Here is a 53,116-nt window from a genome sequence, read left to right on the forward strand (position 1 = left end):
GCTAATTGTGAAAAGCTATTAGCGTAAACACCTAGTTATCCTAATCGAATCTAACAATTCCTTGTATGGAAGAGGTTTGTTTGACCTAGATTTGATCATTACTCTGCAGAAATACTAAATTTCACTTGTTTGACTCGTTGAAGACGATTTATTACCGATTTTTATGCACTTTAATCAAGTTTAGATATTCAGTTACTTCTTGGCAGTGGTATAGTGGGTGTCTAATTAAGTCTGCCGGGTAAAAAGCATCATGGAGCTACATTTGTCTCAGTAGGCTCATGTTCAGAAATCGAGGACATTGAAAATCAATCGGTCAAAATTGTTTCAAATATTTTGAGGTCTTCTGAAATTATCAAATTTGTTGATAGGGATGATAAAAGTGATGCTGAAGTTGAAGAACTTTTACAAAAAGGAATAAAAACGGCTTCCAGAAGACACATTGAATGCTACTTGTTGGACGATGAAATAATTCAAAAGTTATGTTCTAGCATAGAAAAAGAAGACCTTATTGAGCAATGTTTGCGAGCGAAAAACTCAGCAATTCAAGAAAGTGTAAATCGAGATAATCCGCAAGATGATATAAAGTCTGCGAGTGGAAAAATATTTACAGAAATTAAAAGAATTCTTGGGTTGTCTCAATGTGGCAATAATAAATGCGCTTTTCTACGAGACACTATCGCCCCATTGATAACAGAAGAAACACAAGTATACAAAGAAATTGAAAATGAAATCTTTGGATAGTAATAAAGGCACATAAGTCGTTTAAAAGGACTATGCACCTCCCCCATTTTAGTGGACACCTCCTCATCACATTGAGGAGGCTACAATGCCCAAATATACACAACCTAGAAAAACAGTTGGTTTTTGCTCCTGTGTGTCTTATGTTAATCATCAGTGAGTTTTTCAATAAGGTATTATTTGTTCACCAAACTTGGGAGGTTACGATGGATATCGATGAAGATAAAATAGATGAAGCAGCCCTAGCTTTAATGTATTTGACTTTACATGATCATGGTCGAGCGTGGAAACAAATCGACTGGGAGGTAACAAATAGGCTTTATGAAAAAGGGTTAATTTGTGACCCCGTAGGTAAGGCTAAGTCAGTGCAATTAACAGATGAAGGCCTTGAGTTGTCAGAAAAGTTGTTCGAGAAGTTGTTTGCTAAGAAGTAGCCTATGAGCAAATAGTCGTAATTTAAAGCGAGGTTGCTAACAGTTTACTCGGTTTCGCTTTTTTACACATTTTAGCTAGTATTACTATGTCGTTTAATGCAGCGTTCAAAGTGATAATAATAAGGTATCTGATGAAATATCTAATGTTGATAATTGTAGGTTCTTTACTGACTTCCACTGATTCATTTTCAAATGAATTTAGCGCAAAGGTAGATACACTTTTTTCCACGAATATCCATAAGAATACGCCTGGCTGTTCAGTTGGTGTAATTAAAGACGGCACCTTCATTCATAAAGCTGGTTATGGTCTTGCTAATATGGAACTTGATGTGGCTTTGAGTGGTGATAATGTGCATCGGATAGCATCGGTATCCAAACAGTTCACTGCAATGGCAGTGTTACTACTGGCTGAAGAGGGCAAGATTGATCTGGAAGATGATATTCGAACTTATTTGCCATCGCTGAAAAACTACGGTGAAAAAATAACCATAAATTCTATGCTTGGTCATTTTAGCGGAATGGCTGATTATGATTTTATTTCCGGAGGAGAAAGAGGGGAAGTTGAAAACGGACTGAATATTCACTCTGTTGCAGGTGGACCGTTCCGGCTTGGAAATGAAGATTATCTGACCATTGAAGAATTTTATGATTTGGTTAAACAAGTTCCACTTCGTCACGCACCCAATGAAAAATGGGACTATAGCAATCTGGCCTATTTTTTACTTTCGATGCTGGTAGAAGAAGTATCAGGTGAAAGCCTTCGACAATATGCAGATAAGCGCATTTTTAAACCTCTGGGTATGACGAACACATTTTTTAGCGATAACCCTACTGAGATCGTTAAGAACAGAGCGAGTGGATACAAACCAACGGAAGAGGGAGGTTATATAACGGATATGACAAACCTTTTTTGGGTGGGTGATGGTGGTTTGCATACAACCGTTTCTGACATGTTGAAGTGGGATCAAAATTTCTATAACCCAAAAGTAGGAAAAAAGCCTGCAAAATTGCTTGAGTTACTCAATAAACCCAATAGCAACTTTGACAAACGTGGGATGCTATATGCCAATGGGCAGATGATTGTTGAAAGTAATGGCCGAAAATCATTTTCGCATGGCGGTGGGTGGTTAGGGGTCAGAACCTTTTATGAACGTTTTCCAGCAGATAGATTCTCCACCATTATTCTGTGTAATGACAGTAGCCAAAACCCTCGTGAATATGCCAAGCAAATCGCAAAAGCTTATTTTAAATGAAAATTGTAAAGTTGTGAGTATTCAAACTTATAACAAATTGCGCAAACATGACGAGAAAACCGGCGCACTTAAACGAAACGCTTGCAAGCTTCTTCTTTGAAACACGAAACAAGGTGGGCTTTTAAACTCTTAACTCGTTTATTTTTTAAAGGGTATCGTTTTAACTAATGTAAAAATCGTATGGGTATTTTTACTATGATTAGTGTGATTTTTTAAGTAAAGTTTAGAATATCAAACACCTGTTGAATTTGAATTGGCAGGAACTTTAAAATGGAAGGTGTAAATTTTGGCAGGGAAATCACTTAAATGAAACATATATTATTAACCATTATTTTACTTCTGCTTATTGCTTGCGGGGGCGGTTCTGATAAAAATGACGCTAACAACAATAATTTGTCACCCGATGAAGGCAGCTTTACTTTACATAATGTGAGGTTTGACTCACAAGACTATTATGAAGGAGAGCAGGTTACTGTTACAGAAGGCACTAACTTTGAGGTGCAATGGGTAGCTCCCGATTCATCAGCCTATAGAATAGATTTACACTTATCGGCTAATGATCAAACGCCTTCTGACGCGAATCAAATAGTCAGCCTAAGATGCGGTAACACTTCTTACTCACTGTGCCCTAATGCAACAGGTGAGGTTGAATGTAGAATTGATGATAACAACTTAACTTGCTCTATTGAAAACGACTCATTAGGTAGCGAAGCTTTTCAGGAGAGTGACTTATCTAGTTTACAGTTTATTGTAAGTGGTTGCGGTGTTGATACTAATTGCGATGTTAAAACATTTAAATTAAAGGTAGAAAAACCAACGGGTAATTAAGGGGTGGTTTGTCATTTTAGAGGGTTTGGAAAAGTTATAGCCATAAACATGTATGTTATTGCTGAGTTAATCAAGGTAGAAGATAACGCTCTCAATGGTGTTAAAATAACAACCACTATGAAATAAGGCTACATAATGGACTTAGAAATAAACATAGTTGACGCATTTACAGATGTTGCATTTAAGGGCAATTCAGCTGCGGTTATTATCACCAACGATTGGCTATCAGATGAATTAATGCAGTCTATTGCTACTGAAAATAACTTATCAGAAACTGCTTTTGTAAAAACTATAAATACTCAACACTATGAAATTCGTTGGTTTTCACCAATCACGGAAATCGACTTTTGTGGACATGCAACTTTAGCTTCTTCCTTTGTTATTTTTGCGAAAAACCCAACTGTATCGAACATTCATTTTTTTGCTAAAGCTGTTGGTCATTTATCAATTACAAAAATGAGTGACGGTTATATTCAAATGGACTTTCCAAGTAGACCTCCTGCATTAGTTACTGACGTACCGCTTGCATTACTCAAGGGGCTTTCAATTAAGCCTATTGAAGTGTTGCAAAATAACCAAGCATACTTTGTGGTTTACGAAAACGAAATGGATGTAATTTCAGTGGTTACTAATAATGATTTATTAAAACAACTAGCGCCGTACGATGTTGTTGTAACCGCTAAATCAGAAACATATGACTTTATTTCACGCTATTTCTGGCCTGCAAATGGTGGAGATGAAGACCCTGTTACCGGCTCTATTCATACGGGGTTAGCTCCATATTGGGCAGAGAAGTTGAACAAATCATCATTAGTTGCTTATCAAGCCTCAAAGCGTGGTGGCGAAATTATATGTAATGTTGGTAAAAATAGCGTTCAATTATTAGGTAAAGCTGTGCAGTATTTAAAAGGTACCATTACGGTATAAATTTACCTATGCATAGTAATAGTTGCTTTAAAAGCTGTTCATGAAGTAAGTGTAGTTGAGTTGTCAAAACCATTAAAGTGTTAGAGGTGAACCTTAACTAAATCAAGCAAGATATTTTTTGTTAATCACAGCTATTATTAGCGAATAAAATAAATTAACCACGATAAAACAACCGATAAACCGTATAGCACTATTAATTATTTATAATTCACGATTCTATTCAATATTTCCAATGCAGATATTAACAACAGACCTTGTAAGACATGTCTTACAAGGTCGTGAGATATTGAGCTATTTACCGTAGTTAAGTGGAAATAAATTTTCATTACTTATTGTTATAAAAAGACTTTTTAAATTAATACTTATTTTACATATACTTTACAAAATTTTTTATGTGAATAGATTAATGAAAAATAACTGTGTCAGCGTATTATTAATCATGTCAGGAAGACATTGACTAGGAAGGTCAAGAGCATAGCGCTCTCAGGGAGATACCCTAGGATGGGGTTATTGCAGGCCAAATGGACTTGTATTAAGGATGAACGCTGAAACACGGATAGTTAAGGACTTTGTTGTGGCTTAGGAAAGCTACTTAGAGGGAGCTAGAAGGACGTTAATGGAATTAACGAGGAAAGGCTAAGGATAGCTGTTTAAGGATGAAGCGGGATACTTGAATGCAGGATGCATACAGCTAGTTAGAGAAGTGCGGCTCATGATGAGCCGCATTTTTTCTTTTTACTGCGGTAATTTCTTATAGCACATGCATGTTACCATTGAATGTGCTTAATCATATTAGCCCTAATACACTCATACCATTTTTAGTGTCATCAAAGATTAATACACCGACAGAAAAACGTCAGGGGTTTATTCATATTCAACAGCGTAGGTTTCTTTATAGCTATGTGAATAAAGTTCAAATAAATTACCGAATGGATCTTCTAAATACACCATTTTAGCAGGTTTACTATCATCTTCAGGGTGATAACGCATAATATCCATACGTACTTTACCACCAAAGGCTTTGGTGCGTTCAATCACACTTTCAAAGTCATCTGTTTGTAAACAAAAATGGAAAATACCAATACGAGAAAAGTCAACAGGGTGACGTTCTTGACGATCTTTCATTTCAAATAATTCTACACCAATACCATCTGTAGTAACTAAGTGAGCAATATTAAACCCTTTGAAACCTGGGCCAAAAACCGCTATACACATTCTACCAATTGCTGTTTCACGTTCTTCAATGACTTGCGTATTATCCATAATTACTTTGAGGCCGAGTACCTTGGTATAAAACTCGACCGCTTTGTTCATATCACCAACCATGATGCCTATATGATTCATTTTCATTATCTTCTCCCGATCTATTTCTTCACTTATGATTTTGATGGGGTAAGTATATTGAGTTATTTTAATTAACAAAAATTATCATATATAATCAAAATAATAATATTTTGTTATTGTGGTGGCATTTTGTTAAACCCTAACTGGCTTAAAACGTTTGTTACGTTAATCGATACTGGGCATTTCACTAAAGCAGCACAAAAGTTGTATATGACACAACCAGGTGTTAGCCAGCATATTAGAAAGCTTGAAGAAGCGTGTGAACATCAACTTATTCGTAGAGATAAGAAAAGTTTTGATATAACAGAACAAGGCCGTTTAATTTATGATTATGCAAAGCAACTTAAAAAGAATGAAGAACAGGTACTTGAACAGTTAACCTTTGATGACCCATATTCAGGTAAGTGCACATTGGCATGCTCAGGTGCGCTTGCGTTGATTTTATATCCAAAATTGTTAACGATTCAGTGCCGTTATACTGCACTTATCATGCAATTAAAGGCAGCACCAAATGAACAGATTTTAACTGAAGTAGAAAATGGGGAAGTTGATCTTGGCTTAGTCACTGACGTGCAATACCATAGGATACTTGATGTTCAAAAAGTTGGTCAAGAGCAGCTTTGCTTGGTGGTTCCGGCTGACGCTAATGCTGATGAGGAACCTGATACAGAAGATATGTTAATGCGCCTAGGCTTAATTAGTCATCCTGATGCAACACATTATTTAACGCGATATTTTGCACAAAACGATCAACTTATTAAGGCTGATTTTAATGTAGAGAAAATACCTGTGACCGGTTATGTAAATCAAATTAGCCAGATATTGGCACCCGTTGCAAGGGGTCTAGGTTTTACTGTATTACCTAAAAGTGCAGTCGATAGTTTTAATGATCGTGAAAAACTACAAATATTTAAAACTAAAAAGCACGTTGTGGAAACACTATATATTGTGAAAAAGCGTGGTAGATCGTTACCTAAACGTTTTGGCTTAATAAAAACAATATTAGGGGAGCATTTTGAAGGAAATATTTTTGAAACAAAAAACGAACCATAAAAGTTGTGGTATTTGCATAGGTAAAGCCAACAAAACAACCTTGTGAATGGTGGCTAAAATGATCAATCACAGGGTTGTTTTGCTATATTTGAGTTATTAATTAGCTTACAAAACAATAGCAATGCATTAAGGTAACAATTTTGCGTATTCGTTACTTTTGCCTATTATTGCTTGGGTACCTTTTAATGAAAAGTCATATCCACACAAGGTAAAACTGCCTCGATACACTATATTGTTTAAAATATCTGGGCTATCTAACGGTGAAAAATATGCAATATAGGTGTCTTGATTTTCTACTGTTACTTGTAACGGTCTGAATGTTTTTTGATTGTTAAAAGTTAAATGACTACAAGATTTATCGCCTTGACCGGTTTTAAGTTCCCAAACGATGTTTTGCTCAACAATATCGGCCTGCCAACTTATAAATATTCCTTCGTACGCACTTAAACTTAATGTAAATTCATCAGGTAGTGAAATTGGGTTGAAGCGTTCAAGAACCTTGCTATTAAGCTTTGGTTGGGTAGAGATTAATGGCTCGGGTTCTTCTGGGTTTTTGTCAATGGATAATAGACTCGTTATGACAATACCTAAAATGACTATCGCAGCTAATGCGCTAAGCGTATATTTGCTGTTTTTACCGAGTAGCTTGGCTCTAATCAGTTCACCTAAATCACTTGTACTATTTGTTGGTTTAGCCTGATGCGCTTGATGTTGATAGTGGTTAGTTGCCAATTCTGCCTCTGCAATTAATGGCTGATTAACGCCACCTATATTGGGCTCAACACGACTCTGATTGGCTTGTACTTGCTTATCTTTATAGATAGATAAATCCACTGGGCCAGCATAACCAAGAATGTACTTCCTGCGGATGTTCTTTGCTTTACCTGGATATGTAAGCAACAAAGACGCTAATGCCAAAGGTAACAAGATTAACCAATATAATGCGACAATATCGATAAAGGTCATTAAACATGCTGAAAATAAAAAGCTAACGGCAGGAACATACAACCATGGGCCATGAAGCTGTGCGTCAGCTAAGCGACGTTTACTTGAATAGAAAATAATAATACTACCAACAACTGCGCTAAACAGTTTTATAGCGATAAAAGTGTGAAACATTGCTGAAAAAAGTAAAAAACATATATGGCATGCAAGAATAATAACGCTAAAGCGAATTCTATTATCAACACCATGTTTACAAAAAAGAGATAAAAATAACGGCACAAACTCTCCAAATGAAACGCTTAAGAGGATTGAAATAAAGCTACCGCAAGGGTAATCATTTTTTACTTAAATGTCAGCGAAATTTTTACTATTCATATAGAAGTTTATTTTTTCGTTTAATCTTTGTTCGATATTGAAAACTTCAGTGATGCGCATTTGGAAGTTAAGCCTGTGAGATATTTCTTACGATGATGTCAGATTTAGAGATGAAAATTGTAAGTTAGTTATTTTATTGTTATTTAAGTTATTGAATTTATTTGATTAAATAGTTTTTGTTTTAATGTGCCTATAATTTTCTGACATTTTTTTATTTTCTTTGGTTTTCCATTTATACCGTTTTGCTAGAATTAATCGTGTCAGGAAGACAATGCGAAAAGGAATTTTGTATTAGGGACGATGTAGTAATAATTGGTTATGGATAATCAAATAACTGTTATGGCTCAGTTTAAAAAAGGAAAGCAAACGGAAAATAAACAAAGGATGTTACTCAAATAATAGTAGCAGGATGCTAATAAGGATAACGTTTCAACAGGATGTTGATACAGGGAACAACTATTATTTGTACGAAGGAGCGTTTGTAAAATAAGTATGGACACCCGTCAGGAAGACACTGGGCAATAGTTCAGGTACAGGACGTACCGGAGCATAGAGAAAAAGCGACATTATGTCGCTTTTTCTTTTTGGTGTTATGTCAAATCCTGATATTAACCATCAACTTGATTTTGCAATGGTTAAAGTAGATATCAAGCTAAATACGATGCGCGGGCGTTATGATGTTTTCTAGCTTTAAATTCGCCATGGATAATACGCCGGTATACGTAGACTCTCCATCACCACTAAACTCAAAATCAAATACGCATTGCCAATAAGGCCCGTATCTTTTTGAAAATGAGAGTTTAGTAGACCGCCTAGCCACAGATATAAATTGTAAACCTTCCTGTTGGCAATAGCGATCTACATGCTTTTTGGCGGTTTCAGACACTTTACGTTGAAAAATAAAGAACCAAAAAATTAGAAAAATTAAAATGATAATGTAAAAATCGCCCATGATGTTCCTTAATTAAACAAGGTGCCAATTGCTTTTGCAAGCGCAGGGCTACGTTCGGTATCCCGCATACATTGGAAGAGATAAGGGCGAACACTCGGGATCGCAACTAAATCTTTAAATAGCGCGGCAAACATATCTGGGGCTTTTCGCACTAAGGTTTCTAAAAAAACCAGACAACGGTTTTTATCAGCAAGTATTTGCCAACATCTACCAGCTAAAATGACAAGCATTTCAGGGGTAAGTGTTTCATCAGCTAACATCTGATCAACATAGTCAACAACGAATGGGTGTTCGGCACTTGTGGCTAAACATCTAAACATTGATTGTTGTGTTATCGCATTTTCAGTGTTTTTTAAGCGCTCAATAACGGCTTGAATCACCTTTAAAGGTAAAGTGATGTTTTCAAGTGCGCTACACATTGGTTGCAATACGTCATTTGGCAACTGAGGTAAAGCTTCAATAAGAAGTTCTTGATGATTATCGTGATTAAAGCGTACAGCAAAGTCAGTAATACCTTGCGCACCTATTTGCTGCCAATTTTGCCAATTCTGCTCTGATAAGTATGTGACAACCCCTTGGTAGTACTTGCTTGCAGGCTGTTTTAGTTCATCGGTGATAAAACTATTAAGCATGGCAAGTTTGTATTGGCTTGGGGTAAAAATATAGGGGTTGTTTTTAAGTAGCTCTTCTTGTTTTTCTGTTGGATTTACTGATAAATCAGTACCTAAAGCTTCAACAATGATGGCAATAAAATGATTTCTAGCCCCTTGGTTAATCAATCCACGCTCATCAAGTGGTAATTTGATAAACCATAAGTACGGGCTTGCTGATTTTTGTTGCCAAAAACATACAGCAAAGTGAGCATGTCCTTGAATAGGCGTAGGGTGCGGTAATTGATTGTGTTCGAGCTTTTCGAAGAGCTCTTTACTTAGTTTCTCTACTCGGCGTCCTAAGTCATAGATGCGGTATTGGCATTGGGATAAAGTGAGTAATTCGGTGATTGTTGCAATGGTGCTCATAGGGAAAATAACTCTCGAAACATGCGCGTATTATAGAGATAATACACAACAAACTAAACATTAGGTGGCATCTTTTTGTCTGCGATTATTACTGAAAAACCAGAATTGACAATATTATATCAAGATCAGCATCTTGTAGCGATTGATAAACCAGCAGGTTTGTTTGTTCACCGAAGCTTTCTAGATAAAGACGAAAAATACTTTGCGTTGCAGTTATTAAGAGATCATTTAGGCCAATATGTTTACCCTGTTCACCGGCTAGATAAACCAACATCAGGCGTGCTGTTGTTTGCACTTTCAGAACATGTAGCCCGAGATATAAATAGTGCCTTTCAAGAAAAACAAATGCACAAAACCTATTATGCGTTAACCCGTGGACATCTTGAAGGAGAAGGGCGAATAGAACATCCTATCAAAATAAAGTTAGACAAAATTGGCGATAAGTTTGTTAACAAAGATCAAGAAGCGAAAGATGCTATTACAGATTATCAAAGTGTTGCAACAGCAACGTTACCAATACCGTTAGGAAAGTATTCAAGTGTGCGATATTCATTGATTAAATTATCTCCTCAAACTGGTAGACGTCATCAAATACGTAGACATTTAGCGCATTTAAGGCACCCGATAATTGGTGATGTGAATTATGGCGACAATAAACAAAACCCATTTTTTTATCAGCATTTTGGTGTTAAGCGTTTAATGTTGCATGCTCAATCGTTGTCATTTGTTCATCCGATATTAAAACGGGAAATTACTATCGAGGCTGAATTTGATGAACAATGGTTAAAGGTGTTTCACACCTTAGGCTGGTCACTGTCAGTGATATAAACTACTCTGGCCCACGGATAACGGTTGCATTAATATCGTTAGCAATTAATGTTTGGTAGTAATTAGGAATGTAATTACTCTGCTTAGAACTAGACGTTCCTGTGATTGAAATTGGGCGCACAAAAGTCGTGGTATCTAGAGTATGTTGTAACTCAGTTTGATAGTTCGCAAAGGCAAGCATGATACGCTGGTCTGTGGTAATTGGTCGATCGAGTAATGACATCATTAATTCGTGATCTGATACGAGTGGCTTTTTGTCAATATACCTTACTTGAGGCTCTGTGCTGCTGCATCCCGTGCAAAGCAGTATTGCGGTTACCATTGCCCATTTGATCACATTCATCATTGTACACCTAATTTGAAACACAATGTGCTATCGCAAAGGGTATGCCAGAAGTGTTTTTATCTTTTTATTAGTGTTTGATATTTCTTTAACCTATTGAATATAAAGATTAATAAATATGGTGATGAAAAGGGGGTTTAGCTGTGAGGTTAAAGGAAATATTTGTTCAATCCGTAGGTGTCAAAAAAATAACGCCTTTACTTTTTATCAAAGAAAGACGTTATTAACGGATTAAAGTTTAGCGATTATTCTTCACTAACAGAACGTAAAAGTGCGTTAATACCGACTTTTGCTCTTGTTTTTGCATCTACCTTTTTAACGATAATCGCAGCGTACAAGCTGTAAGTTCCACATTTTGAAGGTAAGTTACCAGGCACAACCACTGAACCTGCAGGTACGCGCCCATAATGAACTTCGCCAGTTTCACGATCATAAATACGTGTACTTTGCCCGATATACACACCCATTGATATAACAGCGCCTTCTTCTACTACGACACCTTCAACAATTTCTGAGCGAGCACCAACGAAACAATTATCTTCAATGATCGTTGGACCAGCTTGTAAAGGCTCAAGAACACCACCAATGCCAACACCACCAGATAAATGTACGTTTTTACCAATTTGCGCACATGAGCCAACAGTTGCCCAAGTGTCAACCATACAACCTTCGTCGACAAATGCGCCAATGTTGATATAGCTCGGCATCACTACAACATTCCTACCAACGTAACTTCCTGTTCTAACTGCTGCCGGTGGTACAATGCGTACGCCTTCTTGGGCAAACTTTTCTTCCGTATAATCGCTGTATTTTAGAGGAACCTTGTCATAAAACTTGCTTTCCGCACCGTCAATAATCTCGTTATCCCAAATACGAAATGAAAGTAAAACAGCCTTTTTAAGCCATTGATGAACGACCCATTCACCGGCAATTTTTTCTGCAACACGAGCTGAGCCATTGTTTAGTGCTTCTAACGCATCTAACACTGCATTTTTTATTTCCGTTGGTACGGTTGCTGGCGTTATTTCCATACGCTGCTCGAACGCTTGTTCAATGATTGATTGTAATTCTGACATAGTTCTTCCTAATCTTGGTTAATTCTAACTATCTAATTCTTCTTTCAATTTTGCTGTTAATTGCGCTTTATCTTCTTCGGTCAGCGCTTTGTTTTCAGCATTTGAGATAATAAAAACGTCTTCTGCTTTTTCACCAAAGGTAGTAATTTTGGCTGAGTGAATGTTAATTTTACAAAGTTGAAACACATCGGCAAAATCAGCAAGTAACCCAGGTTTATCTAAGGCGACTATTTCCAGTAATGTGCTACGTTGCGTAGGTGTTTCAACAAAGCTAATTTGCGTAGGCACTCTAAATTGTTGTAATCGTTTTGTTCTTGGTTTTGATGTAAATTCAATCGTGCCTTGCGCTAATACGTTTGTTAAAGACTGCCCTAATTCAACTGCTCGGTAGCTATCGTCGATGGCGTTACCTTGTTGGTCTAAAATAACAAACGTATTAGCGGTATAACCTGCTTTACTGGTGATGATCTTAGCATCATGAATTGAAAAGCCTTTAACGCTTAACAGTGCAACAATTGTTGCAAAGATATTTGCTCTATCTTTGGTATAAACAAAAACCTCAGTACCGCCACGATAGGGTGTGGGACTGATCAATACTAAAGGTTGTTCACGGTCATGTTTTAAAATATGCGAACAATGCCATGAAATTTGCACAGGCGCATAGCGTAAGAAATAATCTGCTTTAAATTCACGCCAAAGCGTTTTAATCTCAATTTCGCTGAAATTTTGCGCTAATAATAATTGCGTAGCGCCTTGCTGGTTTTCTCTAATTTGTTCACGTAAATCAACTGGTTTTTCTAAACCAAGTCTAAAGGCCCTTTTTGTTGAAGAGTATAATTCTTTTAATAAATTCTCTTTCCAGCTGTTCCATAAACTTTCATTGGTTGCTCGCATATCTGCAACCGTTAAACAATATAAGTAATCAAGATGCGCTTCATCTCTAACAATGCTGGCGAAGTTTTTGATCACTTCTGGGTCTGAAATATCGCGTCTTTGTGCGGTAACAGACATTAATAAATGATTTTTAACTAACCAAGAAATCATTCTACCGTCGTGTTTGTTTAGTAAATGATCATGGCTAAACTGTAGGGCGTCAACAGCTCCTAATTCAGCATGGTCGCCACCTCTGCCTTTCGCGATATCGTGAAAAATGCCAGCTAAAAACAACACTTCAGGTTTTCTGATCCGTTGTACTATTTGGCTACACAACGGAAATTCTTGAGAATGCTCCTTTAGTGTAAAACGATAAAGATTTTTCAATAAACGGTAGCTATGTTCGTCTACGGAATATGCATGGAACAAATCAAACTGCATTTGCCCAACGATATTACGCCAAGCAGGAAGGTACGCACTCAAAATTGAGTGTCTGTGCATCAATGAAAGGGTTAAACCTAGCCCTCGAGGATGCTTGATTATCTCTAAGAAAATCTCTCTACAACGCGCGTAATCCATCAAACCTGAAACTAAACGTCTGCGTGCGTTACGCATTAATCGTAGCGTTTCAGAATGTAAATCAATGATTTCTTCATGCTTTGCAATCAACAAAAACATTTCCATAATGTTAATGGAACGCATAAAAATATGTTTGTTGGTTGTTTTTATATAACCATCTAAAATAACAAAGTCATCATTAAGTATGACTTCTTTATTATGTTTTTTATCACGAATAATGGAGTAATCAAAATGTTGTAATAACATTTTATTAAGTTCAGCAACACGGCCGATAATGCGATAAAACCGCTTCATCATTCGTTCAACGGCAACTTTACCCTGATCACCAAAGCCAAGTAACTTGGCAACATCAGCTTGGTGATCAAACAACAATCTATTTTCACTACGATTAGCGATAAAATGTAAGGCGCAACGCATACGCCACAAATAATTTTGACACTCAAGTAGCTCGTTATATTCGTTGTTGGTGAGGTATTCGTGTTCTACTAACTCTTCGAGTGAATCTGCATTGAAATGACGTTTAGCAACCCAACCGATGGTTTGAATATCTCTAAGTCCACCAGGGTTAGCTTTTAAATTAGGCTCAAGGTTATATGAAGCACCATTGTATTGTTTATGACGTGCTAATTGCTCTTCACGTTTGGCAACAAAAAACTTCTTTGATGTCCAAAAGACATCTTCATTTAATAAGGGTTGTAAATGCTCTGTGAGTGCATTGTTTCCGCACACTTTTCGCATTTCCATTAAGTTTGTCGCAACGGTTACGTCATTTACTGCTTGTTTTAAACACTCTTTTATACTGCGAACACTATGACCAATATCGAGTTTAATGTCCCAAAGTTGGGTGATGAATGCTGAAATTTTGTCAGCCAAATCTTGAGGTAGGTCTTCTTGGGTTAGCAGTAGAATATCGACATCTGAAAAAGGGTGCAATTCGCCTCTACCGTAGCCGCCTACTGCTAATAAACTTAACTGGTATTCGTCAAGTTGATGTTGTGCCCAGAGTTTTGTTAATACTTTATCAACAAAGTGTGCCCTTGCATTCAGTACAAAACTTACATCTTCGTTGATAAATTGTTCTTTTTGCCAAAGGTAGAATTCCTCATTTAGCTGGCAAATATCAACGGTGTCAATGCTGGGAGCGCTAATACAAAGGCGATCGGTAAAGCATTGAGGAACTATACTTTCATCAAGCAAAATTGCACTCACTTATAAGTTAATTACTGAATTAGTTATGTAATACTCTCGGAATAGACTCTTCTTTTCGCAAAGTAAGAATTTCACAACCGGTTTTAGTCACTACAATGGTATGTTCCCATTGTGCAGACTTTTTGCCGTCTATTGTATATACCGTCCAGTTGTCTTGTTTATCTAATACCGTGTTTGCACGTCCAAGGTTAATCATCGGTTCAACCGTAAAACACATACCTTCTTGCATTTTGGTTTTGTCATTATTTTTATAATGCACAATTTGAGGTTCTTCATGAAACTCAGTACCAATACCATGGCCACAATATTCTTTCACAATCGAATAGCGGCCTGATTTCTTAATAAATTTTTGTATAGCACTACCAATTTCACCAAAAGTGTTACCTGGTTTTACTTTTTTCAAACCAACATAGAGTGCTTCTTGGGTAATACGGCACAATCGATTATCTTCCGGTGAAACATCACCGACTAAAAACATTTTGCTGGTATCACCATGAAAGCCATCTTTTATCACGGTTATATCGATATTGATAATATCGCCATCCTCTAGTGGCACATCATTAGGAATACCATGACATACAACATGGTTAACTGAGGTGCAAATTGATTTAGGAAAACCATGGTAATTCAGCGGGGCTGAAATAGCCTGTTGCTCTTGCTCTGTGTATTGTGCACAAATAGTATTTAACTCGTCAGTAGTAATACCTGCTTTTACATGCGGCTCAATCATTGTTAAAACGTCTGATGCTAGCTTGCCAGCAATACGCATTTTTTCTATTTCTTCTAGGCTTTTAATATTAATGGTCATTAAAGTCTCAATATATGCCAAATTATGGGTCACGTAATAATCGTTCAGATTTTACATGGAATATTTTCACATTCCTACATTGAGTAACCCATTATTCACTTTTTTTTAAAAGTTTGACTATAGAATAAGGGACAATTGTAATTGAGCGTGTTCGTTTATCTGATTTATTTGTTATTAAAAACGCTAATACTTATTAACGGCTGGAATCTTAGCAGTGGCTAATTAAGCGATAATGTTGTTAATTTAACGAATAAACGTGAAATTGACTATTTAAATTCTTAATTAACTTGCCTAGATTATTGTTTTAAATAGTTATATTCTGTTGGTGTGTAATTTGCTTGAATCATAATATTACAATGAAATAGGACGTTCTTATGCCGGTGAAAATTGAAGATAGACCAACAGAAGCAGTTCGTGATGAAGTGATTGACCAACTCGTGATGAATTACAGTCATGGAAAACTATCATTTGAAGCTTTTGAAAGACGGCTAGATATCGCAATGAATAGCCAAAACAATGTTGAAATCGCAGCGCTAGCTGAAGACTTAGATCTAGAAGTAGATAAAGACTATGTTGAAAACAAGCAACGCGATTTTGAGCCACAATTTGCCCCTCATGAGGGTGAAGAAGTTGATTACATGGTGAATATCTTTGGTGGTAGTGATCGTAGTGGGTGCTGGTCAGTTGCCAAGGAATTAAGAACCATCAGTGTTTTTGGTGGAAGCAACATTGATTTTAGTGAAGCAGTATTTTCACAACAGCGTACAACGTTAAAAGTGTTTTGTTTATTCGGTGGTGAAAATGTTTATGTTCCCGAAAATGTAAACGTTGTTTCAAAAGCCTTTTGTGTTTTTGGTGGTGTTTCGAATAAAGCCCCTTCATTTGGTAACAAAAACGCACCAACAATTATCATTGAAGGGTTTGTTGTGTTTGGTGGTGTTGATATTAAATTGAAACGTACCATTAAAGAAAAGTTTGTAGCTTTTGCTGACAGTATGAAAAATATGTTCAATTAACCTGATGATAATCAACCCCAAAGACCATCAACATGACCTTTGGGGTTGGTAAATTAAAACATTTTGGTTTGTTTAAGTCTGCTTAGAAGAACCGCAGCAAATAGAGCCGTATAAACGCTGTAAATGACCACCATCCATTGTGGCATACTGTAACCTAAGAATTGCCAATCAATATCACTACAACTACCATCAGCTTTAAAAAGTGCAGGTAGCCATTCGTGTAACGGCGCCCATTGTGGAAAGTTGGGTACTAACTCACAACCGTATAAAAACGCCATTGAAGCATTTTGCATATCAACATGTTCGTTAGCGATTAATAGGCCCCAAATAGCACCAGTTGCCCATAAACCATAAGCAATCAAACGTCCAAAAACAGAAGAGCAAGTGAAATAACCAACGATACCAGCAAACACAATGGCCCACATAGCAGCACGTTGATAGATACACATCACACAAGGCTTCAACTCCATCATGTATTGAAAATACAAAGCGGCAAGCTCTAGTGATAACGCACTAATGAACAGTAATAACCAAGCGTTTTTATTTGTTGTTAAGTTACTTAAAAAATTCACAGGTATTCCTTATTGTTTTTTGATCGCTAGATTACCTTTAAGCGAATTTATTGTCATCAAGCAAATTGTAAATAGTTAATAAAAAAGCGCCTTTCGGCGCCTTTCACGGTTAATGTGCGTTTGAAGTTGCTTTACTGTCATCTGCAACATGATGTGATATTAAGCCTGCATCATAAAATTCTTGAGTTTTTCCTTCTAATAAACCACTTGATATGGCTAATAAACCAACAATGGTCAGCACAATTGTGTATGGAAATGCCATGATTACCATACGGCCGTAAGACAACCTAATAAGTGGCGCTATTGCAGAAGTAAGTAAGAATAAAAAAGCTGCTTGTCCATTAGGGGTCGCAACACTAGGTAAGTTTGTACCGGTATTAATTGCCACCGCTAATAAATCAAATTGATCACGCGTAATCACACCAGCTGATAGCGCTTTTTGTACTTCAGTAATGTAAACAGTTCCAACAAAAACGTTATCACTGACCATGGATAAAAAGCCATTTGCTAAATAGAACATCACTAATTGCATATTACCTTCGAACGTTAATACCCAAGTGATAACCGGTGTAAAGAGCTGTTGATCTATAATAACAGCGACAATGGCAAAAAATACGGCTAAAAGGGCGGTGAAGGGGAGTGCTTCTTCAAAAGCATGGCCAATTTGATGTTCTTCAGTGATCCCGGTAAAAGAAGTGGCAAAAATAATCACGGTTAATCCAATTAAACCCACAGCAGCAAGGTGCAAGGCTAAACCAACAATTAGCCATATACCGACAACTCCCTGCATGATTAATTTTACTTTATCTTTCTTGGTGCGTTTTTTAGACTGAGTTTTTTCATAATCGATTAAGATATTACGTACACTTTCAGGTAACGTTGATCCATAACCAAACCACTTTAGCTTTTCAAGCAAAATGCAGGTAATGATACCTGAGATAAAAACAGGAATTGTTACCGGAGACATTCGAATGAAAAATTCAATGAAATCCCATCCTGCTTGTTGACCAATAATTAAGTTTTGTGGTTCACCAACAATGGTGCAGACGCCGCCAAGAGCTGTACCAACACCTGCGTGCATCATTAAATTTCGTAAATATGCGCGAAAATTGTCTAAATCAAGACGTGAGGGCTCTTGAACACCTTGATCACAAGTATGATCATGATCATGTTGGTGGTTATCTTTCCCAGAAGCTACTTTGTGATAAACCGCGTAAAAACCAACTGCTACTGCAATAATAACGGCAATCACGGTTAAAGCATCTAAGAATGCTGACAAGAAAGCACTACTTACGCAAAACAATAAGGAAACGATTGTTTTAGAACGAATTTTGGTAACAATTTTAGCGAAGAGAAATAGCAATAAATTTTTCATGAAATAAATGCCTGCTACCATAAAAATTAATAACAGTAATACTTCAATGTTCGCTTGAATTTCATGCATGACTTGCTCAGGACTTGTCATGCCAATAACAACGGCTTCAATAGCTAGTAGACCACCCGGTTGTAGTGGATAACACTTTAGCGCCATAGCAAGTGTGAAGATAAATTCAAGAACTAGTGCCCAACCAGCAAGGTATGGACTAATTTGGAATAATATTGGGTTGATAATAAGACAAGCAATAATGGCTTGCTTATACCATCTAGGGGAGTTCCCTAAAAAGTTTTGGTAAAACGCACTAATGGCTGATTGGTTCATCTCGGAAGAGCCTTTTTTCTAGGTTAGCTAAAAAATCGGCAGATTTATATCAGGGTCATATAATGGTTGCAAAGACTATTTTCATCTAAACTAATTCTATTCGTGGGCAAGTGCCAATCTTTAATCTTTTATCGAGAGAAGAACGATACTATTAGATAAAAAAATAAAGCTCCTAATAGGTAGGAGCTTTATTAAATGAACTGGTATTAAATCTCGTTAATAGGCTAGATGTAATACAACAATAAATAGGCAACAAGTAATATTGCCACCCAAACTACCATCGTATCAGTAAGCCAAAATCGAGCAAAGTAGCCTCTAGGTTCATTTTTATCTGCATCGTATGAACGCTGTACTATATGCTTAATTGACATTACCACAGCAAGTTCAGCACGTTGATAGCTGTGATAGACAGCACTGGCAACTCGTTTTATTACATTCGGTGCCAATTTACGATAAAACCAATCCGCATCTAAGTTTGTAGAGGGCAACTCAGGTGGATACATGTTTCGTTGGTTAAGCCATACGAAAGCAAGTGCAGAGAAGAATAACAATTGTAATTGCGTTAATACATGCGTTAAGTCATACGGTTGGTAGTTTGCTTCCCATGGCAGCAATGCATAAACCGTTTGTGCAGGGAATGAACCAATAACCACACAAGCTACGGCTGCTAAAGTCATGGCAATTAGCATATTACGAGGTGGCTCTGTGGTTCTGATGCCAGAATCATGAGCAAAGAATGCGAAGTAAGGAATTTTGATCCCTGCATGATGGAATACACCTGCTGCAGCAAACAATAATAATAGCCAAACGACATCGTAGCCTTCAGCAACTGCCGCACTCATAATCATCGATTTAGAGACAAAGCCACTAAAGAGCGGGAAGGCTGAAATAGATGCAGCGCCGACAATACAGAGAATGGTCGTTTTAGGCATGCTTTTGTATAAGCCTCCTAATTCGGAGCCATTTATTTTCCCTGTCATATGTAACACAGCCCCCATCGTCATCATTAACAAACCTTTAAAGATAACGTCATTGAAAGCATGTGCAACAGCACCGTTTAACGCGACCGCTGTACCAATACCTATACCGACTATCATAAAGCCGATTTGGTTAATTAAACTGTACGCAAGTACGCGCCTTAGATCATTTTCTATAACAGCAAAGAAAATTGGAAAACATGCCATAGTGACACCAATCCAAACAAGTAATTCAGTGCCAGGGTAGCCACGAGCAAAAGCATAGACTGCTACTTTGGTCGTAAAAGAAGCTAGAAATATTGTTCCTGTAGGCGTAGCTTCAGGGTAGGCATCAGTTAACCAATTGTGAACAAAAGGAAAAGCACATTTAATACCGAAGGCTAAAAAGATTAACCAAGCGCCGATTTGTGCAATGCCTTGATGTTCCAAACCAATCTCAGTAAATAATAAACTATTATTGACTTGTGCGTAGATAAGTAACCCAGCAAGCAACAGAACCCCTGATAGCACTTGAATAATTAAATACCGTAGACCTGAAGAATAAGCTTTATCCGTTCTTCTGGCCCAAATTAAAAATACAGAGGTAAGTGCGAGTAATTCCCAAAAGACAAAAAGAGTTAATAAGTCACCGGCAAACACAGCACCAACAGCACTTGCTGCATAGGCTAAGGCTGCAACATGTTGAACGGTATCTTTAACATGTATCGCGTAAATAATAGCGATAAACGAAGCAATATGAAAAAGATAACCAAACATTAAACTGAGCTTATCGACCTTTACCGGTTCTAAGGTATAGCCCATGAACTCTAAAGACCAAAATACACCAGTATCAAGACCATAAATATTTAATGCGCCAATAATGGGGACGATTAACATGACTGTGTTTCGTAACCAACCACGCAAAAACAAAGCGGCTAACGCCCCGAATAATAGCGGTAAAAAGGGCGGAAGCAGAATTAAGTTACTCATCGTAATAATCTTCCTTACGCATTAAAAACTTTCTCATTTCCGTGGCGATTAATACCAAAACGACACAGCCAACAAAACCATAAATAGCATAAAATGCAGGTATATTTTCCCAATCATGGTAAATATGGCGGTTAACGATAAGGTCTACAATTACGAGTAAAGCGCAAATAACATAAAAAACTCTTAACATTTTACGAATATTTTCAGGCTTATCGAAGAAGCCACTTTGTTCATGGTTTTGCTCAGCCATTTTAACCTTCTCCATTAGTAGCAACGCCCGGAATAAGATTGATTAAATCAATCAAGGGCTGAGGATAGAAAAATAATACAATACAACCTATAGATGTTACCGAAATAGCGATTAACATTGGTAAAGGTGCTTCTTGTGTTTGTTGCCAACTCCAAGGTTGGTTATCAGTACTATCTTTATTAAAAAATGCTTTGATTGGTATAGGTAATAAATACGCTATATTCAGTAATGAGCTTATCATTAATGTAGCTACAATTAATAATTTATCAGTTTCTAGGGCACCAATGGTTAAATACCATTTACTCCAAGTACCAGCCATTGGCGGTAGGCCTATAATGCTAATAGCACCTATAGCAAACGCGGCCATGGTTATCGGCATTTTCTTACCCAAACCAACCATTTCTGAGATGTTTTTCTTGTGACTAGCAACCATAATGGCGCCAGCACAGAAGAATAGTGTAATTTTACCAACCGCATGGGTTGCAATATGGAGTGCAGCACCTGCACTCGCTATAGAGGATGCTAATAGGGCACCAACAACAATATAGCTTAGTTGACTAACTGTAGAGTAGGCTAACCTAGCTTTTAAGTTGTCTTTAGTCATGGCGATACATGAAGAAAGTAAAATAGTAGCGGCGCCAATATAGAGCATTATATCAGTGGTCGCTAACTCTTTAAGGGTATCTAAACCAAAGATATAAATGACGATTTTTAAGATGCTGAAAACCCCAGCTTTTACTACCGCAACAGCATGCAACAATGCACTGACAGGCGTAGGTGCCACCATTGCTGCAGGTAACCAGCGATGAAACGGCATAATTGCTGCTTTACCAATACCGTAGCAAAATAATACTAATAAAATAGCCATTATCATTTTGCTATGCGAGTTATCAAAAACTCCACCGGCTTGGAAGGTTAAATTACCTGTTAAAGCATAGGTACCCATAACGGCAAAAAGTAAAAATAAGATTGATGTACTTAACAAAATACCTAAATAAACACGTCCGCCTCGTTTGGCTGCATCATTGCCAGCATGTGTTACCAATGGATAAGTTGATAATGTTAACACTTCATAGAAAATAAAGAGAGTTAACAAGTTTCCAGAAAAACAGATAGCCATTACGGAGCTAATCGCTAAGGCAAAACAATAAAAAAATCGTGTTTGATTCTTTTCGTTGTGGCCACGCATATAACCGATGGCATAAATGCTGGTGACGATCCAAAGGAAACTGGCTACTAGCGCAAATAGTACCCCAAGAGGTTCTACGGTGAAGCTGAGCGCTAACCCCGGAAACAAATCAATGACGTGTTGCTGTAATACGACACCTTGAAATGTGTAATCGGTAATGGCGAGTACTATCGTAAAGAGTATCGCCGCCGTTACTAACGTTATTGTTTCTCTTAAATTAGGGAATTTACCTACTGCAATTACAAGTAGAGACCCAATAAAAGGGACTAATATTGATAAACTAATCAGGAGTGATGGGTCTATATTTTGCCAGAGGTTCATAATGCTACCCCCGCTGGGTTATATCCTTGAAACAGCCATTGCGATGCACTTGTTGCAGCTTCAACCGTTAAGCTGGTGTTAATACCAAAATAAATGTTTGCTAAAACAAGTATCCACATCGGCATAAGCATTAACCATGGCACTTCTTTAATGTTATTAGCATCTTGAGATTCCGGCGGTTCCTGAAAGTATGCAGCTTCTAATACGCGGCCGATATAAACGACGGCTAATAAAGAGCCCAATAACACTAGCGCTGCCACTATCCATAAATCCTGTTCTAATGCTGCAGTCACTAAATACCACTTGCTGACAAAACCAGCGGTTAGGGGCACACCAATAATGCTTAACCCAGCAATAGTAAAAGCAGCCATAGTAAGTGGCATTTTCTTACCTAAACCTTTAAAGGCTTCTATGTTAACTGAACCCATACGATAGAACACCGCACCTACCGCCATAAATAATGCGCCTTTCATTAATGCATGGTTGAAAATATGAATTAACCCTGACATTAGGCCAGGGACACTCACTAAACTAATACCCAGTACCATATACCCTATTTGAGCAACACTACTGTAGGCAAGTAGGGTTTTTACATTACTTTGCACAGTTGCCATATATGAGCATTTAAAAATAGCAACAATGGCTAAAATCATCAGTATGATTTCCATGCTCATTGTTTCGAATACATGTGATGCACCAAACACCGAGAATATGAAGCGTATCATCACGTAAACGGCAACTTTGGTGGCAGTACTTGCAAGGAATGCGGTTACTGACGATGGCGCATGGGTATAAGCAGCAGGTAGCCACATATGTAGTGGGAAAAGTGCGAGCTTTAAACTTACACCTACCATAATGAAAGCGAGGCCGGTATTTAATGTACGATTGCTTTCAAAGGCTGCCATTTTCGTTGAGAGATCAGCCATGTTCAGCGTACCCGTTTTCATATAGAGCATGCCAACCCCAATGAGAATAAAGGTAGCTCCTATAGTACCCATGACTAAATAACGAAAGGTTGCTGTTAAACAACGGCGATCAGACGCTAGACTCACTAATGTATAAGTAGCTAACGAAGATATTTCTAAAAAGACGAATAAGTTAAAGGCATCACCGGTAATTAATATACCAGATAAACCCGTTAAACAGAGTAAATGCGCTGTATAATAAAGTGAATGATTAGAGGCATTGATTTCTTTTTCAATACTGTCTTTTGAATAGATTAATACCAAGGTTGACATTGCACTGACGGCTAATAAAACAAAAGCATTCGTGACATCAACGTTAAGTTCAATTCCCCAAGGAGGTGGCCAACCACCCAGCGCATAACTTAATGCGCCATCAGAAAGCGTTGTCATTAACAGTTGCCATGACGCGATACAAGATAAAGCACTGACTAACGTTGCGAACGCCCAAGTAAGCATTGAACGCCCTAAAATAAGCGCAATAGGTGCTGCAATAAGAGGCAGTATAATAGGTAGAGCGGCTAAGTGTTGTTCAATCATCAGATAGCATCATCCTTGTTTTCAAATTCATTTTCTTCAACCGTACCGTATTCTTCTTTAATACGTACAATTAGAGACAAAGCAACGGCTGTAGTAGCAACACCAACAACAATAGCGGTTAAAATCAGTACATGCGGTAATGGGTTAGAATATTGAGTAGCCCCTTCGGTTAAGATAGGTGCCGTGCCTCCTTTAACTTTACCCATTGATATATAAAGCATAAAAACCGAGGTTTGAAAGATGTTTAAACCAACAACTTTTTTTATTAGGTTGCTCGCTGAAATAACAATATAAAACCCTGTCATCATCAAGAATACGACGATCCAGTAATTGTAGTAATCTGCAATAAAACTCATTGAATATTCGCCCTCTCAATTTGGCTGTCAAAGGCATAAAAAATACTGAGCATAACGGCGAAGACTGTTATGCCCACTCCAAGCTCTATTAGAATAATGCCGTAATGTTGACCGGATAACGGATTTTCAGCTAAATAATTGTAATCAAGAAAGTTGCCTCCCATTGCCATACTGTATACGCCAACTCCAGCGTACAGAAGTACGCCAAACACGGCGAGGATTCGTAAAAACGTAGGACCAACCACTTTAAAGACATTTGATAAACCAAAGACCAATGCATAAAGAATGAATGCAGCAGCAGCAATTACACCTGCTTGGAATCCTCCACCTGGACCAAAATCACCATGAAACTGCACATAAAGCGCAAACAAAATAATCATAGGAATAACAATTTTAGCGATCACTTGTAATACTCTATGCGCTTTAATGCCAGATTCAGGATTTTTATCTGCGTCACGTTTTCTAAGCCTTAACAGCGACAACACGCCAATCATTGCAGAAAATACAACCACGGTTTCTCCTAGCGTATCGAACCCTCGATAGCTTGCTAACACTGAAGTCACCATATTAGGCAAACCAATTTCTTTTGGAGACTCTTCAATGTACCTTGGCGCAACGTGTTCATGAACAGGGTTTTCGGCATGACCAAAAGGAGGCATGTCGAGCGTACCGTATATGAGGGCAGCGCCTGTAACGACCACTATGAGTAACGGTAAAAGCTTTGATTTGGCAGGAGGTGTTTCTGTACGCCCGGTTATAGCGATTGTGCCTAACATCAATACGGTTGATATACCGGCACCTACGGCAGCTTCAGTAAAAGCAACATCAACAGCATCAAGGTTGATAAAAATTAACGCAGAAAGAAAGCTGTAGATACTAAATAGCATTACAACTGCGAATAAATCTTTAAGAAAAATAATGCGCAATGCGGTTAATGCTAGCATTGCGAGTAAGACTAAATCGATTAATAGTTCCATTAAGGCTCATTCTCCTTTTGTTGTTCTTTTTCTGGCATAGAAAGTAAGCCACCATGTCGGGCTGACTTTGCTAGAACATGAGATGCCGTCGGACTCGTGATTAATAGAAAAATCAAAATAAATAATAACTTAGCAGTATTCAGATCTAAATTGGTTTGTAATATAAGACCACCAAGTACCAATATTGCTGCAATCGAATCGGTAACACTGGCGGCATGAACGCGCGTAAAAAAATCAGGGAACTTAAAAAGACCAACGGCACCGCTTAGCCCGAAAAAAGCACCAAAGATAAGTAATACACCACTGATAATGTCGAGTAATAACATAAATTAACCCTTATAGGTGATGATTAGTCGATCGGTGCTGTATATTCGAAAAAACGAAGTACAGCTACCATACCAATAAAATTAATGAGTGCATAAACGATGGCAATATCTAAAAAATCAGGTCGCCCCATGAGATAACCAACAACAGCAATAAACAAAACAGTTTTAGTGCCAAACATATTAACACCGAGGATTCGGTCATAAACGGTTTCAGCTTTAAATGCTCGTGCTAAAGCTAATGCCATGACCACTAGAATTGTAATACATACAGCGGCAAGAACGGGTGTCATTCGTTTTCTCCCCAAATAATTTTTAATTTATTTTCCATATCACCTTTCTTAAGTCTATCAATAGATTTTTTTTGAAGCGCGTGGACTGTTAATTCATCACCTTCTAAATCTACACTCAGTGTTCCTGGTGTTAAGGTAATAGAGTTGACGTATAAAACACGAGAATTATGCGGTATTTTGCTGACATTTATTTTTGATAATGATGGCGATACACTTTTAGAGGGGCCCCAAACAAGCTTAGTTACTTGTAAACTCGAGCGGATGATTTCGCTAATTAACCATAAGAAGTAACGCAAAACCCTATACCCGGTACTTACTGACTTTTCTTGTTGGTCAACGTTATCCATGCGTTTAATCACAACAATAACAATAGCAACTGATATTAAACCAAAGGTGAGCAGTAATGGTTGATAATACCCAGAGAGCAGAAGCCAGAAACCGAAAAGTAATATTGCCCATTTCAACAGATGCATAATCGTGACCTTTTTGTTATCACTAAAACCTAACGGACTTCTAATAATTTTTATATTCAATTCGTTAACTTACATTACAACGTAAAAGCACAGGCTTTTTATATTAAACATGCTACTTTGATAGATAATCTGTTAAAGGGTTAGTTACACCCGTTCGACGGCTTTATCGGCAAACGTCGATACGTATTATCTGTTAGCAGTAATTTATGTTGTATAGGTTAACGCTATTTCGTCGAAGGTTCTCGTTATAATGTTTATATTAGTTATTGTAAATTATACGAGTTTTCAGTTTATGTCTAATAGTATCGTTTGTAAAATAGATTCATTATTATTATTAGAAAACTGTTTAAATATTTATGATTGCTGCTTACCTGAATTATCTTTAATTCATTGATTTTTAATCTTTAAATTATATTTTCGTTGTTGCTTAACTATTACTGTTACTAATTTTCTTGTGCCAAAATATTCTTCTGGTACAATCAGTTCACTTTTAATTAACGTCGTTGCGTGGAGCCTTATGGTTATTAAAGCACATAGTCCGGCAGGGTTTGCTGAGCAGTATATAGTCGAATCCATCTGGAATGGGGGCTTTCCTCCAGGATCAATTTTACCTGCAGAAAGAGAGCTTTCTGAATTGATTGGAGTAACCAGAACGACACTTAGAGAAGTATTACAGCGATTAGCTCGCGATGGCTGGTTAACCATTAAGCACGGTAAACCAACTAAAGTGAATAATTTCTGGGATACATCTAGTTTAAATGTGCTTGAAACACTTGCACAATTAGATCAAGAGGGCGTTCCTGACTTAGTTGATAATTTAATGTCAGCTCGCACAAACATCAGTGCCATCTATGTTCGTGGTGCAATCAGAAACAATCCTGAAAAAACCATTGAACTACTTGAAGCGTATAAAGATATTGAAGATACTGGTGAAGCGTACGCTGAATTTGATTACCAACTCAATAAAGAATTGGTGGTTGCATCAGGCAATCCGATATATTTATTGATTTTAAATGGCTTTAAAGGCTTATATTCTCGTATTGGTAGTTTATATTTTGCTCACCCAAAAGGTAGAGAAATCTCGAGAGCTTATTACGATAAACTTATTGAATTAGCAAAAGAAAATAAATTTGATGATTCAGTTTTAACCGTGCGTAAGTATGGTGTTGAATCAGGAAAACTGTGGCTTGAGCTTAAAGATGACGTATTAAAAGAGCTTTCTGCTTAATTGCATTGTTAATATTGAAGAAAGTAATGGCGAGCAACGTGTCGTTAGCTCGCTTTTTCTTTTTCTAATGCGGGACATTGCGCGATAACCTTTTCTTCGCCGTTATGTTCTTCAACTAACCTAACGTCAAATTGCCATAAGTAATGTAAATGTTTCATGACCTCTTCGCTCGATTCGGCTAGCGGAATTTCATTGTGGGGTGTGTATTTTAGGGTTAATGATCTATCGCCACTCACATCTGCGTTTGTTACTTGAATATTAGGCTCAATATTACTTAAATTGTATTGATTAGAAAGTGACGTTCTTAATGCTTGATAGCCTGGCTCATTATGTATCGCTGCAATTTCAACAAAATTTTCTTTTTCATCATCGTGAATATGGAAAAGTTTAAAATCACGCATTAGTTTGGGTGATAGAAATTGACTAATAAAGCTCTCGTCTTTGAAGTTTTCCATTGCAAAGTGCAGCGTTTCTAACCAGTCGCTGCCGGCAATATCAGGGAACCATTGTTTATCTTCTTCGGTGGGGGCTTCGCAAATCCGTTTAATATCGATGAACATATTAAAACCAAGAGCGTATGGATTTATGCCTGAATAATATGGGCTGTTGTAATCGGGCTGTGCAACAACATTAGTATGGTTGTGTAGAAACTCGATCATAAATTGATCGCTCAGTAACCCTTCATCGTATAAGTGGTTCAAAATAGTGTAATGCCAAAAGCATGCCCAGCCCTCGTTCATCACTTGTGTTTGTTTTTGAGGGTAAAAGTATTGTGATACTTTTCGTACTATTCGCACTATTTCACGTTGCCAAGGTTTTAATAATGGCGCATTTTTTTCAATGAAGTATAAAATGTTTTCTTGTGGTTCTTTTGGAAAGTTATCTGCATGTTTGGTCTTTATTTGTTTATCAGCAGGTAACGTGCGCCATAAGGTGTTCACTTGAGACTGTAAGTATTGTTCACGTGCGGTTTGACGTTTAAATTCTTCTTCGAGTGAAATTTTTTGTGGGCGTTTGTATCGATCAACGCCATGATTCATGAGTGCATGGCAAGCATCTAAACAAGATTCCACCTCATCTATTCCATATTTATGTTCGCATTTTGCTATGTAGTTTTTAGCAAAGAGTAAGTAATCAATTATTGAACTGGCGTCAGTCCATGACTTAAATAGGTAATTTCCTTTAAAAAAACTATTATGGCCATAACAGGCATGCGCCATCACTAACGCTTGCATCGTTATTGAATTCTCTTCCATTAGATAAGCAATACACGGATCTGAATTGATGACAATTTCATAAGCGAGCCCCATTTGACCTCGTTTATAGTTTTGCTCCGTTTGAATAAATTTTTTCCCATAAGTCCAATGGTTGTAACCTATAGGCATGCCAACACTGGCGTAAGCATCCATCATTTGCTCAGCGGTGATTACCTCTATTTGATTTTTGTAGGTGTCTAATTTGTAATGTTTAGCAACACGAGCTATTTCTGTTTGATACTGATCTAATAGTTCGAAGGTCCAGTCAGGGCCATCAGATAACATCTTCTTTTTAACCATTTCAGCTTCCTCCAAATAGGGCAGAGTACTACGCTACTTGTTGCGTGTTTTTCTTAAAGAGCTCTCTAAATACAGGGTAAATATCATCTGCTGTTTGGATATGTTGCATAGCAAAATGTGTATTTGTTTGCGCTACTTTTTCATATTGTTGCCATAGTGTTTGATGAGCGCGCTGGGTAATTTCAATATAGGAAAAGTACCGACAGGCGGGCATAATTTTATCCATCATTAATTGATAGCAATGGGGTGAATCATCTGCCCAATTATCGCCGTCAGATGCTTGTGCCCCGTATATATTCCATTCTGTTGGGTTATATCTGTCATTGATGACTTGTATCATTAACTCTAAAGCACTTGATGCGATAGTTCCGCCAGTTTCTTGTGAATAAAAAAACTCTTGTTCATCGACTTCTTTTGCTTGGGTGTGATGGCGAATGTACACCACATCAATTGTGCTATAGGTACGCGTTAAAAAAAGATACAGTAAAATGTAGAAACGTTTAGCAATATCTTTAGTGGCTTGATCCATAGAGCCAGAAACATCCATTAAACAAAACATCACGGCTTTTGATGTAGGCATTGGTTGGCGAGCATAATTTCTAAACCGTAAGTCGAAAGTATCGATAAAAGGTACAGCTGCTATTTTCTTTTCGAGGGCGTTTATTGCTTTTTTAAGCGTCTTTATTTCTGCTACGTGATCAAACGTGTCTGCTTCAAGATCAGCAAGTTGTAATTGTAAGGCTTTTAATTGTTTTCTTTTTGAGGATGTCATCGCAATGCGGCGGGCCACAGAGCCTTGTAATGATTTTACAATGTCAATGTTTGCTGGCACACCTTCAGCACAGTAACCAGATCGAACAGTTTTGTAATCAATTAATTTATTGAGTTGGTTTTTCTCTAGATTAGGTAATTCCAGATCTTCAAACAGTAAATTTAAGTACTCGTCTTTAGAAATTGAAAAGACAAAATCGTCTTCCCCTTCGCCACTATTACTTGCTTTACCTTGACCTGAGCCTTGGCCACCTTGTTGTGGCGGACGTTTAATGCGATCGCCTGCACTATATTGATCATTTCCTGGGTGTACTCGATCACGCACGCCGCCTTTACCTTGATGAAAAACAGGCTCGGATAAATCTTTTTTCGGTATGGTAATGCTCTCACCACTTTCTGTGTCGGTGACACCACGATTATTTATAGCGCGCTCAACCGATTTTTTAATTTGCGACTTATAGCGCCTAATAAAGCGTTGTCGGTTCACCGTACTTTTATTTTTACCATTTAACCGTCGGTCAATAAAGTTTGCCATGATTACTGCTCCTGCCAAACGCTTGTTATGACGCTTTTCTTACACGTAAATACCACTCAGATAATAGTCTTACCTGTTTTTTGGTATAGCCTTTAGCCATCATACGTTTGACAAAGTCGTCATGTTTTTGCTGATCATCATTGGAGGTTTTTGCATTGAATGAAATAACTGGCAGTAGGTCTTCGGTATTCGAAAACATTTTCTTCTCTATCACAGTGCGCAGTTTTTCATAACTGGTCCAATTAGGATTTTTACCTTTGTTATTTGCACGAGCCCGTAGAACAAAGTTAACAATTTCATTGCGAAAATCTTTCGGATTGCTGATCCCCGCGGGTTTTTCAATTTTCTCTAGTTCATTGTTTAATGCTTCTCTATCGAATAATTGCCCCGTTTCCGTATCGCGATATTCTTGATCTTGTATCCAAAAATCTGCATAAGTTACGTAGCGATCAAATATGTTTTGTCCGTATTCTGAATAAGATTCTAAATAGGCGGTTTGAATTTCTTTACCAATAAACTCAATGTATTGTGGCGTTAGGTATTCTTTTAGGAAGTTTACATAACGTTCACTGGTTTCTTTAGGTAGTTGTTCTCGTTCGATTTGTTGTTCGAGTACATAAAATAAATGGACAGGGTTGGCAGCAACTTCTGCGTGATCAAAATTAAAAACACGTGATAATATTTTGAAGGCAAATCTTGTTGAAAGCCCTGACATACCTTCATCTACGCCTGCATAATCTCGGTACTCTTGAAAAGATTTTGCTTTAGGATCGGTGTCTTTAAGACTTTCTCCGTCATAAACGCGCATTTTAGAAAAAATACTTGAATTTTCTGGTTCTTTTAATCGTGATAACACACTAAATTGCGCTAATGTTTCTAAGGTATCAGGCGCACATTGTGCGTGACATAATTCACTATTGGTTAGCAGCTTTTCATAAATTTTAACTTCTTCAGAAACACGCATACAGTAGGGTACTTTAACAATGTAAACGCGATCTAAAAACGCTTCGTTATTCTTATTATTTCGGAATGTTTGCCATTCAGATTCGTTAGAGTGAGCTAATAAAATTCCATCAAAGGGTAGGGCTGACAAACCTTCTGTTGGATTGTAGTTGCCTTCTTGCGTTGCAGTTAGTAAGGGATGTAATACTTTTATTGGTGCTTTGAACATTTCTACAAACTCCATTAACCCTTGGTTTGCTCTGCATAAGGCGCCTGAGTAACTGTATGCATCTGGATCATTTTGGGCGAAATGTTCTAATTGGCGGATGTCAACTTTACCTACCAGCGCAGAAATATCTTGATTGTTATCATCGCCAGGCTCTGTTTTTGCGATAGCAAGTTGATCAAGGATAGAAGGGTAGGCTTTTACAACGTCGAATTTGCTGATGTCGCCTTTAAATTCATGTAAACGTTTGGCAACCCAGGGTGACATAATGGTATTTAAATAGCGTTCTGGGATCTGATACTCTTCGAGTAAAATTTTACCGTCGGCATTTTTATCGAATAAACAAAAAGGATGATCATTTACTGGGCTACGTTGTCCGTTTGCGCTAAGCACGTAAATAGGCTCTTGCTGCATTAGGGCTTTTAATTTTTCAGCAAGCGAAGACTTTCCCCCACCTACTGGACCAAGTAAATAGAGTATTTGCTTCTTTTCTTCAAGCCCTTGAGAGGCATGTTTAAGGTAGGAAACTATTTGTTCTATTGCTTCTTCCATGCCGAAAAACTCTTTAAAGGCAGGGTAGCGAGAGATGACGCGGTTTGAGAAAATACGTGATAATCGGGGATCATTGGCAGTGTCGATCATTTCGGGTTCACCAATGGCTGATAATAGGCGCTCTGCTGCACTTGCGTACGCCATTTTGTTGTCTCTACATAAAGACAGGAACTCTTGCACTGAACAAGTTTCTTCCTGAAGTTCATCATATCGAGATTGATAATGTTTAAAGATGCTCATAACCGTCTCCTCGAAAAATGTACTCGAATGCGGTGGCGCGACTGCTTTCAGTTAACGGGCTTTACTGTACGTTTACTAAGTTAAGCAATTCTTGCCAAGGCAATTAAAAGTCTTAATTTTTAAAGCGCTACTTTAAGCTTAGTACGGATTCTTTAAGATGATAGAATTTATCGAGAGAAATATATAACCATGAAATATAACGAGGTAGAACGTCATCAGTCAGACATAAAAAAACCAGCGGCAGTGCGCTGGTTTTTTAGCAAGAGTTTTTTACTTAAGCAAAATTTGCAGAAGCAAATTCCCAGTTAATTAATGCCCAAAATCCTTCTAAATAGCTTGGGCGAAGATTACGGTAATCAATGTAGTAAGCATGTTCCCATAAATCCACTGTCATTAACGGTGTTAAACTATCATCAGTTAATGGCGTAGCTGCGTTAGACGTGTTTACAATATCAACACCGCCATCCGCTGTTTTCACTAACCATGTCCAGCTTGAACCAAAGTTATTCACTGCTTTCTCGTTAAAAGCGGTTTTGAATGCTTCAAATGAACCAAACTTTGCATTAATTGCTTCTGCAAGTGCGCCTGTTGGCTCACCGCCGCCGTTAGGGCTTAAGCTGTTCCAGTAAAAAGTATGATTCCAAATTTGTGCTGCGTTATTGAAAACACCACCGTCTGAAGCTTTAACTATGTCTTCTAAAGATTTACCTTCGAAATCAGTACCTTCAATTAAGCCGTTTAATTTTACTACGTAGGTATTGTGATGTTTACCGTAGTGATACTCTAAAGTTTCTTGTGAAATATGTGGAGCAAGTGCATCCATCGCGTAAGGTAATGCTGGTAACTCAATAGCCATTTATACTCTCCAGGAATTGATTAGAAATATTTATTTTGCCCTAAAATAAATTAGTGGTTTGAATTTAAAATAATCCGAGTAAAATACTCAGGTATTTTTAATTATGCATAGTGTACTCAAATATATAGGTATTGCTAGCCCAATTATCAAGGCTAAGCGCTTTTATTTAAATATTTTTATTATTAGTAGTTACATCATTGAATAATGGCAATGTAATCTCCACTATGTATTGTGTTCGCGTAAATAGATAGAGGCATAAAATGGATACAGTAGAACGTATTAAACAGCAAATCGCAGAAAACAGCATTTTACTATACATGAAGGGTTCACCTAAGTTACCAAACTGTGGTTTCTCGGCACAAGCGTCTCAAGCATTAATGTCTTGTGGTGAAAAATTTGCTTATGTTGATATTTTGCAAAATCCTGATATTCGCAGTGAATTACCTATTTATGCCGATTGGCCTACATTCCCTCAACTATGGGTTGAAGGTGAGTTAGTAGGTGGTTGCGATATTATTATTGAGATGTATCAGCAAGGTGAATTAGCGCCTCTAGTAAAAGAAGCAGCAGAGCGTGCAGCTGCAAAAGAACAATCAGAAGAAAAATAATTTTCAGAACAGGTTGAATTTATTCCTGATGCCTCAATACTATTGAGGTATTAGTAAACATACATAAATAACATTGGAGAATAAAATGAGTGTATTAGTGGGTCGTCCGGCGCCAGATTTTACGGCAGCAGCAGTATTAGGTAGCGGTGAAATTGTAGATAGCTACACATTATCCGAAGCAATTAAAGGCAAAAAAGCTGTTGTATTTTTCTATCCTTTAGACTTTACATTTGTTTGTCCATCAGAGCTTATTGCATTCGATCGTCGTATTGAAGAATTCAAAAGTCGTGGTGTTGAGGTCATTGGTGTTTCAATTGATTCACAATTCTCACACAATGCATGGCGTAACACCCCAGTAAATGAAGGTGGTATTGGTCCAGTTCAATACACGTTAGTTGCTGATGTTAAACACGAAATTTGTCAAGCATATGATGTTGAACATCCAGAAGCTGGTGTTGCATTCCGTGGTTCATTCTTAATTGATGAAGAAGGCAATGTACGTCATCAAGTAGTGAATGATTTACCATTAGGTCGTAACGTTGACGAAATGTTACGTATGATCGATGCTTTACAATTCCACCAAGAGCACGGTGAAGTATGCCCAGCAGGTTGGAATAAAGGTGATAAAGGTATGACTGCTTCACCAGAAGGTGTTTCGTCTTACTTAACGGATAACGCTGATAACTTATAATTTAAGTTAATGCTTTTTAAAAACCGACGTATAACGTCGGTTTTTTGTGCCTTTCAAACGTTGCTTTGCAATAGCGGGCTATTCCTACAGTAATATGCCTTGAATTCAGCAAAAAAGTACCTCGTTAGAAAGAACAACATTTGTTAGGCTATTGAACTTATTAGTATTACACTATTTCTTATGCAAACCTGAGGTTAATATAGGTTAATGGGTGAAGAGACATTAAAATATTAAGTTTGCCAATAGTGATTACTGCGACTTTTTATGTAACGGGGATTAAACAAAATAGACAAATGCATCTATGATATAAGATAGCACCGACCGTTAAGGAAAAATATGCAGTTACCAAAGTCTATTTATGAAAACCTTCCTTACCTCTATTTTTTGATCAGTGGTGCAATTTTAACACTAGGTGAAACAAGCCATGTATTCATTTTTTCAGCATTTATTTTTTATATGGCGGCTTGCATTGTTTTGGTCAAAAGGTCGGCATTTCGTCGTTTAGATAAACAGTACCGTAAACAAAACAAGAGATGGTTACCTGAACTTATCTATGAATACTTACCATTTGTTTATCTTGCGATTGGTGTATTTTTACTGATGATTGGAACAAGTGATTTGCTTCAATTTTCTGCGTTTGCATTGATTGTTTGGGCGGTAAGAAACCTAGTTTGCCGGCGTCATAATCGACAACGTAAACAATCGCTGTTTTAATCGTTGCTAACGGGGTCAACTGCAGAGGAGGCGGGTAATGGCCATCCACCTAATTGTTGCCACTTATTTACGATGTAACAATAAAGTTCTGCAGTTTTCTCAGTGTCATATAGCGCAGAATGCGCTTCTTTGTTATCAAAGGCTAATCCCGCTGCTTCGCACGCTTTTGCTAAAACGGTTTGTCCAAGCGCCAAGCCTGATAATGTTGTGGTATCAAAACTGACGAAAGGGTGAAAAGGGGTGCGTTTTATTGAACAGCGCTCAGTAGCTGCATTAACAAAGCCTAAGTCAAAAGCAGCGTTGTGCGCGACCATAATGGCACGTTTACAGCCAGCAGCTTTCATTTTTTTACGAATAAATTTAAATGTTTCTTTTAATGCTTCGCTTTCTAAAACGGCAGCCCTTAGCGGATTAGTTGGGTCTATTCCGGTAAACTCTAATGCTGCAGGTTCAAGGTTTGCTCCTTCAAAAGGCTCAACATTAAAGTGTATGGTTTCATCGAGTGATAACATGCCGGTTTCTTCATTAAAAGATAGCGTAGTAGCTGCTATCTCTAATAATGCATCTGTTTGCGCATTAAAACCTGCGGTTTCTACATCAACAACAACGGGAAAATACCCTCTAAAACGCTCTGAAAATTTATACGTTGTTGGCGTTTCAATGTTTGATTGCTGGTTACTACTGTTATCGAGCATTAATTTTTTATCTTTGGACGTGCTTTGTGGCTATTATCGCAGAAATTTTTAGTGAAAACTAACTCGATGGAGAATAAATCGTTATCAATTCGCAGTTTTACATCACTTGCGGTAAACTCATTATGACGTTGATTGTTTTCTAGCCTTTGGTTGTGTGAACTTTCAATTAATTTTATCAGATTAATGACCTATTTAGACATGTGAACAAGATATGGGATTCCTTGCTATGTTCACTCGTGTTGTTGTTAAATAATTTTTAAAGTAATTTTGAACCGTGCCGATATAAGTTTTAAGCCAAAAAATTGAATAGTGATTATGAAAAAAATACTTATTGCTGCCTCAATCGCCTTGTTTGTAAGCCAAGCTAGTGCTGGTATTCGACAATATCAAGCAGATATAGCAAGTTCTAAGTGGCACTTGGTCGATGAATCAAGGCTACAATGTACGTTATCGCACAGTATTCCCAATTATGGTGAAGCCACATTTTCTGCGAAAGCAAATCGAAATTCAAATATGCTCTTTGAGTTAGATATGCTTGGTTTACCCGATAACTATTCATTAGCGGAAGTACGTTCAGTTGCGCCTAATTGGCGACCAGGTAATGCCGGTAGAACGCTCGCGAACATGAAGCTTCATAAACAGTTTTCTCCTGATCTCCCTAAAAAAGTTGCGTGGACATTACTTTCTGAATTAGAAAAAGGCATGTCACCGACCTTCTATTATAATGATTGGTACAACGATCACGATAAAGTGTCAGTAGGGTTATCAACTTCACGTTTCCACAAGGCATATCAAAAATTTGTTTCGTGTGTTGGTAACTTATTAAACTATAGTTTTGATGATATTTCATATACGGTGTTAAATTTTGAATTTGGTAGCGATAAATTTACTAAAGCGTCGAAAAGAAAAATTAACATGATCAGAGAGTATTTATCGTTAGATCAAGAGTTAGATATTGTGTTAATTGATGGCTTTACTGATAGTTACGGCGGTAGAAATACAAACTTAAAAACGTCTGAGAAACGTGCGAATAAAATACGCCAATATTTTATTGAAAATGGTATTGAACCTAGCCGAATTGAAGCGAAGGGTTATGGTGAAAAGCGCCACATAGCCTCTAACCAAACGGTTTTAGGTCGAGCAAAAAACCGCCGCGTTGTGATCAGAATGGACAAACCTTAAATGTAATTTTCAAGAATAAAGTCTTTTATTTACAAGGCTTTATTCTTTTTTGTTACGAAGAAAAAATCAGTGCTTATCACGTAAATAATTCCTGCAATTATTCCCCATAAATGTGCATCTATCGCAACATTCGCATCAATCATATTGGCGAGTTGCTCGCTAGCGCCGAATAATTGTTCATAACCAACCTTAATGAGCACGCCAGCAAGAAGAAGGTAGCCGGTGTGATCTTTTTGCTTTATGTCTTGAATAGCACCCCAAATAAATAATGCGTGTAGTACCCCTGACATACCTACGTATCTTTGTAACTCTGGTGAACTGTAATAAACACCGACACTAACAATAATGGCTGCAATAAACATAAGTAAAGGAAATTCATAGCGATAATAATAACGGCGATGTAGTAAAAATAATAACGCTAAGGCTGCCAAATTAAGTAGTAAATGGAGGTGGTTTGTATGTAACATGTGACTGGTAAGCAGTCGCCATAACTGTCCTTGCTCAAGAGAAGATCTGTCAAATTCAAAGAGTTGATAATATTGTTCATTTAGGAAAAATGCTAAAATACAAATGAGAAAAAGCGCTATTGGATAAAGATCTGTACGGCGTAGTGGGAAAGGTAATAGCATAGGCATATAATGGCTTTTTAAGTTGGCTGTCTCGTGTTAATAATGTAGTGGCATACCATAGGGTTTCTTTGCATTTTCAGCCTGCTAGTTTCTGTTTATCAATCACATAATTCAAGATTTTATTTATGCCTAGAGCAATATGCCAAAGTTGTCAGCGACCTAAAACCAGTTGTATTTGCCGTTTATTTGTTTCAATTATCAATGATATTGAAATTGTTATTTTACAACACCCAAGTGAGGTTAAGCAAAGCAAAGGTAGTGTTACGTTGTTAAAGGGCTCTTTGCAAAATTGCCATGTATTGCAAGGAGAGTCTTTTAAGGGTAATGCCGATTACCAAAAATTATTTTTGCAAAAAAATCATAACACGGTTTTGTTATATCCTAGTGATAAATCTGCATTAATTAGTCAGCTGAGTAACAAAAATCATCAACAAGGTGCAATTGAAAGAATAATTTTATTAGATGGTACATGGAAGAAGGCCTATCGAATGTATATGTGTAACCCTGAACTTCACTCGTTACCGCATATTCGCTTACCTGATAATATATCTAGCCTATATGATGCTAGATCAACCACTAAAAAAGGTGGCTTATCTACTTTAGAGGCTGCTTGTCATACATTGTCAGAATTAGAAGACAATGATATAAAATACCAAGAATTATTAAATAGCTTTAAAGCGTTTAACCAACAACTATTAGCCTTTAGACCTTCTACTTTATGAGGAAATTACTTTTGTTTAAGTCGTACTCCGTTACAAGTGCATTAATTGCGAGTTTATTCGTTTTTCAACCTATGCAAAGCTGGGCTAGTAATACCCCATATCATGTTCAAGAAGATAGGGAGCCTGAAGCAGCGACTGGGATCACGGTTAAGCAGGCTGTAATTAAAAAGCAGTTTATGGTTGCTGCCGCAAACCCTTATGCGACGAAAATTGGTTATAATATTTTAGATCAAGGAGGTAGCGCTATTGATGCCGCTATCGCTGTGCAATTAGCGTTGACCTTAGTGGAGCCTCAATCATCAGGTATTGGGGGAGGCGCCTTTATTCTTCATTGGGACAAAAAGCATCAACATTTAACAACGTTTGATGGGCGAGAAGTTGCACCAAAAGCAGCAACGCCTGATATTTTCTTAGATAAAAAAAATAAAGCTGTTCCATGGATTAAAGCAGTAGTTGGTGGGCGTTCTGTCGGCGTTCCTGGAGTGTTGGCGGCGCTAAAAAAAGCGCATGATAAATATGGTAAGCTTCCTTGGAAGCACCTTTTTACTGATGTGATAACGCTTGCCGAAGAGGGTTTTATCGTTTCACCTCGTTTACAAAAATTAGTTGAAATGCAATACAACCCAGGCATCACTGAACTTGATGAAATTAGGGAATACTTTTTCCCTAATGGTCATGCAGTAAAAGCGGGCGATACACTGAAAAATAAAAAGTTAGCTAAGGTGTATCGTAGTTTATCAGAAGAAGGTATCAGTCCTTTTTATCAAGGCTGGATTGCAAAGAGTATCGTCAAGGCTGTGCAATCTTCACCGGTAGCTCCTGGCAAGCTGTCTATTGAAGATTTAGCAAGCTATCAAGCGAAAGAAGTGCCACCAGTATGTGGTAGCTATCGTGATTACCGTATATGCGGTATGGCGCCTCCTAGTTCAGGTGGTGTTGCGGTATTGCAAATTCTTAAACAACTTGAACCTTTTGACATAGCAAAATTAGCTTTTGAAGATGCGCAAACAGTCCATTTATTTACACAAAGTTCGCGTTTAGCTTTTGCTGATAGAGCAAGATACATTGCAGATGATGATTTTGTTAACGTGCCTACAAGTACGTTAGTGAGTGAACAATACCTTAATCAACGAAGTAAACTCATTAATATTCATCAAGATATGGGTAAAGCAACAGCAGGTGAAGTTGAATCATTAACAGCATTAGCTGATAACGTATCGATAGAGTTACCTTCAACGAGCCATATTTCGATTGTTGACGCTGACGGTAATGCTATCTCTATGACGACGAGTATTGAAATGGCATTCGGCTCTGCAGTGATGACAGAAGGTTTTATATTAAATAATCAGCTAACAGATTTTTCATTGGCACCTACGGTTGATGGTAAGTTGGTTGCTAACCGTTTAGAGGCAAATAAACGACCAAGAAGTTCTATGGCACCAACCATGGTGTTTAATGGAGATGATCTGACACTGGTGGTTGGATCGCCAGGAGGCAGCAGAATTATTAACTATGTTGCTCAAACTATTATGGGGGTATTAGATTGGGGGCTTGATCCGCAACAGGCGATTAATATGCCTAAGGTGACTAACCGCAATCGTATTACCACCTTAGAAAAGGGAACGTCCATAGTGGATTTAGCAACAGAACTAAAAGCGAAAGGGCACGAGATTGCCATTCGTGACTTAAATAGTGGTATTCACGCTATTGAAGTAAAAAAGTCTAGTTTAGTGGGGGGAGCTGACCCAAGACGTGAAGGGACAGTAATGGGGAAATAAAAAGCCCGAGTATTCTCAGGCTTTTAGCTACTTCCATGCTCGTATGTTAGAACGGATCTTTTAAAATTTTATTGATGACCCAAGTATCGTCTTTTTGAATTAACGAGATCCGTTTAACATCTTTATATACTTCTCCGTGGTAAGTTCCATCAAAATAAACGGTAATGACGGCTTGATCTTTAAATTGCTCTCTCACTTTTACACCGGTATCGTCTGGCTTAATTTCTACTTGATCAAATGACATGTTAAATAAGTGACGAGCCACTGCACGAGGTGACTTGTAATGTAAAATTATGCGCGCTAATTTGGGAGAGCAAACAGACGCAGCTTTCTGTACATCTCTTTCGTTATAAAGTGCATGAAAAAACGCTATGGTGATTTTCTCAGGGTTGTCTAATTCTTTAATCTCATCTTCATTACCGCCACAAGCAGCTAACATGGCCAAACAAGGTAGGATAATAAGTAAAATATATTTTCTCATGATGATATTACAATCTAAACTGAATATAAGGCAATAATACATTATTTTGGCCAATAAAAAAGGCGCATGGTGCGCCTTATCTTATTGAGTTATGTGCTTATTGCACTAGTTCTTTATCAGAGAAGCTATCAGTGAAAAGCGCACTTGATAAATAACGCTCTGCTGAACTCGGTAGAATAACGACAATATTTTTACCTTCATTTTCGGGTTTTTCAGCTAATCTCTTCGCAGCTACTACTGCAGCACCTGATGAAATACCGGCTAAAATACCTTCTTCTTTCATGAGCTTGTGCGCCATTGCCATAGCATCTTCATTTGATACTTGTTCAACAGCGTCAACGACAGAAAGATCTAAGTTGCCAGGAATAAACCCAGCACCAATGCCTTGGATTTTATGTGGCCCTGGTTTTAATTCTTCACCCGCTAACTTTTGACTAATCACAGGAGAATCGGTAGGTTCTACGGCAACAGAGAGTACATCTTTACCTTGTGTCTTTTTAAGGTAACGACTAACGCCTGTAATCGTACCGCCAGTACCCACACCTGCAACAAAGATATCAACATTACCGTTGGTATCTTCCCAAATCTCAGGACCGGTTGTTTTTTCATGGATTTCAGGATTCGCAGGGTTTTCAAACTGACCTAGCAACACATATTTTTCTGGTGCTGAATCTTTAATTTCTTGTGCTTTAGCAATTGCACCACCCATACCCTTTGCGCCATCGGTTAACTCTAATTTTGCTCCAAGGGCCGCTAATAATTTACGGCGCTCTAAGCTCATAGTTGCTGGCATCGTTAGGGTAATAGCATACCCTCTTGCTGCAGCAACAAAGGCTAATGCAATGCCTGTGTTGCCACTTGTAGGCTCAATAATTTCTTTGCCTTCGACTAACTCACCACGCTTTTCAGCATCCCAGATCATGTTTGCACCAATTCGGCATTTAACACTAAAGCTTGGGTTGCGTGCTTCAACTTTTGCATAAACATTACCGCTCGTAACGCGGTTTAATTTTACTAGAGGGGTGTTACCAATTGCGGTTGAGTTATCTTGGAATATATTTGCCATGTGCGCATCCTTTATTCTTGCTTAATCAATTTCAATGTTGATCAGCATGATCGAATTTATCATTGTTTGTTTGTATACTTTTAGGGAGTGTGTATTTTGTCATGGTTTTTACAAAAAATTATTTGTATATTTACATTAATAAAGTGCCAATGTGTATACATTTTTGAGGTATTCACAAAGGCTAGCATTCAGACTAATAGTACATTTCAAAAAGTCATCACACCCTAGTATGCTAATGATTAATAGTAGACATAAAAAATAGAAAAAGAAGTGCCAATTAGTTATATCTTATATTCTAAAAAGTAATAAATAATTAGCTAGTTAAACAATAATTAAAAAGAAATATGCAATATGATGGAAGAAAATCAACGTGCGTTAGCTGAACCCGAAGCTGAAACGCAACATGCGTTACCATTATCAAAACAAGAAACCAAAACAATATTGACCCCCTTTGCTTTTGAGATAAATAAGCAGTTATTCGGTTTACCCTTAGCTGTTCCGTGGCGCAGAGGCGTTGCATTATTGATAGACTTTATCATTATTGCCATGCTTGCTGAGACGCCAGGCGAACTGTTAGCGTTATTAGCTGCGTTAACCTTTTTTCGTTTAGGCAGTAAAAAACGCGCTAAACAAATGGGGAAAAAGCGAGGGATTAGACGCTTTATATTAAAAACCACAGGTGCTCTTGTTATTTTTGTTGTGCTTATTGATACCATACCGCCTATGTTTAATGAAAGCTATTGGAAATCCCGCGACACGGAGTCAGTAAAAGTTGAAGCTGAACCTGAAGTTACATCAGCTGATAAAACATCGTTTGCTGAACAAACTTTTAATAAAGGGGTTGAGTGGTCACAAAGCGTGGTGAAAGATTTGGGATTAGGTTTTGGTTGGGCTGCACTATACTTTTCTGTATTAACTGCTATTTGGCACGGTCAAACACCAGGAAAAAAATTACTAAAAATTCGTGTTGTACAGCTTGATGGTACGCCGTTGTCTGTTTGGGACAGTTTCGGTAGGTATGGCGGGTATGGTGCCGGATTAGCAACAGGGTTACTTGGTTTTATTCAAATTTATTGGGACCCTAACAGGCAAGCAATACACGATAAAATATCATCTACAATCGTGATTGATGTGACAAAAGCAAAGCGCGAAAATCATCCAGCTCAACAAGCTGGCTATCGCGTTAAATCAGAACAATGAGGCCGCTTATGAAAACGACAGTTTTACGTTATTTTCCATTATTACTTTTTATACTTTTTGCTCCAACTACATGGGCAACTAGCAAAACGTTAGCACCGGAACTTATGTTATTTAAAGACTACTTAGGGACTTGGCAATCACAGTTTCCGGTAAGTAAAGGGCAATCTGAAGTTGAAGATGTTGCCCGTTGGGAGCGAGCTTTAAATGGCATGGCTATTAGAACATTGCACTCAATTAACCAAGGTGAATATGGCGGTGAGTCACTAATCTTTTATGATAAAGAAAAACAAAAAATTGTGTTTTACTATTTCACTACGGCAGGTTTTCATACCTCTGGGTATATGGAATTGATCGATGAAAAAACCTTAATTGCTTATGAAGAGGTTAGTGGTAACAAAGAAGGAATAACACAGGTAAAGTCAACAAATGAACTGTTAGGTAATTCAATGAAAGTATCAACGTCATACCTTAAGAAAGGTACTTGGACAACACCTGAAACAAGAGTATATCAACGCAGTGATAAAGAGGTTATTTTCAAATAATTTGTAGTTAAATGTGCGCTAAGAAATCACATTTTAGTCATTAGTGCTTTAAAAAAAAGTAGGCATATAGTGATAAAGTTATAGAAGGCTATAATACAGCCTTCTATAACTGCTTACTTTAAGGCAACCACGCATAGCTTATTTTAGTAAAAAATGTGCGTTGCTCTCGTGTTAACCGGTCTAGAAAATCATCTTGGTAACTACTATCTGAATACCCTAAATAAAAGACGGTTTGTGGGTTAAGTTTATAGGCGTATATAAGCTGTGTTGATAGATCATTATTGCGTGCTGACACACCAATAAAGGGGTTGTTATCAGGGTTACGGTCAATATCACTGTACACAAGGTTAAGTTTCAGATAACTGTGTACATTAAATTGATAAGATAATCGTAATTCTGACAGTTTGGCTTGATAGACATCTTGTTTATCTGCATCTAGGCTGGCGTTTGTGTAATAAAATTCGCCTGATAGTTTTTCGGTGAAACTATAGGTGATACCAGCGAATATTTCTTGGTAATCACCAAGTCGATTATTGTTATAGTCAATCTTATCACCAGCAATAAACTCTGCCTGCAACAATAAATTATTTCCCGGTTCTACTTGACCGTACAGTGTGATCGCTTTCTCGGTAAATAACGTTGCGTTGTTATCAATGGTTAGCTGAGTTTCATCACGTCGTAAGCCTATTTTATCGTCATAATTTAAAATAAGCTCGAAGTAAGATTGCATCGGGCCATCTATGCCTACTAATGACTGTAAGTTTTTTTCCAGCAACTCACCATTTTCATTATGTTTGATTTGCCAACTACCACTTACTTTAACTTCTTGCCACGGTGTATGTTCATCGCCGTAAAAAAAGCGATCTAAGGTTAGCTTATTCGACTGATAATCTGCTAACGTCATAAACCCTAAATCGGCTCTAAAGTCTTTACCGATTTGTTTGTGCTCGGCAAGCAGGCCCCAATATTCTGAACTATGCTCATAACTGGCAAGAAAGGCATGATCACTAAAATCATCTTGTTTATTACTTCTGTGTACTTGCTCGGTGTATGCGCAATCGCCAAAGTTACACGCTGTTTGTTTTGGTTTATCACAATCATTGAAAGCGCTACCGTAGCAAAAGCTTTGATATAAATCGGACGGGTATTGAGTGTTTGAACCCAGTAATTGAGCTTTTAATTGATTTGATTCGTTGATGCGATAATTACCATCAATACCAATAACATAATTGTGATATTGATCACTGTCACGTAATGTTGAAACGGTACCAATTGAAAAATCTTCATGAATATCATAGCGGTACCGCATAGCCGCTGAGTGACTGTCTTGTGCTAACGAGGCGATATTTGAGCCAGTATTACCCGGCACAATAAAGTTAGTTTCAGTATCGTTAGTCACAAAAACACCATAACTGTGCGCACCTTCAGTACCGGTTACCTTGGCGCCATAATCTGGATCAGCAATGTTACGGGTATATACTAAATCAAAATTAGAGCTAAAATAATCTGCGTTATCTAGGAAAAAAGGGCGTTTCTCATCATAAAAAAGCGAGAAGGTTTTATTAATATTTAATTGACCTGCATCTGATTCTACCGTAGAGAAATCAGGGTTAATGGTAGCATTTAATAAATTATTACTGTTGATATTCCATCGTAAATCAAGTCCTGCATCAACGTTATTTTTACTGTGCCATTCATCGGAAGGATCATAGATATCTCTCGATTCATTTCTTGTTGCAACAATGGCAGGTGTTAGCATTAGGTTTTTACTGGCTTTAGCGTTTTTAAAACCAGATATTTCAGGAGATTGACAAAGCCAACAATCGTTATTTCTATCTATTTCTTGGTTGGATATTCTAAGTTTTGTATCGCCAGGGTATAACCTAATTAATTCAAACGCCCATGTTTTGATATTTGTGCTATTTTCAAAGTTTAAAATGCCATAGGGAATAGCCATTTCTACTTGATAACCGCCTTCAATGAGTTTGCCAAATGAATCCCAAATACCATCCCAGGCGCGATTAGGTGTTTGTGTCATTTCATTATTAATGCCGTCGTGCTGTACACCATAAGCATTAACAAAAAACTCATAATTTAATCGTCTGGTGTTAAAAGTATCTAATTTGATGCCAACAATATCGTCAGACCATCGAGAGTCACGATCACCTAAAAAGGCTTTCACTTCTTCATTATCTCTGATTTTTGCCACGAACGATAAATAAATAAATTCACCATTCTCAACTATTCTAGCCGTTGTGCTGACAGGGCTAGGCTTGTTGTTCCATGGACTGTTGACAATTGTTAATGGGATTTCTTTTGCTTTTTTCCAGATATCATCAGTTAATTCTCCGTCTATTACTGCGGATTGATTAACGTATGGAATTTGATAATTTTTTTCTTCTGAGTGTGCGGTGTTACTACATAGTGAGGTTAGTGAAATTAACATCACGATGGCGCAGTATTTAAACGAAAACTGCATTTTTGCTCCAAGTTTATTATTGTTTTGTTAAACCAGAATGTTTCTGGATATCCTTTTGAAGGCGAATTTTTACAAATTTTTACAAACTTAACAACGTATAAAATAAAAAAAGCCATCACAGACGGCTTTTTAAATCATTAAATAAAAGTGCTGAATGTTGTAGTTATTTTATCCATGCGTAACTCACTTTAATAAAAACAATTCGTTGTTGCTGTTCTAAGTCATGAAAGTTACGTTCTGCTTGGTGGCTGTCTGAATATCCGAGATAAAACACCGTTTGTGGATTGATTTTATAGGCATACAATAATTCGGTTCCAACACCTTTATGGTAAGGCGTAATGTTTTCAGGTGCGGTATATAAATAGTTATTCGCATTTCGGTTTGTATTGTTATACACAAATGAAAAACGTAAAAAGCTTTTTACGTCAAATTGATAGGTAGTACGCAGTTCTGTTAATCGTGCATTGAATACATTCTGGTTGTCGGCGTCTAATTGATTAAAGATATGCTTTAATCGCACTTCTAAGTGTTTGTTAACATTCCAATTGACTTGCGTGTCAAATTTCTTGTTTTGGCCTAAGCGATTATTACTGTAATCAATGGCGTCACCATAGCTGGCGTTTGCCGATAAATAAAGCCCTAAAATCGGCTTAATATTACCTCGAATACCAAGCTGTTGTTCTGTAAACAATGTAGTATTATCATTTATCGTTAAGATTGATTTATTGTGTCTTGTGCCTACTTTATCTCGCTGTGTATAGTAAAGTTGAACCCATGAACTATAAGTCGCGTTTATCGAGGCATTAATGTCAAACTCACGCTCTATTAAATCACCTGCATCATTATGGGTAATGTCCCAATCAGAATATATTTTTGCTTGGGTCCACCAGCTACCTGCTTTTCCGTACCAAGTTCTATCTCCGCCAATAGCAAATTTGTTATGATCAACATAAGAAATAAAACCTAAATCCCCACGGAAGCCTGCATTTTGGGTATCGTAAGTAGCGAAATAATGCCACTTTTCATCATTATGGTAGTAACCTGCACGTAAGGCATTGCCGCTAAAAGGCTTTTCTTTTTGTGTTCTTAATACATTTTCATTGTAAGCACATGAACCAAATTGACAATCTACTGGTGTAGTTTGCTGGCAAGCTTCGGGGTTGTCTTCATTGCAAAATTGTTGGAATAAGTCGTCAGGATATTCAGTATTTGAATGTAAATATTGAAATTTAAATACATCATACGTTGATAGCTTAAATCTTGCGTCGATACCGTGAACAGCATTATGGTAATTTTTTGCATCACGTAAGGTTGATACCCAACCTACGGTAATATCTTTATTATAACTGTAGCGGTAACGAATAGCTGCTGCGTTTGATTTATCATCAATTCTGGCAACCGATGAGGATCTATTTCCTGGAATTAGAATGTTAGTGGTGTCGTCGTCAGTAACAAACAGTGCGTATGTGTGATTATTATGTCGGCCGGTTAATTTCGCACCATAGTTAGGAGCATTGATGTTACGTGTATAAATAAGGTTATAGTTGGTGTCGAAATAATCAGCATTGTCTAGAAAGAAAGGGCGCTTTTCGTCGTAATATAATGCAAAAGTATTATTAATATTTAGCTGTGCATTGTCAGTTTCAACGGTTGAAAAGTCAGGGTTGATAGTGGCATTTAACAATGTATCGGCGGTAATGCCCCAGCGTAGGTCTAGGCTAGCTTCGGTGTTATTGTTTTTGTTCCATTCATCATTGCTACCTTTTTCTTGGTGTACACCTGATACCAGTGAAGGTGCAATGATTAAATTATCGCCTTGCTTGGCTCCTTTAAAGCCTGTTGCGGTATGTAGTTGACAAAGCTCACAACTATTATTTCTATCCAGTACAATATTTGAAATGCGTAATTGTTCATTTCGAGGATAAAAACGCATTAATTCTATGCCCCAGTCTTGCAAGCTTGTTTTTTCTTTAAAGTTAAGCATGCGAAGCGGAAGTGCCATTTCAACAATATAACCGTTTTCGGTAAGACGACCAGCGCTGTCCCAAATACCATCCCAAGCATCACTCTCTTTTTGTGTGACTTCATTTTCGATACCGTCAATTTGAGATCCCATTGGATTGACTAAAAACCGGTAGGCAGCGCGCTGGTCGTTAAAGGTATCTATTTTAATGCCAACAATATCGTCGCCCCATGACTTATCGCGATCACGTATAAAGGCTCTGATTTGGGTTGGGTCTGGATCTTGTGCAACAAAAGCAAGATAAAATACTTCACCATTTTCCATCAATAAAGCCTCGGTACTTATCGGGCTTTTTGTGTTGTTATATGGACGGGTTACTATGTCTAACGACACTTTAGTTGCGTGTTGCCATTGAGGGTCTGTTAAATCAGCATCAACAGATATTTCACCTTGAATACGGGGAATATGTATGTCTTTTTTTTGTTTACTGTAAGCGTTATGGCTAGTAATACATGAACAGAAGATGGTTAGGCTACAAGCCAAAAAATACAGCGTTTTGACAGAGGGCATCGATAGCATTCTTTTTTATCATTATCATTGTTGAGAGCGCGCAATGTAAAAATTGTGCCTTACTATGTCAAAGTATTTTCGATGACTTGCTTTTTACATCAGTTTAATAACGTATTTATTTGTAGGGTGTGTTGAATGTTGCTGTACATTTTTAGTCTCATATTTAGCTCACCCCAAAGAGCAGCGTTTTTTGTCATTTATACGTCGTTATTGCTTTTTCATGTGGAATAACCACATATTAATCGTAATGCCTTGTCTAAATACCAATAAACGGCTGTAAAAATAAACGCGAAAGATCAACAGGCCCTAATGAAACGCTCAGATAAAAGGTTTAACCACTTCAAAAATATGATAACTTATTATGTAACGTAGTTAACATTTTCTCGATGCTTCATGTCTAATTTGTTATTTAATTTATTGGCGCTGGTGGTCTTTATTGTTTGCTGGATGGGTTACACAGAATTTGCCAGAAAAAAAGCAAAAACCACTAACTGTATAGCGCGTAGTTTACATCAGCATAGAATACTTTGGATGTACGAAGTGATCACACGAGACATCAAAGTTGGCGAAGCTGCATTACTTGCTAATTTAGAGCGAAACATTGCTTTTTTTGCGTCATCAACGTTACTTGTCTTAGCGGGCGTACTAACCCTTTTTGCTCAAGTAGAAAAACTAGAGGCGGTTATTGCAACTATTCCTTATGCTGATTTTCCTAACCATACCATAATCCAGCTAAAGCTAGGCTTACTTGCGTTCATTTTTGTCATGGCCTTCTTCCAGTTTACATGGTCAATGAGGCAGTACGGCTTTATTAATGTTATGGTTGGCGCTTCACCAACAGATCAATCAGGTACCAATAAAAACTTATTAGCTTACGCAAAGCAAATGGCGATAGTGCAAGACCAAGCGGCACATTCTTATAATTATGGTTTGCGATCTTATTATTTTTCAATAGCGGCGATTTGTTGGTTTTTTCACCCGTTATTATTTATTCTAGCTAGCGTGTTGGTTGTATATACGTTATATAATCGCGAGTTTAGATCAAAGGCCGTGCGTGCCATCACAGCCGGGCAAGAAATATTGCATAGTGAACGAAATGAGAAGCTTAATAAATTGAGCCGCTAGCAGAATGTCAAAGCAATACGAAAATTTTGGCCCGGCGGATTTTGACAAGTTTGACTGTGTGAAAATTGCCTTAGGGGTTTACTTAATTCTACTGTTTATCTTACGCGGTTATCTTATCTGGCTAATGTCTGTCACTAATATGCAAGACCGTGTCAGTATTATTGCGTGGGTTTACCCTGATCCTAAATTATTTTATTTAAGCTTGCTATCTGGTTTAGGCGGTATATTAACAGTATTTCTATTGAGCTTACGCCGGCCTGGTGCAAATAGCTTTATCAAAAAAATGTGCCGTCAGTTAAAAAACATTTTATTTATTGCGCTGTTTTTCGATTGGTTGATAAATTTAGTCGCCTATTACTTTTGGCAAATGCAAAGTAAAGAATGGCTATTAATTAATTCAGTTACCATAATAATAGCCGTGATTTATTTATACTCGAGTAAAAGAGTTAATATCAATGTACAAGAATTCCCAGAAAAATTACCAGAAAAGTAGGGTGAGAACGTGAGTAATGACAAACAAGAGCATCGGTTAGTTATTCTAGATACCGAAACAACAGGTATAAACCCTCGAGAAGGTCATCGGATTGTTGAAATTGGCTGTGTAGAGATGATAAACCGCCAATTAACGGGGCGAACGTATCATGCGTATATCAACCCTCAATTTCAGATGGAACAGGAAGTTATCGACGTTCATGGCTTAACGAATGAATTCTTACGCGATAAACCATTGTTTGCTGACGTAGCTGGAGCTTTTATTGATTTTATCAAAGGCGCCGAATTAGTCATCCATAATGCTAAATTTGATGTTGGCTTTATGGATCATGAATTTAGCATGGCTAGGGCACAGCTGCCAATGACTGAAGACATTTGTACAGTTACTGATACGTTAAAAGTATCTAAAGATGAGTTTGGCTCACCAAAAACCTTAGATTTCTTAGCAAAACATTATCGGGTAGATGGCTTAATTGATCGTACTTATCACGGCGCATTGATTGATGCTCAGTTACTTGCATTTGTTTATATTGAAATGACACGTAAACAATCTACGCTTAATTTTTCCATGGGTGACGGCCAGGAAAACGGTGAAGACAGCAATGCTATAAAACGTTTATCAAGTGAACGACAAAAATTAAAGATTGTACGTGCATCTGCCGATGAAGAAGAACGACATAAAAAAAGGTTAGCGCTAATCGCTGACAAAGGGAGTGAGCCAATATGGCAATAATGAAATGGTTGACAGTGTTATTAACAGTAGGGCTTTATGCGATACCAGGCGTTGCTGTTCAAGACACTAAAACTGAAATTCATTATTATGAGCAAGATAACGTAACAAATCGTGTTCCGTATTTTGACAATAGGTTTCACATTGATGCACAGCTTGAAGAAATTACCTTGTTGTTTTATCGTCGAAGTGGAACACCTCCCATCATTTTAGTGCGCCCAGATGGCAGTAAGATTAAAGTCACTAATGCGGAGAAAGGTAAAGTAGAATGGTACGATGATACTACTTTCGATATGATACGTATTGTGCGTCCTATGCCTGGACCATGGCAAGCGATAGGCGCAATTTTACCTGATAGCAAAATAATGATTGTTTCAGAAGTTAAGCTAGAAGTAGAACCATTAGCTGACATTTTACTTTCCGGTGAAACCCTCAAGATAACCAGTAAATTATATAACCAAGAAAAAGCGATAGATGATCCACTGTTTAATGATGTGATCAAATTAACCATCGACTTTTACAGCACTAATAATACGGGTTACGATAATTTTGGTGCAGAGCCTATAGAAATAGGTACGTTTAGAGACGACGGTTACGAGTTAGATGAATATGCTCGCGACGGTATTTTTACTGGTGAATTTGAATTGAACTTTTCACCCGGTGAGTGGACACCCATTTATCGAGTAATTATGCCAATGGCAACTAGGGAGTTACGACAAAAACTTGTTATCGTTCGTCCGAACCCTATTTCTATCGAGGTTAAGCCAACAACAGATCCGCTCGCGTTTCATGAAGTAACTATTCATATCGATGACAGCTATGTTGATCCTGATAGTTTAATTTTTCAAGGTAAAATTACTTATCCAGATCGTCAATCTGAACCTTTCGCTATTATGGAAGGTAATGGAACCGCTCGGGTTAAAGAAATTGGTTATACCGAACCAGGGGTACATAGAATCACATTAAATGCATTCGGAAATACAAAAAACGGGCGAGAGTTTCGTTTAGTGGTGCCAGACTTTACCTTTAATGTTGAACGAGAAGGCGGGCCTTTAGTCCCTAGCTTAGATGAATCATCACAAAGTGAAGCTGAAAAACAAGCGGCGGCGTTAATTTTAAAGTTAGAGCAAGAAAAAGAAGCGCGTGAATTAGCATTGAAGCAAGCAAAAGAACAAAAAGCAGCTGAAGCAGAGGCACAAGCACAAAAAAATATTATTATGGTAATTGTCGCGAATGTGATTTTATTGCTACTAGCTGGGGTTGCAGTGTTTTTTATGAAACGTAAAAAGCAATAAAATGCTGCTAAATTCAACTTATTGTTCAGCAATTGTGCAAGCAGTAATATTAATGTAAAAAAGGGGTTGACGCCTTGCACTGTTATCCGTATTATTCCCGCCGCATTCAACGACTTGTTGTTGAATTTAGGAATACTTGTGTGGAGTGGTAGTTCAGTTGGTTAGAATACCGGCCTGTCACGCCGGGGGTCGCGGGTTCGAGTCCCGTCCACTCCGCCAACTCTTCCTAAATGTTATCTCTGCGGAGTGGTAGTTCAGTTGGTTAGAATACCGGCCTGTCACGCCGGGGGTCGCGGGTTCGAGTCCCGTCCACTCCGCCAATAGATAATGAAAAACAAGTAATAGAATTGAGACAATGCGGAGTGGTAGTTCAGTTGGTTAGAATACCGGCCTGTCACGCCGGGGGTCGCGGGTTCGAGTCCCGTCCACTCCGCCAATGTTTCATAAGGGTCGCCTTATAAAATACGTTCCCCTGTGCGGAGTGGTAGTTCAGTTGGTTAGAATACCGGCCTGTCACGCCGGGGGTCGCGGGTTCGAGTCCCGTCCACTCCGCCAACTTATCTTCATTGTATTATCAAAATTTTCATTATTTATCTTCTCTTTATAAGTTCTCCAATTGTTAATAACGAGAATAAATGTCTCGTATTCCGCACTTATACCAATTCGCATAAATATTCGGTCATTCAGCGAGAATTAAACGCTTTAGAGGCACGGCGTTGATTGCAGAGAATGGTTATTCAGGAGAAC

The 53,116-nt window shown here is 37.7% G+C and carries 50 protein-coding genes and 4 tRNA genes; 25 read left to right on the forward strand and 29 right to left on the reverse strand.

The annotated features are described in order from the left end of the window. Positions 1 to 333: 333 nt before the first annotated feature. The 5 genes from BI291_RS13055 to BI291_RS13075 all read left to right on the forward strand — a co-directional run bounded on the left by BI291_RS13055 (position 334) and on the right by BI291_RS13075 (position 4,180). Positions 334 to 741 (forward strand): hypothetical protein, encoded by a 408-nt coding sequence (locus tag BI291_RS13055; protein ID WP_175573128.1) that lies wholly within the window; start codon positions 334 to 336, stop codon positions 739 to 741. A gap of 203 nt (positions 742 to 944) precedes the next feature. Beyond that, on the forward strand, positions 945 to 1,172 hold the full coding sequence (locus BI291_RS13060) for a DUF6429 family protein (protein WP_074499261.1): 228 nt from the start codon (positions 945 to 947) through the stop codon (positions 1,170 to 1,172). A 131-nt stretch (positions 1,173 to 1,303) separates the two neighbouring features. Next, positions 1,304 to 2,425, forward strand: coding sequence for a serine hydrolase (locus BI291_RS13065; RefSeq protein WP_074499216.1), 1,122 nt, complete (start codon positions 1,304 to 1,306; stop codon positions 2,423 to 2,425). 306 nt (positions 2,426 to 2,731) lie between these two features. Next, positions 2,732 to 3,253 carry a hypothetical protein gene (locus tag BI291_RS13070; protein WP_074499217.1) on the forward strand — a complete coding sequence of 174 codons (522 nt, stop codon included), beginning with the start codon at positions 2,732 to 2,734 and terminating at the stop codon, positions 3,251 to 3,253. Between the two features lie 135 nt (positions 3,254 to 3,388). Then, a complete protein-coding gene (locus tag BI291_RS13075; RefSeq protein WP_074499218.1) occupies positions 3,389 to 4,180 on the forward strand; it encodes a PhzF family phenazine biosynthesis protein in 792 nt (263 codons plus the stop codon). Between the two features lie 864 nt (positions 4,181 to 5,044). On the opposite strand, the gene BI291_RS13080 is transcribed toward BI291_RS13075, so the two are convergent. Next, a complete protein-coding gene (locus BI291_RS13080) occupies positions 5,045 to 5,530 on the reverse strand; it encodes a VOC family protein (protein ID WP_074499219.1) in 486 nt (161 codons plus the stop codon). Between the two features lie 123 nt (positions 5,531 to 5,653). Here BI291_RS13080 and BI291_RS13085 point away from each other — a divergent pair, with 123 nt between their 5' ends. Next, complete coding sequence (locus tag BI291_RS13085) at positions 5,654 to 6,577, forward strand: LysR family transcriptional regulator (protein ID WP_074499220.1); 924 nt, start codon at positions 5,654 to 5,656, stop codon at positions 6,575 to 6,577. Between the two features lie 126 nt (positions 6,578 to 6,703). Here BI291_RS13085 and BI291_RS13090 read toward each other — a convergent pair whose 3' ends face one another. The 3 genes from BI291_RS13090 to BI291_RS13100 all read right to left on the reverse strand — a co-directional run bounded on the left by BI291_RS13090 (position 6,704) and on the right by BI291_RS13100 (position 9,868). Next, positions 6,704 to 7,801 (reverse strand): hypothetical protein, encoded by a 1,098-nt coding sequence (locus BI291_RS13090; RefSeq protein WP_074499221.1) that lies wholly within the window; start codon positions 7,799 to 7,801, stop codon positions 6,704 to 6,706. A 748-nt stretch (positions 7,802 to 8,549) separates the two neighbouring features. Next, positions 8,550 to 8,849: a DUF3301 domain-containing protein gene (locus BI291_RS13095; RefSeq protein ID WP_074499222.1), complete on the reverse strand. Its 300-nt coding sequence runs from the start codon at positions 8,847 to 8,849 to the stop codon at positions 8,550 to 8,552. A gap of 8 nt (positions 8,850 to 8,857) precedes the next feature. Further along, a complete protein-coding gene (locus BI291_RS13100; RefSeq protein ID WP_074499223.1) occupies positions 8,858 to 9,868 on the reverse strand; it encodes a DUF3549 family protein in 1,011 nt (336 codons plus the stop codon). 75 nt (positions 9,869 to 9,943) lie between these two features. Here BI291_RS13100 and truC point away from each other — a divergent pair, with 75 nt between their 5' ends. Beyond that, entirely contained in the window at positions 9,944 to 10,696 is a 753-nt protein-coding gene (gene truC, locus BI291_RS13105; protein WP_254849581.1) for a tRNA pseudouridine(65) synthase TruC, read from the forward strand. A 1-nt stretch (position 10,697) separates the two neighbouring features. Here the strand turns inward: truC and BI291_RS13110 are convergent, their stop codons facing one another. The 4 genes from BI291_RS13110 to map form a co-directional block, all read right to left on the reverse strand. Then, the gene (locus BI291_RS13110) at positions 10,698 to 11,042 is read right to left on the reverse strand and encodes a hypothetical protein (protein WP_139302619.1); all 345 of its coding nucleotides are present in this window, start codon (positions 11,040 to 11,042) and stop codon (positions 10,698 to 10,700) included. A gap of 242 nt (positions 11,043 to 11,284) precedes the next feature. Beyond that, positions 11,285 to 12,115 carry a 2,3,4,5-tetrahydropyridine-2,6-dicarboxylate N-succinyltransferase gene (gene dapD / locus BI291_RS13115; protein ID WP_074499225.1) on the reverse strand — a complete coding sequence of 277 codons (831 nt, stop codon included), beginning with the start codon at positions 12,113 to 12,115 and terminating at the stop codon, positions 11,285 to 11,287. Between the two features lie 24 nt (positions 12,116 to 12,139). Beyond that, positions 12,140 to 14,776, reverse strand: coding sequence for a [protein-PII] uridylyltransferase (gene glnD, locus BI291_RS13120; protein ID WP_074499226.1), 2,637 nt, complete (start codon positions 14,774 to 14,776; stop codon positions 12,140 to 12,142). A gap of 19 nt (positions 14,777 to 14,795) precedes the next feature. Next, complete coding sequence (gene map, locus BI291_RS13125) at positions 14,796 to 15,584, reverse strand: type I methionyl aminopeptidase (RefSeq protein WP_074499227.1); 789 nt, start codon at positions 15,582 to 15,584, stop codon at positions 14,796 to 14,798. Between the two features lie 374 nt (positions 15,585 to 15,958). Between map and BI291_RS13130 the strand changes: the two genes are divergently transcribed. Beyond that, on the forward strand, positions 15,959 to 16,600 hold the full coding sequence (locus BI291_RS13130) for a LiaF domain-containing protein (RefSeq protein WP_074499228.1): 642 nt from the start codon (positions 15,959 to 15,961) through the stop codon (positions 16,598 to 16,600). 53 nt (positions 16,601 to 16,653) lie between these two features. On the opposite strand, the gene dsbB is transcribed toward BI291_RS13130, so the two are convergent. The 11 genes from dsbB to BI291_RS13185 form a co-directional block, all read right to left on the reverse strand. Continuing rightward, positions 16,654 to 17,172: a disulfide bond formation protein DsbB gene (gene dsbB / locus BI291_RS13135; RefSeq protein ID WP_074499229.1), complete on the reverse strand. Its 519-nt coding sequence runs from the start codon at positions 17,170 to 17,172 to the stop codon at positions 16,654 to 16,656. 109 nt (positions 17,173 to 17,281) lie between these two features. Next, positions 17,282 to 18,871 carry a sodium/proton antiporter NhaB gene (gene nhaB, locus BI291_RS13140; RefSeq protein WP_074499230.1) on the reverse strand — a complete coding sequence of 530 codons (1,590 nt, stop codon included), beginning with the start codon at positions 18,869 to 18,871 and terminating at the stop codon, positions 17,282 to 17,284. Between the two features lie 224 nt (positions 18,872 to 19,095). Then, the gene (locus tag BI291_RS13145; RefSeq protein ID WP_074499231.1) at positions 19,096 to 20,817 is read right to left on the reverse strand and encodes a Na(+)/H(+) antiporter subunit D; all 1,722 of its coding nucleotides are present in this window, start codon (positions 20,815 to 20,817) and stop codon (positions 19,096 to 19,098) included. Then, positions 20,810 to 21,067 carry a hypothetical protein gene (locus BI291_RS13150; RefSeq protein WP_074499232.1) on the reverse strand — a complete coding sequence of 86 codons (258 nt, stop codon included), beginning with the start codon at positions 21,065 to 21,067 and terminating at the stop codon, positions 20,810 to 20,812. The genes BI291_RS13145 and BI291_RS13150 overlap by 8 nt, the downstream gene beginning before the upstream one ends. 1 nt (position 21,068) lies before the next feature. Beyond that, a complete protein-coding gene (locus tag BI291_RS13155) occupies positions 21,069 to 22,577 on the reverse strand; it encodes a monovalent cation/H+ antiporter subunit D family protein (RefSeq protein WP_074499233.1) in 1,509 nt (502 codons plus the stop codon). Continuing rightward, entirely contained in the window at positions 22,574 to 24,079 is a 1,506-nt protein-coding gene (locus tag BI291_RS13160) for a monovalent cation/H+ antiporter subunit D family protein (RefSeq protein ID WP_074499234.1), read from the reverse strand. Before BI291_RS13160 ends, BI291_RS13155 begins: the two co-directional genes overlap by 4 nt. Next, positions 24,079 to 24,435: a cation:proton antiporter subunit C gene (locus BI291_RS13165; protein ID WP_074499235.1), complete on the reverse strand. Its 357-nt coding sequence runs from the start codon at positions 24,433 to 24,435 to the stop codon at positions 24,079 to 24,081. The genes BI291_RS13160 and BI291_RS13165 overlap by 1 nt, the downstream gene beginning before the upstream one ends. Then, positions 24,432 to 25,412 carry a DUF4040 domain-containing protein gene (locus BI291_RS13170; RefSeq protein WP_074499236.1) on the reverse strand — a complete coding sequence of 327 codons (981 nt, stop codon included), beginning with the start codon at positions 25,410 to 25,412 and terminating at the stop codon, positions 24,432 to 24,434. The genes BI291_RS13165 and BI291_RS13170 overlap by 4 nt, the downstream gene beginning before the upstream one ends. Beyond that, a complete protein-coding gene (gene mnhG, locus BI291_RS13175; RefSeq protein ID WP_074499237.1) occupies positions 25,412 to 25,738 on the reverse strand; it encodes a monovalent cation/H(+) antiporter subunit G in 327 nt (108 codons plus the stop codon). The genes BI291_RS13170 and mnhG overlap by 1 nt, the downstream gene beginning before the upstream one ends. A 23-nt stretch (positions 25,739 to 25,761) precedes the next feature. Continuing rightward, the gene (locus BI291_RS13180) at positions 25,762 to 26,028 is read right to left on the reverse strand and encodes a monovalent cation/H+ antiporter complex subunit F (protein WP_074499238.1); all 267 of its coding nucleotides are present in this window, start codon (positions 26,026 to 26,028) and stop codon (positions 25,762 to 25,764) included. Next, positions 26,025 to 26,501, reverse strand: coding sequence for a Na+/H+ antiporter subunit E (locus BI291_RS13185; RefSeq protein ID WP_074499239.1), 477 nt, complete (start codon positions 26,499 to 26,501; stop codon positions 26,025 to 26,027). Before BI291_RS13185 ends, BI291_RS13180 begins: the two co-directional genes overlap by 4 nt. Positions 26,502 to 27,018: 517 nt before the next feature. Between BI291_RS13185 and fadR the strand changes: the two genes are divergently transcribed. Further along, entirely contained in the window at positions 27,019 to 27,729 is a 711-nt protein-coding gene (fadR, locus tag BI291_RS13190; protein ID WP_074499240.1) for a fatty acid metabolism transcriptional regulator FadR, read from the forward strand. 44 nt (positions 27,730 to 27,773) lie between these two features. On the opposite strand, the gene BI291_RS13195 is transcribed toward fadR, so the two are convergent. The 4 genes from BI291_RS13195 to BI291_RS13210 form a co-directional block, all read right to left on the reverse strand. Then, entirely contained in the window at positions 27,774 to 29,285 is a 1,512-nt protein-coding gene (locus BI291_RS13195; protein ID WP_074499241.1) for a SpoVR family protein, read from the reverse strand. Positions 29,286 to 29,313: 28 nt separating this feature from the next. Beyond that, complete coding sequence (locus tag BI291_RS13200) at positions 29,314 to 30,591, reverse strand: YeaH/YhbH family protein (RefSeq protein ID WP_074499242.1); 1,278 nt, start codon at positions 30,589 to 30,591, stop codon at positions 29,314 to 29,316. Positions 30,592 to 30,616: 25 nt separating this feature from the next. Then, on the reverse strand, positions 30,617 to 32,551 hold the full coding sequence (locus tag BI291_RS13205; protein WP_074499243.1) for a PrkA family serine protein kinase: 1,935 nt from the start codon (positions 32,549 to 32,551) through the stop codon (positions 30,617 to 30,619). A 274-nt stretch (positions 32,552 to 32,825) separates the two neighbouring features. Beyond that, positions 32,826 to 33,407 (reverse strand): Fe-Mn family superoxide dismutase, encoded by a 582-nt coding sequence (locus BI291_RS13210; protein WP_074499244.1) that lies wholly within the window; start codon positions 33,405 to 33,407, stop codon positions 32,826 to 32,828. A gap of 260 nt (positions 33,408 to 33,667) precedes the next feature. Here BI291_RS13210 and BI291_RS13215 point away from each other — a divergent pair, with 260 nt between their 5' ends. The 3 genes from BI291_RS13215 (at position 33,668) to BI291_RS13225 (ending at position 35,420) form a co-directional block, all read left to right on the forward strand. Next, positions 33,668 to 34,015 (forward strand): Grx4 family monothiol glutaredoxin, encoded by a 348-nt coding sequence (locus tag BI291_RS13215; protein ID WP_074499245.1) that lies wholly within the window; start codon positions 33,668 to 33,670, stop codon positions 34,013 to 34,015. An 85-nt stretch (positions 34,016 to 34,100) separates the two neighbouring features. Continuing rightward, positions 34,101 to 34,706, forward strand: a complete 606-nt coding sequence (locus BI291_RS13220; RefSeq protein WP_074499246.1) for a peroxiredoxin — start codon at positions 34,101 to 34,103, stop codon at positions 34,704 to 34,706. A gap of 336 nt (positions 34,707 to 35,042) precedes the next feature. Further along, a complete protein-coding gene (locus BI291_RS13225; RefSeq protein ID WP_074499247.1) occupies positions 35,043 to 35,420 on the forward strand; it encodes a hypothetical protein in 378 nt (125 codons plus the stop codon). Here the strand turns inward: BI291_RS13225 and rnt are convergent. Further along, on the reverse strand, positions 35,417 to 36,115 hold the full coding sequence (gene rnt / locus BI291_RS13230) for a ribonuclease T (RefSeq protein WP_074499248.1): 699 nt from the start codon (positions 36,113 to 36,115) through the stop codon (positions 35,417 to 35,419). The two genes, BI291_RS13225 and rnt, sit on opposite strands and share 4 nt — an antisense overlap. A gap of 315 nt (positions 36,116 to 36,430) precedes the next feature. Here rnt and BI291_RS13235 point away from each other — a divergent pair, with 315 nt between their 5' ends. Then, positions 36,431 to 37,297, forward strand: a complete 867-nt coding sequence (locus BI291_RS13235; protein ID WP_074499249.1) for an OmpA family protein — start codon at positions 36,431 to 36,433, stop codon at positions 37,295 to 37,297. 29 nt (positions 37,298 to 37,326) lie between these two features. Here BI291_RS13235 and rrtA read toward each other — a convergent pair whose 3' ends face one another. After that, entirely contained in the window at positions 37,327 to 37,932 is a 606-nt protein-coding gene (rrtA, locus tag BI291_RS13240) for a rhombosortase (protein ID WP_074499250.1), read from the reverse strand. A gap of 119 nt (positions 37,933 to 38,051) precedes the next feature. Here rrtA and BI291_RS13245 point away from each other — a divergent pair, with 119 nt between their 5' ends. Both BI291_RS13245 and ggt read left to right on the forward strand, forming a co-directional pair. Further along, positions 38,052 to 38,648, forward strand: a complete 597-nt coding sequence (locus BI291_RS13245) for a tRNA-uridine aminocarboxypropyltransferase (RefSeq protein WP_074499251.1) — start codon at positions 38,052 to 38,054, stop codon at positions 38,646 to 38,648. Next, entirely contained in the window at positions 38,645 to 40,426 is a 1,782-nt protein-coding gene (ggt, locus tag BI291_RS13250) for a gamma-glutamyltransferase (protein WP_074499252.1), read from the forward strand. The genes BI291_RS13245 and ggt overlap by 4 nt, the downstream gene beginning before the upstream one ends. 46 nt (positions 40,427 to 40,472) lie before the next feature. On the opposite strand, the gene BI291_RS13255 is transcribed toward ggt, so the two are convergent. Together BI291_RS13255 and cysK are read right to left on the reverse strand one after the other, a co-directional pair. After that, positions 40,473 to 40,907, reverse strand: coding sequence for a hypothetical protein (locus tag BI291_RS13255; RefSeq protein ID WP_074499263.1), 435 nt, complete (start codon positions 40,905 to 40,907; stop codon positions 40,473 to 40,475). A gap of 97 nt (positions 40,908 to 41,004) precedes the next feature. After that, complete coding sequence (cysK, locus tag BI291_RS13260; protein ID WP_074499253.1) at positions 41,005 to 41,973, reverse strand: cysteine synthase A; 969 nt, start codon at positions 41,971 to 41,973, stop codon at positions 41,005 to 41,007. A gap of 354 nt (positions 41,974 to 42,327) precedes the next feature. Here cysK and BI291_RS13265 point away from each other — a divergent pair, with 354 nt between their 5' ends. Further along, positions 42,328 to 43,173 carry an RDD family protein gene (locus BI291_RS13265; protein ID WP_286272975.1) on the forward strand — a complete coding sequence of 282 codons (846 nt, stop codon included), beginning with the start codon at positions 42,328 to 42,330 and terminating at the stop codon, positions 43,171 to 43,173. A gap of 8 nt (positions 43,174 to 43,181) precedes the next feature. After that, positions 43,182 to 43,715 carry a hypothetical protein gene (locus BI291_RS13270; protein ID WP_074499255.1) on the forward strand — a complete coding sequence of 178 codons (534 nt, stop codon included), beginning with the start codon at positions 43,182 to 43,184 and terminating at the stop codon, positions 43,713 to 43,715. Positions 43,716 to 43,833: 118 nt separating this feature from the next. Here BI291_RS13270 and BI291_RS13275 read toward each other — a convergent pair whose 3' ends face one another. Together BI291_RS13275 and BI291_RS13280 are read right to left on the reverse strand one after the other, a co-directional pair. After that, a complete protein-coding gene (locus BI291_RS13275) occupies positions 43,834 to 46,194 on the reverse strand; it encodes a carbohydrate binding family 9 domain-containing protein (protein ID WP_083602055.1) in 2,361 nt (786 codons plus the stop codon). Positions 46,195 to 46,357: 163 nt separating this feature from the next. Beyond that, the gene (locus BI291_RS13280) at positions 46,358 to 48,727 is read right to left on the reverse strand and encodes a carbohydrate binding family 9 domain-containing protein (protein ID WP_074499256.1); all 2,370 of its coding nucleotides are present in this window, start codon (positions 48,725 to 48,727) and stop codon (positions 46,358 to 46,360) included. A gap of 393 nt (positions 48,728 to 49,120) precedes the next feature. On the opposite strand from BI291_RS13280, the gene BI291_RS13285 reads away from it, so the two are divergent. The 8 genes from BI291_RS13285 (at position 49,121) to BI291_RS13320 (ending at position 52,924) form a co-directional block, all read left to right on the forward strand. Beyond that, positions 49,121 to 49,852, forward strand: coding sequence for a DUF599 domain-containing protein (locus BI291_RS13285; RefSeq protein WP_074499257.1), 732 nt, complete (start codon positions 49,121 to 49,123; stop codon positions 49,850 to 49,852). Between the two features lie 4 nt (positions 49,853 to 49,856). After that, positions 49,857 to 50,345 (forward strand): DUF2919 family protein, encoded by a 489-nt coding sequence (locus BI291_RS13290; protein ID WP_074499258.1) that lies wholly within the window; start codon positions 49,857 to 49,859, stop codon positions 50,343 to 50,345. 9 nt (positions 50,346 to 50,354) lie between these two features. Beyond that, complete coding sequence (dnaQ, locus tag BI291_RS13295) at positions 50,355 to 51,077, forward strand: DNA polymerase III subunit epsilon (RefSeq protein ID WP_074499259.1); 723 nt, start codon at positions 50,355 to 50,357, stop codon at positions 51,075 to 51,077. Then, a complete protein-coding gene (locus tag BI291_RS13300) occupies positions 51,068 to 52,369 on the forward strand; it encodes a TIGR03503 family protein (RefSeq protein ID WP_074499260.1) in 1,302 nt (433 codons plus the stop codon). Before dnaQ ends, BI291_RS13300 begins: the two co-directional genes overlap by 10 nt. 142 nt (positions 52,370 to 52,511) lie before the next feature. Further along, positions 52,512 to 52,588: transfer RNA gene (locus BI291_RS13305), tRNA-Asp, on the forward strand. 24 nt (positions 52,589 to 52,612) lie between these two features. Further along, a tRNA-Asp gene (locus BI291_RS13310) sits at positions 52,613 to 52,689 on the forward strand. A gap of 39 nt (positions 52,690 to 52,728) precedes the next feature. Further along, positions 52,729 to 52,805, forward strand: a tRNA-Asp gene (locus BI291_RS13315). A 42-nt stretch (positions 52,806 to 52,847) separates the two neighbouring features. Beyond that, positions 52,848 to 52,924, forward strand: a tRNA-Asp gene (locus BI291_RS13320). The last annotated feature ends 192 nt before the right edge of the window (positions 52,925 to 53,116 follow it).

The organism is Thalassotalea sp. PP2-459, from assembly GCF_001913705.1.
Taxonomy (GTDB): Bacteria; Pseudomonadota; Gammaproteobacteria; order Enterobacterales; family Alteromonadaceae; genus Thalassotalea_C; species Thalassotalea_C hakodatensis.

What these genes read in the sequence shown, in the direction of transcription:
- BI291_RS13060 (WP_074499261.1), top strand. Translation starts at nt 945, where the DNA reads ATGGATATCGATGAAGATAAAATAGATGAAGCAGCCCTAGCTTTAATG.
- BI291_RS13065 (WP_074499216.1), top strand. Translation starts at nt 1,304, where the DNA reads ATGAAATATCTAATGTTGATAATTGTAGGTTCTTTACTGACTTCCACT.
- BI291_RS13070 (WP_074499217.1), top strand. Translation starts at nt 2,732, where the DNA reads ATGAAACATATATTATTAACCATTATTTTACTTCTGCTTATTGCTTGC.
- BI291_RS13075 (WP_074499218.1), top strand. Translation starts at nt 3,389, where the DNA reads ATGGACTTAGAAATAAACATAGTTGACGCATTTACAGATGTTGCATTT.
- BI291_RS13080 (WP_074499219.1), bottom strand. Translation starts at nt 5,530, where the DNA reads ATGAAAATGAATCATATAGGCATCATGGTTGGTGATATGAACAAAGCG.
- BI291_RS13095 (WP_074499222.1), bottom strand. Translation starts at nt 8,849, where the DNA reads ATGGGCGATTTTTACATTATCATTTTAATTTTTCTAATTTTTTGGTTC.
- BI291_RS13100 (WP_074499223.1), bottom strand. Translation starts at nt 9,868, where the DNA reads ATGAGCACCATTGCAACAATCACCGAATTACTCACTTTATCCCAATGC.
- BI291_RS13110 (WP_139302619.1), bottom strand. Translation starts at nt 11,042, where the DNA reads ATGATGAATGTGATCAAATGGGCAATGGTAACCGCAATACTGCTTTGC.
- dapD (WP_074499225.1), bottom strand. Translation starts at nt 12,115, where the DNA reads ATGTCAGAATTACAATCAATCATTGAACAAGCGTTCGAGCAGCGTATG.
- map (WP_074499227.1), bottom strand. Translation starts at nt 15,584, where the DNA reads ATGACCATTAATATTAAAAGCCTAGAAGAAATAGAAAAAATGCGTATT.
- BI291_RS13130 (WP_074499228.1), top strand. Translation starts at nt 15,959, where the DNA reads ATGCCGGTGAAAATTGAAGATAGACCAACAGAAGCAGTTCGTGATGAA.
- nhaB (WP_074499230.1), bottom strand. Translation starts at nt 18,871, where the DNA reads ATGAACCAATCAGCCATTAGTGCGTTTTACCAAAACTTTTTAGGGAAC.
- BI291_RS13145 (WP_074499231.1), bottom strand. Translation starts at nt 20,817, where the DNA reads ATGAGTAACTTAATTCTGCTTCCGCCCTTTTTACCGCTATTATTCGGG.
- BI291_RS13150 (WP_074499232.1), bottom strand. Translation starts at nt 21,067, where the DNA reads ATGGCTGAGCAAAACCATGAACAAAGTGGCTTCTTCGATAAGCCTGAA.
- BI291_RS13155 (WP_074499233.1), bottom strand. Translation starts at nt 22,577, where the DNA reads ATGAACCTCTGGCAAAATATAGACCCATCACTCCTGATTAGTTTATCA.
- BI291_RS13160 (WP_074499234.1), bottom strand. Translation starts at nt 24,079, where the DNA reads ATGATTGAACAACACTTAGCCGCTCTACCTATTATACTGCCTCTTATT.
- BI291_RS13165 (WP_074499235.1), bottom strand. Translation starts at nt 24,435, where the DNA reads ATGAGTTTTATTGCAGATTACTACAATTACTGGATCGTCGTATTCTTG.
- BI291_RS13170 (WP_074499236.1), bottom strand. Translation starts at nt 25,412, where the DNA reads ATGGAACTATTAATCGATTTAGTCTTACTCGCAATGCTAGCATTAACC.
- mnhG (WP_074499237.1), bottom strand. Translation starts at nt 25,738, where the DNA reads ATGTTATTACTCGACATTATCAGTGGTGTATTACTTATCTTTGGTGCT.
- BI291_RS13180 (WP_074499238.1), bottom strand. Translation starts at nt 26,028, where the DNA reads ATGACACCCGTTCTTGCCGCTGTATGTATTACAATTCTAGTGGTCATG.
- BI291_RS13185 (WP_074499239.1), bottom strand. Translation starts at nt 26,501, where the DNA reads ATGCATCTGTTGAAATGGGCAATATTACTTTTCGGTTTCTGGCTTCTG.
- fadR (WP_074499240.1), top strand. Translation starts at nt 27,019, where the DNA reads ATGGTTATTAAAGCACATAGTCCGGCAGGGTTTGCTGAGCAGTATATA.
- BI291_RS13195 (WP_074499241.1), bottom strand. Translation starts at nt 29,285, where the DNA reads ATGGTTAAAAAGAAGATGTTATCTGATGGCCCTGACTGGACCTTCGAA.
- BI291_RS13200 (WP_074499242.1), bottom strand. Translation starts at nt 30,591, where the DNA reads ATGGCAAACTTTATTGACCGACGGTTAAATGGTAAAAATAAAAGTACG.
- BI291_RS13205 (WP_074499243.1), bottom strand. Translation starts at nt 32,551, where the DNA reads ATGAGCATCTTTAAACATTATCAATCTCGATATGATGAACTTCAGGAA.
- BI291_RS13210 (WP_074499244.1), bottom strand. Translation starts at nt 33,407, where the DNA reads ATGGCTATTGAGTTACCAGCATTACCTTACGCGATGGATGCACTTGCT.
- BI291_RS13215 (WP_074499245.1), top strand. Translation starts at nt 33,668, where the DNA reads ATGGATACAGTAGAACGTATTAAACAGCAAATCGCAGAAAACAGCATT.
- BI291_RS13220 (WP_074499246.1), top strand. Translation starts at nt 34,101, where the DNA reads ATGAGTGTATTAGTGGGTCGTCCGGCGCCAGATTTTACGGCAGCAGCA.
- BI291_RS13225 (WP_074499247.1), top strand. Translation starts at nt 35,043, where the DNA reads ATGCAGTTACCAAAGTCTATTTATGAAAACCTTCCTTACCTCTATTTT.
- rnt (WP_074499248.1), bottom strand. Translation starts at nt 36,115, where the DNA reads ATGCTCGATAACAGTAGTAACCAGCAATCAAACATTGAAACGCCAACA.
- BI291_RS13235 (WP_074499249.1), top strand. Translation starts at nt 36,431, where the DNA reads ATGAAAAAAATACTTATTGCTGCCTCAATCGCCTTGTTTGTAAGCCAA.
- rrtA (WP_074499250.1), bottom strand. Translation starts at nt 37,932, where the DNA reads ATGCCTATGCTATTACCTTTCCCACTACGCCGTACAGATCTTTATCCA.
- BI291_RS13245 (WP_074499251.1), top strand. Translation starts at nt 38,052, where the DNA reads ATGCCTAGAGCAATATGCCAAAGTTGTCAGCGACCTAAAACCAGTTGT.
- ggt (WP_074499252.1), top strand. Translation starts at nt 38,645, where the DNA reads ATGAGGAAATTACTTTTGTTTAAGTCGTACTCCGTTACAAGTGCATTA.
- BI291_RS13255 (WP_074499263.1), bottom strand. Translation starts at nt 40,907, where the DNA reads ATGAGAAAATATATTTTACTTATTATCCTACCTTGTTTGGCCATGTTA.
- cysK (WP_074499253.1), bottom strand. Translation starts at nt 41,973, where the DNA reads ATGGCAAATATATTCCAAGATAACTCAACCGCAATTGGTAACACCCCT.
- BI291_RS13265 (WP_286272975.1), top strand. Translation starts at nt 42,328, where the DNA reads ATGGAAGAAAATCAACGTGCGTTAGCTGAACCCGAAGCTGAAACGCAA.
- BI291_RS13270 (WP_074499255.1), top strand. Translation starts at nt 43,182, where the DNA reads ATGAAAACGACAGTTTTACGTTATTTTCCATTATTACTTTTTATACTT.
- BI291_RS13275 (WP_083602055.1), bottom strand. Translation starts at nt 46,194, where the DNA reads ATGCAGTTTTCGTTTAAATACTGCGCCATCGTGATGTTAATTTCACTA.
- BI291_RS13280 (WP_074499256.1), bottom strand. Translation starts at nt 48,727, where the DNA reads ATGCCCTCTGTCAAAACGCTGTATTTTTTGGCTTGTAGCCTAACCATC.
- BI291_RS13285 (WP_074499257.1), top strand. Translation starts at nt 49,121, where the DNA reads ATGTCTAATTTGTTATTTAATTTATTGGCGCTGGTGGTCTTTATTGTT.
- BI291_RS13290 (WP_074499258.1), top strand. Translation starts at nt 49,857, where the DNA reads ATGTCAAAGCAATACGAAAATTTTGGCCCGGCGGATTTTGACAAGTTT.
- BI291_RS13300 (WP_074499260.1), top strand. Translation starts at nt 51,068, where the DNA reads ATGGCAATAATGAAATGGTTGACAGTGTTATTAACAGTAGGGCTTTAT.